The organism is Nocardioides luteus, assembly GCF_015752315.1.
In the GTDB taxonomy this organism is placed as follows: Bacteria; Actinomycetota; Actinomycetes; order Propionibacteriales; family Nocardioidaceae; genus Nocardioides.
On record NZ_JADOVJ010000001.1, the window covers coordinates 5,559,167 to 5,616,693 of the forward strand.

At 68.4% G+C, this 57,527-nt stretch carries 51 protein-coding genes and 1 tRNA gene (2 of these 52 running past the window's edge); 25 read left to right on the top strand and 27 right to left on the bottom strand.

The annotated features are described in order from the left end of the window. Window positions 1-60, top strand: partial view of an MBL fold metallo-hydrolase gene (locus HD557_RS26620; protein WP_196876079.1) — the end only. The gene continues 870 nt to the left of window position 1, outside the view; only the last 60 of its 930 coding nucleotides appear in the window; the start codon falls outside the window, past its left edge; it ends in the stop codon at window positions 58-60. A gap of 117 nt (window positions 61-177) precedes the next feature. On the opposite strand, the gene HD557_RS26625 is transcribed toward HD557_RS26620, so the two are convergent. Then, window positions 178-885, bottom strand: a complete 708-nt coding sequence (locus HD557_RS26625) for a hypothetical protein (protein ID WP_008355562.1) — start codon at window positions 883-885, stop codon at window positions 178-180. A 257-nt stretch (window positions 886-1,142) separates the two neighbouring features. Then, window positions 1,143-1,216 (bottom strand) — tRNA-Ile (locus HD557_RS26630). Window positions 1,217-1,369: 153 nt separating this feature from the next. Here HD557_RS26630 and HD557_RS26635 point away from each other — a divergent pair. Then, a complete protein-coding gene (locus HD557_RS26635) occupies window positions 1,370-2,374 on the top strand; it encodes a hypothetical protein (protein ID WP_196876080.1) in 1,005 nt (334 codons plus the stop codon). On the opposite strand, the gene HD557_RS26640 is transcribed toward HD557_RS26635, so the two are convergent. The 5 genes from HD557_RS26640 to recF form a co-directional block, all read right to left on the bottom strand. Further along, complete coding sequence (locus HD557_RS26640; protein ID WP_008355554.1) at window positions 2,317-2,874, bottom strand: DUF3566 domain-containing protein; 558 nt, start codon at window positions 2,872-2,874, stop codon at window positions 2,317-2,319. The genes HD557_RS26635 and HD557_RS26640 overlap by 58 nt on opposite strands. After that, window positions 2,874-5,573 carry a DNA gyrase subunit A gene (gene gyrA / locus HD557_RS26645; RefSeq protein ID WP_196876081.1) on the bottom strand — a complete coding sequence of 900 codons (2,700 nt, stop codon included), beginning with the start codon at window positions 5,571-5,573 and terminating at the stop codon, window positions 2,874-2,876. Before gyrA ends, HD557_RS26640 begins: the two co-directional genes overlap by 1 nt. A gap of 49 nt (window positions 5,574-5,622) precedes the next feature. Beyond that, window positions 5,623-7,686, bottom strand: a complete 2,064-nt coding sequence (gene gyrB / locus HD557_RS26650) for a DNA topoisomerase (ATP-hydrolyzing) subunit B (RefSeq protein WP_008355550.1) — start codon at window positions 7,684-7,686, stop codon at window positions 5,623-5,625. Between the two features lie 355 nt (window positions 7,687-8,041). Then, window positions 8,042-8,626: a DUF721 domain-containing protein gene (locus HD557_RS28500; RefSeq protein WP_196876082.1), complete on the bottom strand. Its 585-nt coding sequence runs from the start codon at window positions 8,624-8,626 to the stop codon at window positions 8,042-8,044. After that, window positions 8,619-9,767: a DNA replication/repair protein RecF gene (recF, locus tag HD557_RS26660; protein WP_196876084.1), complete on the bottom strand. Its 1,149-nt coding sequence runs from the start codon at window positions 9,765-9,767 to the stop codon at window positions 8,619-8,621. Before recF ends, HD557_RS28500 begins: the two co-directional genes overlap by 8 nt. Window positions 9,768-9,796: 29 nt before the next feature. On the opposite strand from recF, the gene HD557_RS26665 reads away from it, so the two are divergent. Then, a complete protein-coding gene (locus tag HD557_RS26665) occupies window positions 9,797-10,219 on the top strand; it encodes an NINE protein (RefSeq protein WP_008355542.1) in 423 nt (140 codons plus the stop codon). A gap of 22 nt (window positions 10,220-10,241) precedes the next feature. Beyond that, entirely contained in the window at window positions 10,242-10,640 is a 399-nt protein-coding gene (locus tag HD557_RS26670) for a DUF2752 domain-containing protein (RefSeq protein WP_196876085.1), read from the top strand. Window positions 10,641-10,679: 39 nt separating this feature from the next. Here HD557_RS26670 and gnd read toward each other — a convergent pair whose 3' ends face one another. The 3 genes from gnd to dnaA all read right to left on the bottom strand — a co-directional run bounded on the left by gnd (window position 10,680) and on the right by dnaA (window position 15,120). Then, the gene (gene gnd / locus HD557_RS26675; protein ID WP_008355537.1) at window positions 10,680-11,570 is read right to left on the bottom strand and encodes a phosphogluconate dehydrogenase (NAD(+)-dependent, decarboxylating); all 891 of its coding nucleotides are present in this window, start codon (window positions 11,568-11,570) and stop codon (window positions 10,680-10,682) included. 76 nt (window positions 11,571-11,646) lie between these two features. Then, window positions 11,647-12,786: a DNA polymerase III subunit beta gene (gene dnaN / locus HD557_RS26680; RefSeq protein WP_008355535.1), complete on the bottom strand. Its 1,140-nt coding sequence runs from the start codon at window positions 12,784-12,786 to the stop codon at window positions 11,647-11,649. 606 nt (window positions 12,787-13,392) lie between these two features. Then, window positions 13,393-15,120 (bottom strand): chromosomal replication initiator protein DnaA, encoded by a 1,728-nt coding sequence (dnaA, locus tag HD557_RS26685; RefSeq protein ID WP_008355533.1) that lies wholly within the window; start codon window positions 15,118-15,120, stop codon window positions 13,393-13,395. 549 nt (window positions 15,121-15,669) lie between these two features. On the opposite strand from dnaA, the gene rpmH reads away from it, so the two are divergent. The 5 genes from rpmH to HD557_RS26710 are packed head-to-tail and all read left to right on the top strand — an operon-like array spanning window position 15,670 to window position 18,021. Further along, the gene (gene rpmH, locus HD557_RS26690) at window positions 15,670-15,807 is read left to right on the top strand and encodes a 50S ribosomal protein L34 (RefSeq protein WP_008355531.1); all 138 of its coding nucleotides are present in this window, start codon (window positions 15,670-15,672) and stop codon (window positions 15,805-15,807) included. A gap of 25 nt (window positions 15,808-15,832) precedes the next feature. Next, a complete protein-coding gene (rnpA, locus tag HD557_RS26695) occupies window positions 15,833-16,186 on the top strand; it encodes a ribonuclease P protein component (protein WP_196876087.1) in 354 nt (117 codons plus the stop codon). Continuing rightward, on the top strand, window positions 16,183-16,506 hold the full coding sequence (gene yidD, locus HD557_RS26700; RefSeq protein WP_008355528.1) for a membrane protein insertion efficiency factor YidD: 324 nt from the start codon (window positions 16,183-16,185) through the stop codon (window positions 16,504-16,506). Before rnpA ends, yidD begins: the two co-directional genes overlap by 4 nt. Window positions 16,507-16,510: 4 nt before the next feature. Continuing rightward, window positions 16,511-17,503, top strand: a complete 993-nt coding sequence (gene yidC / locus HD557_RS26705) for a membrane protein insertase YidC (protein ID WP_008355525.1) — start codon at window positions 16,511-16,513, stop codon at window positions 17,501-17,503. Window positions 17,504-17,514: 11 nt separating this feature from the next. Further along, on the top strand, window positions 17,515-18,021 hold the full coding sequence (locus HD557_RS26710) for a Jag family protein (RefSeq protein WP_307785716.1): 507 nt from the start codon (window positions 17,515-17,517) through the stop codon (window positions 18,019-18,021). Window positions 18,022-18,154: 133 nt separating this feature from the next. Here HD557_RS26710 and HD557_RS26715 read toward each other — a convergent pair whose 3' ends face one another. The 3 genes from HD557_RS26715 to HD557_RS26725 all read right to left on the bottom strand — a co-directional run bounded on the left by HD557_RS26715 (window position 18,155) and on the right by HD557_RS26725 (window position 19,792). After that, window positions 18,155-18,910 carry a L,D-transpeptidase family protein gene (locus tag HD557_RS26715; protein ID WP_196876090.1) on the bottom strand — a complete coding sequence of 252 codons (756 nt, stop codon included), beginning with the start codon at window positions 18,908-18,910 and terminating at the stop codon, window positions 18,155-18,157. 232 nt (window positions 18,911-19,142) lie between these two features. Then, window positions 19,143-19,463, bottom strand: a complete 321-nt coding sequence (locus HD557_RS26720) for a hypothetical protein (RefSeq protein WP_196876092.1) — start codon at window positions 19,461-19,463, stop codon at window positions 19,143-19,145. 20 nt (window positions 19,464-19,483) lie between these two features. Then, window positions 19,484-19,792: a GIY-YIG nuclease family protein gene (locus HD557_RS26725; protein ID WP_196876094.1), complete on the bottom strand. Its 309-nt coding sequence runs from the start codon at window positions 19,790-19,792 to the stop codon at window positions 19,484-19,486. A gap of 289 nt (window positions 19,793-20,081) precedes the next feature. Between HD557_RS26725 and rsmG the strand changes: the two genes are divergently transcribed. The 4 genes from rsmG to HD557_RS26745 all read left to right on the top strand — a co-directional run bounded on the left by rsmG (window position 20,082) and on the right by HD557_RS26745 (window position 23,131). After that, entirely contained in the window at window positions 20,082-20,816 is a 735-nt protein-coding gene (gene rsmG / locus HD557_RS26730) for a 16S rRNA (guanine(527)-N(7))-methyltransferase RsmG (RefSeq protein WP_307785717.1), read from the top strand. An 84-nt stretch (window positions 20,817-20,900) separates the two neighbouring features. Then, complete coding sequence (locus tag HD557_RS26735; RefSeq protein ID WP_269210665.1) at window positions 20,901-21,896, top strand: ParA family protein; 996 nt, start codon at window positions 20,901-20,903, stop codon at window positions 21,894-21,896. Then, the gene (locus HD557_RS26740; protein ID WP_196876095.1) at window positions 21,893-22,072 is read left to right on the top strand and encodes a hypothetical protein; all 180 of its coding nucleotides are present in this window, start codon (window positions 21,893-21,895) and stop codon (window positions 22,070-22,072) included. The genes HD557_RS26735 and HD557_RS26740 overlap by 4 nt, the downstream gene beginning before the upstream one ends. Window positions 22,073-22,090: 18 nt before the next feature. Further along, window positions 22,091-23,131, top strand: a complete 1,041-nt coding sequence (locus tag HD557_RS26745; protein WP_196876096.1) for a ParB/RepB/Spo0J family partition protein — start codon at window positions 22,091-22,093, stop codon at window positions 23,129-23,131. Between the two features lie 96 nt (window positions 23,132-23,227). Here the strand turns inward: HD557_RS26745 and HD557_RS26750 are convergent, their stop codons facing one another. Beyond that, window positions 23,228-24,544 (bottom strand): aminotransferase-like domain-containing protein, encoded by a 1,317-nt coding sequence (locus tag HD557_RS26750; protein WP_196876097.1) that lies wholly within the window; start codon window positions 24,542-24,544, stop codon window positions 23,228-23,230. A 67-nt stretch (window positions 24,545-24,611) separates the two neighbouring features. On the opposite strand from HD557_RS26750, the gene HD557_RS26755 reads away from it, so the two are divergent. Beyond that, the gene (locus tag HD557_RS26755; protein ID WP_008355505.1) at window positions 24,612-25,268 is read left to right on the top strand and encodes a GNAT family N-acetyltransferase; all 657 of its coding nucleotides are present in this window, start codon (window positions 24,612-24,614) and stop codon (window positions 25,266-25,268) included. Between the two features lie 104 nt (window positions 25,269-25,372). Here the strand turns inward: HD557_RS26755 and trxA are convergent, their stop codons facing one another. The 5 genes from trxA to HD557_RS26780 all read right to left on the bottom strand — a co-directional run bounded on the left by trxA (window position 25,373) and on the right by HD557_RS26780 (window position 32,579). Beyond that, the gene (gene trxA / locus HD557_RS26760; protein ID WP_008355503.1) at window positions 25,373-25,702 is read right to left on the bottom strand and encodes a thioredoxin; all 330 of its coding nucleotides are present in this window, start codon (window positions 25,700-25,702) and stop codon (window positions 25,373-25,375) included. Window positions 25,703-25,795: 93 nt separating this feature from the next. After that, entirely contained in the window at window positions 25,796-26,773 is a 978-nt protein-coding gene (gene trxB / locus HD557_RS26765; RefSeq protein ID WP_196876098.1) for a thioredoxin-disulfide reductase, read from the bottom strand. Between the two features lie 90 nt (window positions 26,774-26,863). Next, the gene (locus tag HD557_RS26770) at window positions 26,864-28,609 is read right to left on the bottom strand and encodes a protein kinase family protein (protein WP_196876099.1); all 1,746 of its coding nucleotides are present in this window, start codon (window positions 28,607-28,609) and stop codon (window positions 26,864-26,866) included. Window positions 28,610-28,678: 69 nt separating this feature from the next. Further along, window positions 28,679-30,316 (bottom strand): murein biosynthesis integral membrane protein MurJ, encoded by a 1,638-nt coding sequence (gene murJ / locus HD557_RS26775; RefSeq protein WP_307785718.1) that lies wholly within the window; start codon window positions 30,314-30,316, stop codon window positions 28,679-28,681. Between the two features lie 79 nt (window positions 30,317-30,395). Continuing rightward, window positions 30,396-32,579 carry a DUF6049 family protein gene (locus HD557_RS26780; RefSeq protein ID WP_008355494.1) on the bottom strand — a complete coding sequence of 728 codons (2,184 nt, stop codon included), beginning with the start codon at window positions 32,577-32,579 and terminating at the stop codon, window positions 30,396-30,398. A gap of 74 nt (window positions 32,580-32,653) precedes the next feature. On the opposite strand from HD557_RS26780, the gene HD557_RS26785 reads away from it, so the two are divergent. Further along, window positions 32,654-34,081: a CCA tRNA nucleotidyltransferase gene (locus tag HD557_RS26785; RefSeq protein ID WP_307785749.1), complete on the top strand. Its 1,428-nt coding sequence runs from the start codon at window positions 32,654-32,656 to the stop codon at window positions 34,079-34,081. Between the two features lie 115 nt (window positions 34,082-34,196). Then, window positions 34,197-34,652 carry an SRPBCC family protein gene (locus HD557_RS26790; protein WP_008355491.1) on the top strand — a complete coding sequence of 152 codons (456 nt, stop codon included), beginning with the start codon at window positions 34,197-34,199 and terminating at the stop codon, window positions 34,650-34,652. 10 nt (window positions 34,653-34,662) lie between these two features. Here the strand turns inward: HD557_RS26790 and HD557_RS26795 are convergent, their stop codons facing one another. Further along, window positions 34,663-35,949 carry a helix-turn-helix domain-containing protein gene (locus tag HD557_RS26795; RefSeq protein ID WP_196876103.1) on the bottom strand — a complete coding sequence of 429 codons (1,287 nt, stop codon included), beginning with the start codon at window positions 35,947-35,949 and terminating at the stop codon, window positions 34,663-34,665. Between the two features lie 151 nt (window positions 35,950-36,100). Here HD557_RS26795 and HD557_RS26800 point away from each other — a divergent pair, with 151 nt between their 5' ends. From HD557_RS26800 to HD557_RS26810, 3 genes are read left to right on the top strand one after another with little or no spacing between them, the layout of a single operon-like run. Next, complete coding sequence (locus HD557_RS26800; RefSeq protein ID WP_196876104.1) at window positions 36,101-37,231, top strand: efflux RND transporter periplasmic adaptor subunit; 1,131 nt, start codon at window positions 36,101-36,103, stop codon at window positions 37,229-37,231. Then, on the top strand, window positions 37,228-37,935 hold the full coding sequence (locus HD557_RS26805) for an ABC transporter ATP-binding protein (RefSeq protein ID WP_307785719.1): 708 nt from the start codon (window positions 37,228-37,230) through the stop codon (window positions 37,933-37,935). The genes HD557_RS26800 and HD557_RS26805 overlap by 4 nt, the downstream gene beginning before the upstream one ends. After that, window positions 37,932-39,155: an ABC transporter permease gene (locus tag HD557_RS26810; RefSeq protein WP_008355482.1), complete on the top strand. Its 1,224-nt coding sequence runs from the start codon at window positions 37,932-37,934 to the stop codon at window positions 39,153-39,155. The genes HD557_RS26805 and HD557_RS26810 overlap by 4 nt, the downstream gene beginning before the upstream one ends. A gap of 66 nt (window positions 39,156-39,221) precedes the next feature. On the opposite strand, the gene HD557_RS26815 is transcribed toward HD557_RS26810, so the two are convergent. Both HD557_RS26815 and HD557_RS26820 read right to left on the bottom strand, forming a co-directional pair. Then, the gene (locus tag HD557_RS26815) at window positions 39,222-40,304 is read right to left on the bottom strand and encodes an inositol-3-phosphate synthase (RefSeq protein WP_196876105.1); all 1,083 of its coding nucleotides are present in this window, start codon (window positions 40,302-40,304) and stop codon (window positions 39,222-39,224) included. A gap of 44 nt (window positions 40,305-40,348) precedes the next feature. Then, complete coding sequence (locus HD557_RS26820) at window positions 40,349-41,002, bottom strand: PadR family transcriptional regulator (protein WP_008355479.1); 654 nt, start codon at window positions 41,000-41,002, stop codon at window positions 40,349-40,351. 549 nt (window positions 41,003-41,551) lie between these two features. Between HD557_RS26820 and HD557_RS26825 the strand changes: the two genes are divergently transcribed. After that, window positions 41,552-44,107 carry a transglycosylase domain-containing protein gene (locus HD557_RS26825; RefSeq protein WP_196876106.1) on the top strand — a complete coding sequence of 852 codons (2,556 nt, stop codon included), beginning with the start codon at window positions 41,552-41,554 and terminating at the stop codon, window positions 44,105-44,107. Window positions 44,108-44,118: 11 nt separating this feature from the next. Continuing rightward, the gene (locus HD557_RS26830) at window positions 44,119-45,549 is read left to right on the top strand and encodes a glycosyltransferase family 87 protein (protein WP_307785720.1); all 1,431 of its coding nucleotides are present in this window, start codon (window positions 44,119-44,121) and stop codon (window positions 45,547-45,549) included. Here HD557_RS26830 and HD557_RS26835 read toward each other — a convergent pair. Together HD557_RS26835 and HD557_RS26840 are read right to left on the bottom strand one after the other, a co-directional pair. After that, the gene (locus tag HD557_RS26835; RefSeq protein WP_008355472.1) at window positions 45,507-46,559 is read right to left on the bottom strand and encodes an alanine racemase; all 1,053 of its coding nucleotides are present in this window, start codon (window positions 46,557-46,559) and stop codon (window positions 45,507-45,509) included. The genes HD557_RS26830 and HD557_RS26835 overlap by 43 nt on opposite strands. A gap of 7 nt (window positions 46,560-46,566) precedes the next feature. Beyond that, a complete protein-coding gene (locus HD557_RS26840; protein WP_196876114.1) occupies window positions 46,567-47,730 on the bottom strand; it encodes a lipid II:glycine glycyltransferase FemX in 1,164 nt (387 codons plus the stop codon). Window positions 47,731-48,023: 293 nt separating this feature from the next. Between HD557_RS26840 and HD557_RS26845 the strand changes: the two genes are divergently transcribed. The 4 genes from HD557_RS26845 to HD557_RS26860 are packed head-to-tail and all read left to right on the top strand — an operon-like array spanning window position 48,024 to window position 53,088. Further along, window positions 48,024-48,623 (top strand): RNA polymerase sigma factor, encoded by a 600-nt coding sequence (locus HD557_RS26845; RefSeq protein ID WP_008355468.1) that lies wholly within the window; start codon window positions 48,024-48,026, stop codon window positions 48,621-48,623. Beyond that, the gene (locus tag HD557_RS26850; protein ID WP_008355466.1) at window positions 48,623-49,129 is read left to right on the top strand and encodes a hypothetical protein; all 507 of its coding nucleotides are present in this window, start codon (window positions 48,623-48,625) and stop codon (window positions 49,127-49,129) included. The genes HD557_RS26845 and HD557_RS26850 overlap by 1 nt, the downstream gene beginning before the upstream one ends. A gap of 13 nt (window positions 49,130-49,142) precedes the next feature. Then, a complete protein-coding gene (locus tag HD557_RS26855) occupies window positions 49,143-50,651 on the top strand; it encodes a S8 family peptidase (RefSeq protein WP_008355464.1) in 1,509 nt (502 codons plus the stop codon). Window positions 50,652-50,655: 4 nt separating this feature from the next. After that, window positions 50,656-53,088: a CHAT domain-containing protein gene (locus HD557_RS26860; RefSeq protein ID WP_196876117.1), complete on the top strand. Its 2,433-nt coding sequence runs from the start codon at window positions 50,656-50,658 to the stop codon at window positions 53,086-53,088. A gap of 210 nt (window positions 53,089-53,298) precedes the next feature. On the opposite strand, the gene HD557_RS26865 is transcribed toward HD557_RS26860, so the two are convergent. The 3 genes from HD557_RS26865 to HD557_RS26875 form a co-directional block, all read right to left on the bottom strand. After that, window positions 53,299-54,024, bottom strand: a complete 726-nt coding sequence (locus HD557_RS26865) for a DUF5317 family protein (protein WP_196876569.1) — start codon at window positions 54,022-54,024, stop codon at window positions 53,299-53,301. 334 nt (window positions 54,025-54,358) lie between these two features. Then, window positions 54,359-56,416, bottom strand: a complete 2,058-nt coding sequence (locus tag HD557_RS26870; protein WP_196876118.1) for an acyltransferase family protein — start codon at window positions 56,414-56,416, stop codon at window positions 54,359-54,361. Between the two features lie 102 nt (window positions 56,417-56,518). After that, window positions 56,519-57,527, bottom strand: the 3' portion of a protein-coding gene (locus HD557_RS26875; RefSeq protein ID WP_196876120.1) for an LLM class flavin-dependent oxidoreductase. The gene runs 29 nt beyond the window's last position; 1,009 of the gene's 1,038 nt are visible here — the last part of the coding sequence; its start codon lies off the right edge, out of view; its stop codon occupies window positions 56,519-56,521.

Below are 57,527 nucleotides of genomic sequence, written 5' to 3' on the forward strand. Positions count from 1 at the left end.
GCTCGCCATCTGATGCGGGTCGTCCCGACTCACGACCACGACGCGTCCAGTCGGCTCTAAAACGAGGAAGAGGCCCCCGACGGGAGCCTCTGACCTGCGGCTCTCGCTCGCCGCGCTCGAGCCTTCTCAGACATCATGGCCCCGCCGGATCGACGGGGCCACGAGCAGTATTGAAAGTCAGAACGTACGTCGCACCGTGACCGTGGTGGTCTTGCCACTTCGGATGTTCTTTGCGATCAGTACGGCCTTGGTGAACTTGTTGGTCCGCTGGAAGCCGGTGAAGCGGTGCCTGAACTCACCGATGTTCGTGTCAACGCCCACGTTGACGACCCTCGACTTCTCCTGGAAGCCGGCCGGAGTCCACAGACGTACGGTGAGGCGGTACTTGCCGAGCCGGTTCGCCACGCCCTCGACCCGGACAACGCCGGAGTCGCGGCGCACCGTGATCTGGGAGGACGGGCCCATGCCGATGACTCGGTAGGGGTTCTGGTCGACACGTCCGACGCAGACGACCGAGTAGTCGCCCGAGAAGTACACGCCCATGACCGGCTTCGGCCAGGCGAGGGTGGACTTCGTGGTGTCGCGTACGACGCCGTCGACCGGGTGGAGCGTCGCCGGCTCAGTCGACGGATCGGACGGCTCGCTGTTGCCGACCATCGTGAATCCGGACCAGTTGGGCCTCTTCACGTCACGAATCACCGTCGTTCCGATGGTGCCGCCACTGGGCGAGCGCCGGGCGCCGACGGTGATGACACCAGCGCCACCCTCGCAAGCGCTTGTGACGTTGACAGACGGGGTGGTCGCAGCCTGCGCGGAACCACCGAGTGACAGGGTCGCTGCACCGAGCGCGAGGGCAGCGGCAGCAAGCGTGAACTTGCGGAGCATGGGTCTTCCTTCGAAGTCTAGGCGCGCTGCAACATGCGGCGCGCTTGCATTGAAACACCCGTGCGGGTATCCGTCAGTCGATTCGACACACAGAACCCCAACAGCGCTCGTAGAGCAGGCTATGCAGCAGTGAACAGCTCGACCCCTGGGCCTCCGCCCAGCGGTTCCGGGCATCCTCGGGGCATCTGACGAAGGAGACGGCCCCGAAAACGAAGTCGAGGCCCCCGACGGGAGCCTCTGACCTGGTGAAACTGCTGTGCGCTTAGGAGGACTTGAACCTCCGACCCCCACATTATCAGTGTGGTGCTCTAACCGTCTGAGCTATAAGCGCAGGCGCCAACTGGGGGTGGAAGCCCCACCAGCAGGCGAGAGGAAACATTACCCGCCCGCCGCCCGCGGAACCAAAACGGTGACACCCTGCCCACCCTGGGAAGGTCAGTCCGAACCTGGTTCGGATGAGCCTCCCCAGGGTTAGGGTTCCAGCATGTCCGACTCGGAGGACCTGGCGGCGATCTTCGCGCGTGAGGATGCGGCTCGCTTGCTCGATGCTCAGCGGCGGATGCAGCACGGGGTCGCGAGCTACGCCCAGCTGACCGCTGGGGGGCTCAGTTGGGTCGACGTCGAGCGGGCGGTACGCCGCAACGAGCTGCGCCGGGTGCACCCTCGCGTCTACATCGACCACACCGGCCCGCTCACCTGGGAGCAGCGGGCCTGGGCAGCGGTGCTCTACGCCGACCCGGCCGTGCTCTGCCGGGACAGCCTCGAGGCGCCCAGGGGCCGTGACGACGGCCGGCCGATCCACGTCGCGATCGACCACTCCCGCAAGGTGATGCCTCAGCCAGGCATCGTGGTCCACCGGATGCGCGGGCTGAAGCTCAAGGCGTACGGTGGCATGCCGCCACGTCTCAAGGTCGAGGACAACGCTCTGGCGATGGCGAACGAGGCGGCGTCCGAGATCGACGCGATCGGGCGGGTTGCCGAGGTGGCGAGCAGGTCGTACGTCACCGCCGCCAGTCTCCAGGCGGCGCTGGACCGCGCGCACTCCCTACGCCGGCGCAAACTCATCCAGGGATTGGTGGACGATCTGGCGTCGGGCACGCACTCTGTGCTCGAGCACGGCTACCTCACCAAGGTCGAGCGGCCCCACGACCTGCCAGCGGGCAGGCGCCAATCTCCCCGGGTCGGTTCCACGGGAAACCAGCACCGCGACGTCGAGTATGAGGCGTACCGGCTGGTGGTCGAGCTCGGCGGTGCGCTCGGCCACGACTCCTGGCGAGACCAGGCTCGCGACGCGGACCACCAAGAACGGATGGCCCGGAAACCTGCGCCCATGCGGCGACACCTGCGAAGCATCATGCAAATGAAACCTGGGGAGGGCCATCCGAACCATGTTCGGACTGCCCTCCCCAGGTTGAGAGAAGCGGGTGCGGCTCAGTTCTCGGTGAGCTCGACCTCGACGCCACCGAGCAGGGCGGCGGCCATGTTGTAGAGGAACGCGGCGAGGGTGGCGACGGCGGTCATCAGGACGATGTTGACCACCGAGACGACCATGGTGAAGCCCATGACGCGGGCGAGGCCGAGGTAGTCCTGCACGTTCCAGCCGGCGCTGGAGTCACCGACGACGTCCTGGACCGCCTGGTTGATCGAGTCCCAGACACCGGCGGCGCCGAGCACCGACCAGATGACGAAGACGGCGACGATCACGACGACGCTGAGCGCGATCGAGAGCAGGAAGGCCATCTTCATGACCGACCACGGGTCGATCCGGCTCAGGCTCAGCCGGGCACGGCGGGCCGAGCCGCTGACCGCGGCCCGCTCCGCGCCGGCTGGGCCGGAGGTGCGGGCGGTCGAGGCGACCGCCGAGGTCGTACGCCTGGCAGCGTTGGCCACGGTGTCAGTGATCCGCTGGGTCACCGGCTGTGCTGCGGTCTCGTTCCGCTCGGTCATCGCGACTCCCCCAGTCGTGCTGTCGGCGGTGCGGTCCGTCATCAGGATTCATCTTCCGTCGTCGTCTCGGACGGCGCTCCGTGCTCGCCGTCTCCATCGATTGTTACATCATCTGCAACCTCTGTCCCGGGGACGATCTCATCGTCGACCTCGCGGGCCTCGACGGAGCGCGCCACGACGGCGACCGAGTCACCCTTCTTGGGCGAGACGAACTTCACGCCCTGGGTCGAGCGACCGGTCGCCCGGAAGTCGGAGTTGATCGGGCTGCGTACGACCTGGCCGGACGCGGTGATCGAGAGAACCTCGTCGCCGTCGACCACGATGAACGCACCGACCAGACCGCCGCGGTCGGCGTTGGCCAGGGCCATCGTCTTGATGCCGAGACCGCCGCGGGACTGCAGCCGGTACTCGGAGATCTTCGTACGCTTCGCGAAGCCGCCGTCGGTGATGGTGAAGACGAACTGCTCCTTGACCTGGTCCGGCGACTCCGCGCCGGAGACCGGAGCGGCCACGTCGGCGGTGTCCTCGTTGGCCTCGGAGAGTCCGGCCGCGATCTCGGCGGCGACGTGCTCGGCCCGGATGACCGACATCGACAGCAGGGAGTCACCGTCGCGGAACTTCATCCCGGTGACGCCGGAGGTCGCCCGGCCCATCGGCCGCAGCTGGTTGTCGTCGGCGCGGAACCGGATCGCCTGGCCCTTGCGGGAGACCAGCAGGATGTCGTCCTCGGAGTTGACCAGCTCGGCGCCGATCAGCTCGTCGTCGTCCTCGCGGAAGTTGATCGCGATGACGCCGGCCTGACGGGGCGAGTTGTAGTCGCCGAGGCGGGTCTTCTTGATCAGACCGGAGCGGGTCGCCAGCACGAGGTAGGGCGCCTGCTCGTAGTCGCGGATCGCGAGCACCTGGGCGATCGACTCGTCTGGCTGGAACGAGAGCAGCCCGGCCACGTGACCGCCCTTGGCATCACGCGCCGCCTCGGGCAGGTTGTAGGCCTTGATCCGGTAGACCCGGCCGGCGGTGGTGAAGAAGAGCAGCCAGTGGTGGTTGGTGGTCGCGATGAAGTGCTCGACCACGTCGTCGCCGCGCAGGGTGGCGCCGCGTACGCCCTTCCCACCGCGCTTCTGGGTGCGGTACTCGTTGGCGAGCGTGCGCTTGGCGTAGCCGCCGCGGGTGATCGAGACGACCAGCTCCTCATCGGGGATGAGGTCCTCCATGGAGAGGTCACCGTCGGCCGCGATGATCTGCGTACGCCGGTCGTCGCCGTACTTCGCGACGATCTCGTCGAGCTCGTCACTGACGATCTGACGCTGACGGGCGACGTTGGCGAGGATGTCCTCGAGGTCGGCGATGATCAGCTCGAGCTCGGCGAGGCGGTCGATGATCTTCTGCCGCTCCAGGGCCGCGAGGCGACGCAGCTGCATGTCGAGGATCGCGTTGGCCTGGATCTCGTCGATCTCGAGGAGCCGGATCAGGCCCTGGCGGGCGTCGTCGACCTCGGGGGAGGAGCGGATCAGCGCGATGACCGCGTCGAGCTGGTCTAGAGCCTTGACCAGACCGCGCCAGATGTGGGCGTCCTCCTCGGCCTTGCGCAGCCGGAACGCCGTACGCCTCCGGATGACGTCGATCTGGTGCTCGACCCAGTTGGAGATGAACTGGTCGATCGACAGCGTGCGCGGCACACCGTCGACCAGCGCCAGCATGTTGGCGGAGAAGTTGGTCTGCAGCTCGGTGTGCTTGAGCAGGTTGTTGAGTACGACACGGGCGACCGCATCACGCTTGAGCACGACCACGAGCTGCTGCCCGGTGCGGGAGGAGGTGTTGTCCTTGACGTCCGCGATGCCCTGCACCTTGCCGGTGTCGGCCAGGTCGGCGATCTTCTGGGCCAGGTTGTCCGGGTTCACCATGTAGGGGAGCTCGGTGATGACCAGGGTGGTGCGGCCCTTGTTGTCCTCGTCGACGTCGATCACCGCACGCTGGGTGATCGAGCCACGACCGGTGCGGTAGGCCTGCTCGATGCCCTCACGGCCCACGATCAGCGCGCCGTTGGGGAAGTCGGGGCCCTTGACCCGCTCGATCAGCGCGTCCTGGAGCTCCTCACGGGTGGCGTCGGGGTGCTCGAGCGCCCACTTCGCGCCGGAGGCGACCTCACGCAGGTTGTGCGGCGGGATGTTGGTCGCCATGCCGACGGCGATGCCGGCCGAGCCGTTGACCAGGAGGTTGGGGAACCGCGAGGGCAGGATCGACGGCTCCTGGGAGCGGCCGTCGTAGTTGGGGCCGAAGTCGACGGTGTCCTCGGTGATGTCGCGGACCATCTCCAGCGCCAGCGGTGCCATCCGGCACTCGGTGTAACGCATGGCCGCGGCCGGGTCGTTGCCGGGCGAGCCGAAGTTGCCCTGGCCGTGGATCAGCGGGTAGCGCAGCACCCACGGCTGCGCCAGCCGGACCAGGGTGTCGTAGATCGCCGAGTCGCCGTGGGGGTGGTAGTTACCCATCACCTCACCGACGACGCGGGCGCACTTGGAGAACCCGCGGTCGGGGCGGTAGCCACCGTCGTACATCGCGTAGAGCACCCGCCGGTGGACGGGCTTGAGACCGTCGCGTACGTCCGGCAGCGCCCGGCCGACGATGACAGCCATCGCGTAGTCGATGTAGCTGGCCTGCATCGAGGACTGCAGCTCGACGGTCTCGATCCGGCCGCCGGCAGAGGTCTGCCCGGGGCCTTCCGGAGGAGTCTCGGTCACGATTTCACTTTCTGCGTGCGTCTATCGGTATCTAGGGCCTCGGCGAGACTCAGATATCGAGGAATCGGACGTCCTTGGCGTTGCGCTGGATGAAGGAGCGCCGTTCGGCGACGTCCTCACCCATGAGGATGGAGAAGATCTCGTCGGCGTGCGCGGCGTCCTCGAGGGTGACCTGCAGCAGCAGTCGCTGCGAGGGGTCCATCGTGGTCTCCCACAGCTCGTCGGCGTTCATCTCGCCCAGACCCTTGTAGCGCTGGACCGGGTTCTCCTTGGGGAGCTTCTTGCCCTGCTCGAGGCCGTCGCGCATGAGCGCGTCGCGCTCGGCGTCGGAGTAGACGAACTCGTGCTCGGCGGGCTTGTTCCAGCGCAGGCGGTAGAGCGGCGGCTGGGCGAGGTAGACGTAGCCCTGCTCGATCAGCGGCTTCATGAACCGGAACAGCAGCGTCAGCAGCAGCGTGTTGATGTGGTGACCGTCGACGTCGGCGTCGGCCATCATCACGATCTTGTGGTAGCGCAGCCGGTTGATGTCGAAGTCGTCGTGCACGCCGGTGCCCAGCGCGGAGATGATCGACTGCACCTCCTGGTTGGCGAGCACCTTGTCGATCCGGGCCTTCTCGACGTTGAGGATCTTGCCTCGGATCGGGAGGATCGCCTGGATGCGCGGGTCGCGGCCGGACTTGGCCGAGCCGCCCGCGGAGTCACCCTCGACGATGAAGATCTCGCACTCTTCGGGGTTGGTCGACTGGCAGTCGGCGAGCTTGCCGGGCAGACCGCCACCGCCACCGATGCCCTTGCGGTTGCGGGCCAGGTCGCGGGCCTTGCGGGCCGCGATCCGGGCCGAGGCCGCGGCCATCGACTTGCGGATGACCTCCTTGCCCTCGGCCGGGTTCTGCTCCAGCCAGGCACCGAGTTGGTCGTTGACCGCGCCCTGCACGAAGCCCTTGACCTCGGTGTTGCCGAGCTTGTCCTTGGTCTGACCCTCGAACTGCGGCTCGCTGATCTTCACCGAGATGATCGCGGTGAGACCCTCACGGATGTCGTCACCGGTGAGCCGGTCCTCCTTCTTCTTGATCAGACCCCACTCCTCGCCCCAGCGGTTGATCAGGGTGGTGAGCGCGGCGCGGAAACCCTCTTCGTGGGTGCCGCCGCCGGGGGTGTTGACCGTGTTGGCGAAGGTGTGGACCGACTCGTTGTAGGAGGACGCCTGCCACTGCATCGCGATCTCGACGCTCATCGGGTTGGGCGCCTTGTCGTCGGTCTCGGCCTCGAAGGCGATGATGCTGGAGACCGGGGTCTTGCGCTTGTTGAGGTGGTCGACGTAGTCGGCCAGGCCGCGCTCGTAGTAGAAGGACTGCTCCAGCACCCGCTCGCCGTTACCGGTGCCGTGCAGCTCGTCGGCGCTGTCGGTGTCGGACTCGATGGTGCCGTCCTCGACGGCCTCGGCGATCGCGGAGGCCTGCGGACGCTCGTCGCGCAGCTCGATCCGCAGCCCCTTGTTGAGGAACGCCGTCTCGCGGAAGTGGCTCGAGATGGTCTCGAGGTTGTAGTCGGTCGACTCGAAGATCTCCGCGGAGGCGTTCCACGAGATCGTGGTGCCGGTGCGCTCACCCTCCTCGAGCTCGCGGACCTCGCGCAGGTCGTAGTCGGGTACGCCGCGGGTGAACTCCTGCTCCCACAGGCGGCCCCGGTTCTTGATCTCCATGTGGAGGTTGGTCGAGAGCGCGTTCACCACAGAGGAGCCGACACCGTGCAGACCACCGGAGACCTTGTAGCCGCCACCGCCGAACTTGCCGCCGGCGTGCAGGACGGTCAGCGCCAGGGTCGCGGCGGGGATCTCCTGGCCGGCCGCGGTGTCGGTCGGGATGCCCCGGCCGTTGTCGGCGACGCTCACCCAGCCGTCCTCGCGCAGCGTCACCTTGATGGTGTCGCAGTAGCCGGCGAGCGCCTCGTCGACCGCGTTGTCCACGATCTCCCAGATGAGGTGGTGGAGGCCGCGGGCTCCGGTCGACCCGATGTACATACCCGGTCGTTTGCGGACCGCTTCGAGTCCTTCGAGGACCTGGATGGCAGACGCGTCGTATGCGACTCCGTCGGCGGTCTGGTCGTCCGGCATGGGAGTCGTCTGGTCGGCAGCGGTCACCGGTGCGATCCACCTGTCATTTCGGTCCGGATACGGACGTGGTGTCGGTCGGGCATGCAACGGGCCGACCAGCGCCGGGGAAGTAAAACCTAGGACGATCGACCCAACCTCTATGTTACCCCGTAGAACCCCGGATTCCACGCACGCGGCCTGTCCTGAGGGGCAACTGTGACCGAAATGGCCGTCTGTACGTCTCCTGACGGTGTCTCTGCGCCCTCAGCAGGGGGCTCGGTGAGTCCCTATACGTCCACGGGGCGCTCAGAGCGGCAGATCGCGGCTCATGCGATGAGGCTCGAACACCTGTTCATGGCACGTTCTGGAGCCGCCCTCAGCCGTAGGTGTCGCGGGGTCCGCGGCCGTCGCGTACGCCTCGCGGACCCTTCTTCCACGAGGGGAGGTGCGGGCCGAGCACCTCGATGACGAGGACGGTTCCGTGCCCGAGCTCCTCGTTGAGCCGCTTGACGAGGTTGGGCGCCAGCAGCTTCAGCTGGGTGGCCCATGCGGTCGAGTCGGTGCGGACGGACAGCTTGCCGTCGGCGTACGACTCCGGGGTGGTGTGGTCGGCGATCTCCTCGCCGACGATGTCGGGCCAGCGGGCCATCACGCCGTGGACCCGGAGCGAGGTGTCCCAGCCGTGGTCGTCGACCATCCGGCTGACCACCGAGTCGATGAGCTGGGGGTCGCGGTCGTCGGGGCGGGCGCCGGAGACCATGCCGCGTCGCGTCGCGCCGTCGGGCGGACGCCGCTTCTTCCGCATCCCGGCCTTGGGCGCGGGCATCTTCGCGGTCGCCCGGGTCAGGGACCGGGCGAGGTCGAGCCCGTCGGGGCGCTTCTCGGGTTCTTCCTCACCGCCTTCGGCGGTGGTCTCGACAGGCTCGAGGCCACTGCGTTCAGACCTCGGCTCGTCACTCACCGCGGGTCACCTCGCCGGCCTTGACGTGGTAGCGGGCACCCGCGAGAGCGGCGGGTACGTCCTCGGGGACCGCGGCGGTGACCAGGACCTGCTCGGCGTCGGCGACCAGCTCGGCCAGCTGGACCCGCCGCTGGCTGTCGAGCTCGGCGAAGACGTCGTCGAGGATCAGGATCGGGTCGTCCCCGTCGGCCCGCAGCAGGTCGTACGCCGCCAACCGGAGCGCCAGCGCGAAGGACCAGGACTCGCCGTGGCTGGCATAGCCCTTCACCGGGAGCCGCTCGGCGCCGGCGCTGATGTGGAGGAGCAGGTCGTCGCGGTGGGGACCGACGAGACTGATGCCGCGGTCCAGCTCGTCCTTCTGACGCCTTGCCAGCTCCTCGAGGATGGCCTGGCGGAGGGTCTCGACGCTCGGGGCGGTGGTCTCGACAGGCTCGACCACCGGTTTGTAGGTGATCTCGGCGTCGTCGCGGCTGGCGCCGCGGGCGACCGTCTCATAGGCCTTGCCGACGTACGGCTTGAGCGCCTCGACCAGGGAGAGCCGCTGGGAGAGGATCTCGGCACCGATGGTGGCGAGGTGGTCGTCCCAGACGGCCAGGGTGGCGAGCGCACCCTCGCGCGCGGACCCGCGCGCGAGCCCGGCGGTCTTGAGCAGGGAGTTGCGCTGCTTGAGGACGCGGTCGTAGTCGCTGCGTACGCCGGCCAGTCGCGGGGCGCGCAGGATCATCAGGTCGTCGAGGAACCGCCGCCGGTCGGAGGGGTCGCCCTTGACGAGGGTGAGGTCCTCGGGGGAGAAGACGACGGTGCGGACCAGGCCGACCAGGTCGCGGGTGCGGGGGAGCGGGCTCTTGTTGATGCGGGCCTTGTTGGCACGGCCGGCGTTGATCTCGACCTCGAGCGTCGCGGTGCGACCGTCCCGCACGACGGCGGCGCGCACGACGGCCTGCTCGGCGCCGGCCCGGACGAGCGGGGCATCGGTGGCGACCCGGTGGGACTGCAGGCGGGAGAGGTAGTCGATCGCCTCGACCAGGTTGGTCTTGCCCTGGCCGTTGCGCCCGACGAAGGCGGTCACGCCCGCTTCGAGCGGGACCTCGACGTTCGGGTACGAGCGGAAGTCGTGCAGAGAGAGGTGTGAGACGTACATCGGGTTTCCTCTCTCGTTAAGGTGCCTGCATGACCCAGTCTCCCAACCCTTACGGCCCGCCTCCAGGGCAACCCGCCCTTGGCGAGCCGGCCGGGCCTTTCTACCTGTCGGTGATGGGCCAGGTCCATGGGCCCTACCCGGTCCAGCAGCTCGCCCAGATGGCTGCGGCGGGCCAGATCAAGTCGGACACCCCGGCGAGCCTCGGCACCGACCAGCAATGGTTTCCCGTGAAACAGATCCCCGGCGTCTTCTCGAGCCGGGAGTGGCTGATCACCCTGCTGTTCTCGATCTTCCTGGGTGGGTTCGGTGTCGACCGGTTCTACGTCGGTCAGATCGGGCTCGGTGTCCTCAAGCTGGTCACCTGTGGCGGCTTCGGGATCTGGTCGCTCATCGACATCGTGCTCGTCGCCATCAGAAAGTTCCCGGATGTCGACGGCAAACCCCTCGCCTGACCTGCGTCAACGCGTTGCGGCGGTGAGCTCCACGGAGGTCACCGCCGCCATCGGCGTCGGCGGGGTGGTGATCGCTGCGCTCCTGCCGGCCGGCGGCATCGAGGACGGCCCGGTGCTCTGCCCGTTCCGTGCACTCACCGGTCTGCCCTGCCCCGGCTGTGGCCTGACCCGGTCGTGGGTCTACCTCATGCACGGCGACATCGGCTCCTCGCTGGCGAGCAACTGGTTCGGTCCGGTGCTCGTCCTGGCCGTCGTCGTCCTGGCCGTGGTCTCGGTCCGCTCCCGGGTGGCCGGGAAGCGCCCTGCCGATCTCGACAAGCTCGTGAAGAGCCCCGTCGTCCTCGGACTCTTCGCGCTCTTCATCACCTACGGCGCCGTGCGCCTGATCCTCACCCTGACCGGAGTCATCGACCCCATCTAGGTGGTCGAGCCTGTCGAGACCACCCCGCGCGGCGGGTGCTCAGGCCTCCGACTCAGAGATCACCGCGTGCCCGCCGAAGCCGTTGCGCATCGCAGCGATCGCCTTCATCGCGTGGTCGTCCTCCTGGCGCGAGACGAACCGCGCGAACAGCGAGGCCGAGATCGCCGGCATCGGGACGGCGTTCTCGATCGCGGCCTCGACGGTCCAGCGGCCCTCGCCCGAGTCGTCGGCGTAGCCCTTGATCTTGTCGAGGTGCTCGTCGGCGCGCAACTGGTCGACAAGAAGGTCGAGCAGCCAGGAACGTACGACCGTGCCGGTGCGCCACGAGGCGAAGATCTCCGGGACGTTGTCGACGATGTCGACCTTGTCGAGGAGCTCCCAGCCCTCGGCGTAGGCCTGCATCATCGCGTACTCGATGCCGTTGTGGACCATCTTGGAGAAGTGGCCGGCGCCGGGGGTCGAGCCGCAGTGGACCAGACCGTCCTCGGTTCCGGACGGCTTGAGCGCCTCGAACGCGGGCATCACCTTGGCGGCGTTCTCGGCGGAGCCGCCGTACATCAGCGCGTAGCCGTTCTGGAGACCCCAGACCCCGCCGGAGACGCCGCAGTCGACGAAGCCGATGCCCTTCTCGGCGAGGCTCTCGGCGTTCTTGGCGTCGTCGGTGTACTTCGAGTTGCCGCCGTCGACCACCAGGTCGCCCTCACCGAGGAGCTCCTTGAGCTCGGCGATCGTCGAATGCGTCGGGTCGCCCGCCGGCACCATCACCCAGACCACCTTGGGGCTGGGCAGCGCCTCGACCAGCTCCGCCAGGCTCGCCACGTCGGCGAGGTCCGGGTTGCGGTCGTATCCGACGACGGTGTGACCGGCCTCCCGCAGCCGGGTGCGCATGTTGCCACCCATCTTGCCGAGACCCACGAGTCCGATGTCCATGCAAGGTTCCTTATCCGGTGGTCGAGCTTGTGCCCGGTGGTCGAGCTTGTCGAGACCACCCTACGAGCGACAGAAATCAGGAGAGCAGGCGGCGCGGCATCAGCAGGTAGCGGAAGCCCGGCTCCTCGCCACCTTCGGCCGGCTTGCCGCTGATCACCACGGGCTTCGGAGCCTGCGTGAAGGCGAGCTCGACGACCTGCTCGTCGATGGCCTGCAGCCCGTCGAGGAGGAACTGCGGGTTGAACCCGGTGGTCAGTCCCTCGCCCTCCATGGTCGCCTCGATCGACTCGGACGCCTGGGCCTCGTCGCCCGAACCGGCGTCGAGGGTGAGCACGCCGTCCTCGAAGACCATCTGGACCGCGGTGTTGCGCTCGGCGACCAGGGCGACGCGCTTGACCGACTCCACCAGGGAGGCCTTGTCGACCAGCGCGGTGGTGAGGTGCTCGGCCGGGAACAGGCTGCGCACCTTCGGGAACTCGCCGTCGAGCAGGCGCGTCGTCGTGCGTCGTACGCCACCCGCGGCCGCGCCCTCGAAGCCGATGATCCCCTCACCGGTGCCGGTGGTGGACAGAGCCAGGGTGACCTCGCTGCCGCTGGTCAGCGACTTGGCGGTGTCGCCGAGCACCTTCGCGGGGACCAGCGCGGCCAGGCTCTCGTCAGGGGTCGCCGGGTTCCACTCGAGCTCGCGGTGGGAGAGCCGGAAACGGTCGGTGGCGAGCAGCGAGATCGTGGAGCCCTCGATCTCGAGCCGCACGCCGGTCAGCACCGGGAGCATGTCGTCGCGGCCGGCGGCGGTCACGGCCTGGGCGACGGCGTGGGCGAACAGCTCCGACTTCACGGTGCCGGCCGCGGTCGGCATCTCCGGCAGGGTCGGGTAGTCCTCGACCGGCATGGTCTGGAGACTGAACCGGGCGCTCCCACAGGTGAGCGAGACGCGGGCACCGTCGGTGACCATCTCGACCGGCTTGGCCGGGAGGCTGCGGCAGATGTCGGCGAGCAGCTTGCCCGAGACCAGTGCCTTGCCCTCGTCGGCGACCTCGGCCGACAGCGTCGCCCGTGCGGAGGTCTCGTAGTCGAACGTCGAGAGCACCAGGCCCTCGTGGCCCGCCTCGATCAGGAGGCCGGAGAGCACCGGGGTGCTGGGGCGTACCGGAAGGCTGCGGGCAGCCCAGGCGACGGCATCCGCGAACACGTCGCGGTCGACGCGGAACTTCACGATGACCTGTCCTTCTTCTAACTCGACATCGGGGCGTGTGAGGACATGTGGCCCGGGCTGTGCTTGAACCTGGGGGAAGACGCCACCGGTTCCGGAACGCCCCCGCGTTGACATGACCTGGAGTACGCATCCTGCCACGGACCGCCGACAACCGGTAAGCGCTCAGCCCTGTCGTCTCTGCACAAGCGTCCAGGGCGCTCGAAGCGCGGAGCGGGTTGTCCCCAGGGAAGGGCGTTCGTGGAATTTCACCGAGGATCCATGGACATAAATAGTTTCTTACGTCGTAAGAGCATCTGTGGGAAATGTGGATGATCGCCGTTTTACCTGGTCAAGCCAGGAAATGTGATTCCACAGGGGGTGTGGACGCCTTGCTGAAATGACGCACGTCACTGTGGGCTGTGGAGAGTTGTCGGCCCGTTCCGGTGTTTTGTGCACAGGCCATCCCCTTTTCCATCCCATTTGAACGGCCGGTTCTCCACAGGTTCCACCCAACCTGTGGGCTGTGGACAACCTGGCAAATCTCGTCCTGTGGGTTTTCCAAATCCCAAAACGCGAAACGGCCGCCGACCCGGAAGGGGCGGCGGCCGCGTACGACTGCTGGTTCGGCTAGGCCTGGCGCGCCTGCATCTTGACGCGGTTGGTGAGCTCGGAGACCTGGTTGAAGACGGCTCGGCGCTCGGCGAGGAGCTGGTTGATCTTCCGCTCGGCGTACATCACGGTCGTGTGGTCGCGGCCGCCGAAGTGCTTGCCGATCTTGGGCAGGGAGTCCTCGGTGAGCTCACGGCACAGGTACATGGCGATCTGACGGGCCATGACGAGGTGGCGCCCACGCGAGGGGCCGGTGAGCTCGTCGATCGACAGCCCGAAGTAGGCCGCGGTCTGGGCGATGATCAGGCCGGCGGTGATCTCGGGCTCGCCGCCCTCCGGGATCAGGTCCTTGAGGACGATCTCGGCCAGGGTCAGGTCGACGTCCTGCCGGTTGAGGTTGGCGAACGCCGTCACCCGGATCAGCGCGCCCTCGAGCTCACGGATGTTGGTCTGGATCTTGCTCGCGATGAACTCGAGCACGTCGGGCGGCGCGGTGAGCCGCTCCATCGCCGCCTTCTTACGAAGGATCGCGATGCGGGTCTCGATGTCCGGCGGCTGCACGTCGGTGATCAGGCCCCACTCAAACCGGTTGCGCAGCCGGTCCTCGAGCGCCTCGAGCCGCTTGGGCGGGCGGTCGGAGGTGAGCACGATCTGCTTGTTGGCGTTGTGGAGCGTGTTGAAGGTGTGGAAGAACTCCTCCTGCGTCTGGGTCTTCCCCTCCAAGAACTGGATGTCGTCGATCAGCAGGACGTCGACATCGCGGTAGCGCCGCTTGAACCGGTCCTGCCGGTCGTCGCGGATCGCGTTGATGAACTCGTTGGTGAACTCCTCCGAGCTGACGTAGCGCACCTTCGCCCCGGAGTAGAGACTCCGGACGTAGTGACCGATCGCGTGCAGCAGGTGGGTCTTGCCCAGACCGGACTCGCCGTAGACGAGCAGCGGGTTGTAGGCCTTGCCCGGCGCCTCGCTGACCGCGACCGCGGCCGCGTGCGGGAACCGGTTGGACGACCCGATGACGAAGGTCTCGAAGGTGTACTTCGGGTTCAGCCGGGTCTCGAGGACGTTGTGGCTCGGCTCGCTCGCCCGTGTCGGCGGACCGGGCACGAGCGGCCGCGGCGGGACCGGCTCCTCGATGGGAGCCACCGGAGGGGCCGGGGGATTTGTCGACATATCGGCATAGTCGGGACGTACGTCGTCATGACCTGCCGGCTGGGACGGCTGCTGAGTGGGCGGCGGCACGGTCGGAGCCTGCGGTGCCGCGTAGGCGACAGGGGCCCCGGGCTCCTCGCGCGGCATCTCGGTGGCCGGCGGGACGCCGGGGATCAGGCCCGGCGCGTTGGTCGGGTAGACCGACTGGTGCGGGAAGGCCGACGGGTTCGGGAAGGCGTTCTGCTGGAGCGCGGCCGCGGCCGCGTCGGCAGCAGCGATCTCGCGCTCGGAGATCATGATCGCCTGGGTGTCGGGGTCGGGCGTGACCTCGATGTCGGGGTTGACGGTGACCGCGATCCGGATCTCGCGGTTGAAGATCTCACCGAGCGACTTCTCCAGGGTGCCGCGCAGGCGGCCCTCGATCTGGTTACGGATGAAGTCGTTGGGGACCTCGACGATCGCGGTCGACCCGTGCAGGGTGAGCGGCTCACTGTCCCGGAGCCAGGCTCGCTGGTTCGGCGGAAGCTCGGCGACCACCCGCGTCCATGCGGACTGGAGATCTGGCTGTGGTTCTGGCGCGAGGCCGGAGTGCTCCACAGATTCCTGCCTTCCCTGAGGGCTCGGGTGGGTGGTCTTGTCTTGATGCAGCCTGGATTGACGCAGCGGTCAGGTCTACATCCTCCACAGACTTTTCCACAAGCTGTGGAGCATCCCCGAATGTAGGCATCGGAGACCAACCGAGACACGTCGCCGTTCTCGAGAATCCGACCGTTTCGGCAGGTCAGGCGGGAAAAATAGATCCCGGCTTGGCATCCCCCCGAATGCGGCCGACGCTCCTGACGATGTGCAGGGAAACCTCGGTAGAGGACGAAGTTACCGGCTGGCGACCTCCACGGGCAACCCGTCCTCCACAGGTGGAGGCATAATCACAGGGATGTGATAGGGCGTGAGTTTGACCGTGGTTTCGCCGTCCACGTACCGTTGCTAGGTCCGTCGAATCTACGGACGCCGCATGTCCACGCCTTGGTCGCCGAGGCGCGGACGGGCGGTGTTTGTTGAAACGGCCCGCCTGGAAACACCGAGGGCGACCCCATTCGTGCCGGAAGAGCGACCGGCCACCACACCACACCACTAAGGAAGCACCCCGTGAGCAAGCGTACTTACCAGCCGAACAACCGCCGCCGTCACAAGACGCACGGTTTCCGCCTGCGCATGCGCACCCGCGCCGGCCGTGCCATCCTCGCGGCGCGCCGCCGCAAGGGTCGCGCGAGCCTGACCGTCTGAGGCCCCGGCCTCAGCCACCACGCGCGTGCTGCCACGTCGTCATCGACTGATCGATTCGTCGGGCTTCAAAGAAGCGGTACGACGAGGCAAGCGCGCGGGCTCGAAGAGCCTGGTGGTCCATCTGCTCCTCCCCGACACCGGCAGCGATGCCACTCGGGAGGGCGACCCGCAGGTGGGCTTCGTGGTGAGCAAGGCCGTCGGCCCGGCCGTCGTCCGGAATCGTGTGAAGCGCAGACTGCGTCATCAGGCCCGGGAGTCCCTGAGCGGACTCCCGGGCTCTGCTGTGCTTGTGGTCCGTGCGCTTCCCGCTGCCGCCGACGCCGACTACGACGCGCTCGGCGCCGATCTGCGGCGCTGCCTGGAGCGGGTGCTCCGATGAGCACAGCAGTCCGCGTCGTACGTGGCGGCCTCGACAGGTTCGACCACCTGGTCGCGTCCGTCCTGATCGGGCTGCTGCACGTGTGGCGGACTCTCGTCAGTCCGCTCTACGGCGATGTGTGCCGCTACTACCCGTCGTGCTCGGCGTACGGACTCGAGGCCGTCAGGACGCACGGCCCGTGGCGCGGGAGCTGGCTGACGGCGCGCCGTCTGGCCCGGTGCGTCCCCTGGGCCAAGACCCGGGGCTTCGATCCCGTACCTACCAAAACCCCTGAAGACGTTGTCCGTGTAAGTGCGGACTCCCCAAACCGAGGAGCCTGATTCCGTGGGAGCCATAGGCGATCTGTTCGGATGGATCGCAACACCGCTGTATTACGCCATCTCGGGCATCCTGCTCGTGTGGCAGAAGGCGTTCGCGTACGTCATTCCGTCTGAAGGCTGGCAGTGGGCTCTGGCCATCGTCGGCCTGACCGTGACCATCCGAGCGCTGCTGATCCCGCTGTTCGTGAAGCAGATCAACTCCAGCCGCAACATGCAGCTGCTGCAGCCGAAGGTCCGCGAGCTTCAGAAGAAGTACGGTCACGACCGCGAGAAGCTCGCCAACGAGACCATGAAGCTCTACAAGGACTCGGGCACCAACCCGTTCGCGTCCTGCCTGCCGCTGCTGCTGCAGATGCCGATCTTCTTCGTCCTGTTCCGGATGCTCGAGCACGCCTCGGACGGCATCGGCAAGGGATTCCTGAGCGACGAGGCCGCCCACGAGTTCGCCACGTCGACCTGGCTCGGCTCGCTGCTCTCGGACCAGTTCACGACGGCCGACCACACCAGCACGTACTTCCTGACCGGCTTCCTGGTCGTGGCGATGATCGCCACCACGTTCCTCACCCAGCGTCAGCTGATGTCGAAGAACATGCCGGCCGACGCGATGACCGGACAGTACGCCCAGCAGCAGAAGCTTCTGCTCTACGTCCTCCCCGTCGTGTTCGCCGTCGGTGGTATCGCCTTCCCGGTCGGAACGATCCTCTACTGGACCTCCTCCAACCTGTGGACCATGGGCCAGCAGTTCTACGTGATCCGCAACAACCCGGCCCCGGGCACTCCGGCGTTCGAGGCGAAGCAGGAGCGTGACAAGGCCAAGCGCCGGAAGAAGGGCCTGACCGACGCGGAGATCGACATCGCCGAGGCCAACGAGGCGGCGGAGGCGGAGAAGCGCTCCGCGACGCGTACGCAGCCCAAGAACCAGACCAGGAGCCAGCGGAAGAAGGCCGGCACGAGCGCCGGTCGCTCCACGACCCAGAAGAACGGGGGAACCAAGTGACGACTCAGGACGTGAGCGAGACCGTGACCGAGACTGAAGACGCGGTCACCGAAGAGACGCGCCTCAAGCAGCTCGAGCAGGAGGGTGACATCGCGGCGGACTACCTCGAGGAGCTCCTCGACATCGCCGACCTGGACGGTGACCTCGACATGGACGTCGAGGGCGACCGTGCCGCGGTCTCGATCGTCGGTGGCGACCTGCAGCAGCTGGTCGGCCGGCACGGAGAGGTCCTGGACGCGCTCCAGGAGCTGACCCGGCTCGCTGTCTACCGCGAGACCGGCGAGCGGTCCCGGCTGATGCTCGACGTCGGTGGCTACCGCGCCGACCGTCGCTCGACGCTGATGGCGCTTGCCGAGGAGACCGTCGCGAAGGTCAAGGAGTCCGGTGCGCCGGTCTCGCTCAAGCCGATGTCGCCGTTCGAGCGGAAGGTCGTCCACGACGCCGTCGCCGCCGCGGGACTCACCTCCGAGTCCTCCGGTGTGGAGCCGCGACGCTACGTGGTCGTCCTGCCTGAGTGACGCTGACACAAAGAGATCGCCCCTCGTGCCGACTGGCACGAGGGGCGATCTTCTTTGTGCGGATGTTTCACGTGGAACGGGGGAACCGCGCCATCTCGGTGTGGTGGTCTCGACAAGCTCGACCACCGTCCGGCTAGGACCAGTAGACGATGACCCGGTCGCCGATGCGGATCTGGTCGAAGACCCACGCGATGGACGACTTGTTGCGGACGTTCACGCAGCCGTGGGAGCAGCCGTTGTAGCCGCGGGCGGCGAAGTCGGGCGAGTAGTGCACGGCCTGGCCGCCGTTGAAGAACATCGCGTACGGCATCGGCGTGTGGTAGATCGACGAGACGTGGTTGCGGCTCTTGCGGTAGACCTTGAAGGCGCCCTCGCGGGTCTTGGTGTCCGCGCAACCGAAGCGGGCATCCATCGCCCGGACGATCTTGCCGGCGCGTACGTAGCGCATCCGGCGGTCGGTCTTGTCGACGCAGAGCACTCGGCCGGTGAGGCAGCGGCGGTCGAGGTTGTAGAGCGCCGCGTCGGTCGGGGTGCTCGTCAGCGAGCGGAGGCGGTCGAGGGTGCGCTGGTTGACCTTGCCGGTGATGGCCAGGTGCTGGTTGCGCTGGAAGACCTTGACGGCGCCGGTGGTCTTGGAGCCGTAGTTGCCGGTGACGCGGCCGGTGTAGATGCGCCGCTCCTTGAGGCGAGCCTGAACCCTCCGCACCCCGATGCCGGTCGAGCCCTGCTGGTAGAGGACGGTGTAGGCCGTGTGGAAGCCGGTCTGGCCGATGGAGGCCGACGGCGCACTGGCCTGGGCGCCGCCGGGCGCCGCGATCGAGCCCAGGGAGAATCCCAGGGCAAGGAGGGTGGTGAGGAAGATCGCCACCGGGGTTCTACGGACGTTCACATCATCTCCGTGGGGTCAAGGAATCGTGGCCCGGTCGGGCGGGCCGCTGGGGTCGCACTCGGGGTGCGACGTTCTACGACTAAGACGTTCGAGCAGCGTGCGCGGTTGCATCAGATTGCGCGATGGCTGCTCGCGGACTTTAGCGCACCGGGAGCCCCTGAGACCCCTTTCCGGACCCTTCTCTGGATTCGTCGGGACGTGGTCGCTCGAGGGGGTTGTTGGTGGGTGTGTTTCACGTGAAACGGGGTGGTGGTCGAGCCTGTCGAGACCACGGTGTGTGCGGGGTCGGTGTCGTGGTCTCGACAGGCTCGACCACCGTGCTTGCGGTCATCGAGCTTGTCGAGATGACTCTCGTTGGGGTCATGGTCTCGACAGGCTCGACCACCGTTCTTCGGGTCACCGAGCTTGTCGAGGGGCTGTGGTTGGGGGTGGTGGTCTCGACAGGCTCGACCACCGTGGTGCCGGTCATCGAGCTTGTCGAGATGACCTCGGACGGGAGGTGCTCGGTCATCGAGCTTGTCGAGATGACCTCGGACGGGAGGTGCTCGGTCATCGAGCTTGTCGAGATGACCTTCACTGCGGGGGCGGGTCCAAGGGGTGCGGCGTCTGCGACGTGTTGGCGAGGCGTGGGAGGTCGCCGAGCTGTCCTCTGATGAGCGCGAGCCGTTTCGCGCGGCTCCAGTTCTGAAGCTGCTTCTCCCGGTCGAAGGCATGGGCGACGTTGTCGTACTGCTCGTACCAGACCAGCTGCACGGGGAGGCGATGGCGGGTGTACTCCGAGCCGAGGCCCACGCGGTGCTCGGACATCCGGCGTTCGAGGTCGGTCGTGCTGCCGACGTAGAGGGTTCGGTCTGCGCAGAGAAGCATGTAGGTGTAAGCCATGCCGCTCATCATGAGCGGGACCACCGACAGTTTCTGAGTACGAGGTCGAGCCGATCCGGAGGTCGAGCTTGTCGAGACCTCGGGGGTGGTGAGGGGTGGTGGTCTCGACAGGCTCGACCACCGGCAGGGCCGGTCGGTCTCGGCGAGGGCTCTCGCGTCGGTGGTCGAGCTTGTCGAGACCACGCGTGGAGCGGACGGGGTGGTCTCGACAGGCTCGACCACCAGGGGGGCACGGTTGTTTAGGGCGGGAAGTTCTGGGTTGTGCGTTTCACGTGAAACAGTTTGATCTGTGAGCGAGGAGCGTGAGGGTGTGGAGGGTCTCGGGAAGATCGATCCCCGAGGGGAGAAGGTCTTTCCGGCCGATCGGCTGGAGCTCGCGGAGAGGTACGCGGCCTGGCTGGCGGACGCCGGGGTGGTGCGAGGTCTGATCGGGCCCCGAGAGGTTCCGCGGCTGTGGGACCGGCACATCCTCAACTGCGCCGTGCTCGGCGAGGTGATCCCGGAAGGGGTCGCCGTGGCGGACATCGGCTCCGGCGCGGGGCTCCCGGGCCTGGTCCTCGCGATCGCCCGCCCGGATCTGCAGATCACGCTGATCGAGCCGCTGCTGCGGCGTACGACCTTTCTCGAGGAGGTCGCCGAGGATCTCGGGCTCGAGAACGTGACGGTGCTGCGGGGGAGGGCGGATGCCTTCCACGGTGAGCTCGGGTTCGACGTGGTGACCTCGCGAGCGGTCGCCGGCCTGGGGAAGCTGCTCGACTGGTCGATGCCGTTGGTGGTTCCCACCGGAGCGCTCGTCGCGATGAAGGGGTCGAGCATCGAGGCGGAGATCGCGGAGGCCGACTCGGAGCTGAAGAAGTGGGGATGCGCCCCTCCGACGGTCTCGGAGCTCGGTGTAGGCGTTTTGGAGACGACAACTGTCGCGGTTCGGGTGGTTTGGTCGGATCCCGCACGGGTAGATTGGCCGCCGGTCCCGAAGGGCGGCCAGAAGGGGTCCAAGGGTGGGTCCCGGAAGAAGCGCCGCTGACGCGCACAACGCGGTGGTCTCGACAGGCTCGACCACCGGGTGGTCTCGACAAGCTCGACCACCGGCTATGGAGGATTAGGAACTATGCCGTACGACGACGAGAGCGCACAGAACGCCGTTTCACGTGAAACCGACGAGCCGGTGTCGATCAGGCTCCGTACGGCCGGCGACATCGCATCCTTCGAGAACGACTTCGCCACGGAGACGACGCCGCTGGCCGCTGCCGCCGAGCACACGCTCCTGGCGCGCGGCGCCGCGAGCAACCGGCCGCCGCTGCCGCGGCCGGCGAGCACGCGCGTGATCGTCTCCGCCAACCAGAAGGGTGGGGTCGGCAAGACCACCTCGACGGTGAACATCGCGGCCGCGCTGGCCCAGCTCGGCCAGAAGGTGCTGGTCATCGACCTCGACCCGCAGGGCAACGCCTGCACCGCGTTCGACGTCGACCACTACCAGGGCACTCCGGGGACGTATGAGGTCCTGGTCGAGGGTGCGGCGATCGAGGACGTCGTCGTGCCGGTGCCGAAGCTGGACGGGCTCGAGCTCGTGCCGGCGACCATCGACCTGGCCGGTGCCGAGGTCGAGCTCGTCGAGGAGGAGGGTCGTGAGCAGCGCCTGAAGACGGCGTTGGCGAAGTCCCCTCGCGTCGGCGACGCGGAGGACCGCTGGGACTACGTCCTCATCGACTGCCCGCCGTCGCTGGGCCTGCTGACGGTCAACGCGCTCGTCGCGAGCACCGAGGTGATGATCCCGATCCAGGCGGAGTACTACGCGTTGGAGGGTCTCGGTCAGCTCCTCAAGACGGTCGAGATGGTGCGCGCCGCGCTGAACCCGTCGCTCAAGGTCTCCTCGATGCTGATCACGATGTACGACGCCCGCACCCGCCTCGCCTCGCAGGTCGCCGAGGAGGTCCGCGAGCACTTCGGCGACACCGTCATGCGCACGTTCATCCCCCGCGCCGTGCGCGTGTCCGAGGCGCCGTCGTTCGGGCAGACGGTGATGACGTACGACCCGGGCTCGCCGGGCGCCCTGAGCTATCTCGAGGCCGCCAAGGAGCTCGCCAAACAGGGCGAGCAGGGATGATCGAGCTAGTCGAGATCACCCGCGAAGCCGGTGGAACATCGGTGGTCGAGCCTGTCGAGACCACCCGCGAAGCCGGCGAAACATCGGTGGTCGAGCCTGTCGAGACCACCCGCGAAGCCGGCGAAACATCGGTGGTCGAGCCTGTCGAGACCACCCGCGAAGCAGCAAGAAACTGACATGGGGGACACCGAAATATGAGCAAGCAGCCGCCGAAGCGTGGTCTCGGACGGGGTCTGGGCTCGCTGATCCCGACCGCTCCTGCCACCAGCGGAAACGAGTCGACGGACAGCGCTTCTGTCCAGCCTGACGTCCGTCATTCGGACCTTTCCGCTGGAGCGACTTCTGGCCCAGCCGTGGACCCTGGGTCCACCGACTCGGCGGAAGGCCGCCAGATCGAGAATTCGGATCTGGCGCCCGTCGACGGCGCATATTTCGCCGAACTCCCGGTCAAGCAGATCCACCCGAACCACGTGCAGCCTCGTCAGGTCTTCGACGAGGAGGCGATGGCCGAACTGGTCCATTCGATCAGTGAGATCGGCCTTCTGCAGCCCATCGTCGTGCGGAAGGTGGACACCGACTCCTACGAACTGGTCATGGGTGAGCGCCGTTGGCGCGCCACCCAGCAGGCCGGCCTCGATGTCATCCCGGCGATCGTCCGCGAGACCGATGACACCGACATGCTGCGCGACGCGCTCCTGGAGAACCTCCACCGCTCGCAGCTGAACCCCCTCGAGGAGGCGGCCGCCTACCAGCAGCTGCTCAACGACTTCGCCTGTACGCATGACGAGCTCGCTCAGCGGATCGGCCGGTCGCGGCCGCAGATCTCCAACACGATCCGGCTGCTGAAGCTGTCGCCGTCGGTGCAGCGCAGGGTCGCCGCGGGCGTGCTCTCCGCCGGCCACGCCCGGGCGCTGCTCGCGGTCGACGGCGAGGCCCAGCAGGACAAGCTCGCCCAGAAGGTGGTCGCGGAGGGCATCTCCGTGCGCGGCCTCGAGGAGATCGTCGCTCTCGGCGACCCGGACGGCGACGCCTTCGCCACGCCCCGCGTGCGCCGGGCCAAGCCGAGTGCGCCGGGGCTCAAGGAGATCTCCGACAGGCTCTCGGACCGCTTCGACACCCGCGTCAAGGTCGATCTAGGGCGCTCCAAGGGGAAGATCACCGTCGAGTTCGCCACGCTGGACGACCTGCGACGGATCGTCGAGCTGATGTCGCCGCCTGCGGACGAATCCATTTAGACATCAAGCGATAAAGCGTTTTGTCGACAAATAGCTAGAGGGATTTCGGCCGGGTCGTCGAGCCTTGTCGAGATGACGCCCCGGAGGCGCGAGGACCTACTGCGTGTTCGTCGAGGGGTGCTCGGCGCCGCGGATGGGCAGTCCCGGGATCGGGCCGGTCGCGCCGAACGTCTCCAGGAGCTCCATCTCGGCCTCGATGACGCCGGCCAGGCGGCGTACGCCTTCTCGGATCCGCTCCGGGGTGGGGTAGCAGTAGGAGATCCGCATCGACGAGGCGCCGAAGCCGTCGGCGAAGAAGCCGGTGCCGGGGACGTACGCCACGCGGGCGGTGACCGCGCGGGGCAGCATCGCCTTGCAGTCGATTGCGGAGGGGAGCGTCAGCCAGACGAAGAAACCGCCCTCGGGCTTGGTCCAGGTGCAGGCCGCGGGCATGTAGTCCTCGAGCGCGTCGAGCATGGCGTCGCGGCGCTCGCGGTACATCTCCCGCATCTCCTTGATCTGGCCCTGCCAGTCGTGGTTGGAGAGGTAGGCGGAGACGGCCATCTGGTTGAACGGCGGCGGACAGAGCGTCGCCGACTCCTGGGCGAGGACCAGCTTCTCGCGGATCGCCGAGGGAGCCAGCGCCCAGCCGACGCGCAGGCCGGGGGAGAACGTCTTGGAGAAGGAGCCGAGGTAGATCACTCCCGGGTCCTGTGCGCGCATCGCCGGGCGGGGCTCGTCGTCGAAGCCCAGGAGACCGTAGGGGTTGTCCTCGAGCACCAGGATGTCGTGGCGACGGCAGATCTCGAGGATCTCGGTGCGGCGCTCGGGCGTCATGGTGACGCCGGTCGGGTTCTGGAAGTTCGGGATCGTGTAGAGGAACTTCACCCGGCGGCCCGAGGCCTTGGTGGAGACGATCGCCTGCTCCAGCGCGCTCGGGATGAGGCCGCTGGCGTCGACCTCGGCATGCACCACGTCGCACTGATAGCCCTTGAAGACACCGAGGGCCCCGACGTACGACGGGGCCTCACAGATCACGACGTCGCCGGGGTCGCAGAAGACACGGGTGACCAGGTCGACGGCCTGCTGGGAGCCGACGGTGACGACGACGTCGTCGGGATGGGCCTCGATGCCCTCCAGGCGCATGACCTCGCAGATCTGCTCGCGTAGGACGGGGTCGCCCTGGCCGCCGCCGTACTGCAGCGCGGTCGGGCCCTGGCTCAGGACCAGGTCCTTGATCGAGTCGCCGACCACGTCCAGCGGGAGGCTGGAGATGTTGGGCATGCCGCCGGCCAGCGAGACGACCTCCGGGCGCGCTGCGACTGCGAAGAGAGCTCGCACCTCCGAGACCGTCATGCCTGCCGTGCGGGCGGCGTAGCGGTCGGCGTAGGGGTCGAGGCGGGATGATGTTGCGCGCTGGGGAAGATCAGTCATGGTGTCACCATCATGAAGGATCGCATACGCTGGTGACAGACCCTTAACCGATGATCAAGGGTGAGACATGGCACGCAGGATCCTTCCGCTGACGCTGGACCTTTTCGCCGAGGTCCCGGCGCCGTGCCGCGCCTGTCTGTTCTGGGAGCGCGACCCCGTCGGCCATCGCCGCGTCGACGCCTCGCAGACGATCGCGCTCAAGGAGGCGTGGATCTCCGAGGTGCTCCGCGAGTGGGGATCGTGCGGCCGGGTGGCGGTCGTGGACGGTACGCCGGTGGGCTTCGTGCTCTACGCGCCGCCGGTCTTCGTCCCGCGGGTGGCCTCGTTCCCCTCCGGGCCGGTCTCCGCCGACGCCGTGCTGATGACCACCGTGTGGATCGACCCGCGTCGTGCGGGCGGTGGGATCGGCCGGATGCTCGTCCAGGGAATGGCGCGTGACCTGGTGCAACGCGGTGAGTTCCGGGCCATCGAGGCCTTCGGCGACGTCGGGCCGCTGAGCGGCATCCATGGCCGCCGCTGCGCCGCTCCGGCCGACTTCCTCGGGCGCGTGGGCTTCAAGACCTATCGCGAGCATCCGACCGTGCCGCGGATGCGGATGGACCTGAAGCAGACGGTCACCTGGATCGACGACTTCGAGTCGGCCTGGGAGCGGTTGCGGGAGGTCGTACGTCCCCGCAGCCATCCGTCGCCGGCCTCGACCGAGCTGCATCGCGACAGCGACTGATTGTTTCCCGTGAAACGGTGGTCGAGCCTGTCGAGACCACCGACCCCCGAAATGACACTGGCCCGCCCCTGCAACAGGGGCGGGCCAGCGGGTGACAGCTGGTGTCAGCCGATGAACTCCTGCAGCTCCTTGAGGAGCGCGGCCTTCGGCTTGGCGCCGACGATGGACTTCACGACCTCGCCGTTCTGGTAGACGTTGATGGTCGGGATGCCGGTCACGCGGTAGTTGGAGGGGGTGACCGGGTTCTCGTCGACGTTCATCTTGGTGAAGGTGACCTTGTCGCCGTGCTCGCCGGCCAGCTCCTCGAGGATCGGGGAGACCTGGCGGCACGGGCCGCACCACTCGGCCCAGAAGTCGACCAGTACGGGCTTGTCGGACTTCAGAACGGTCGAGTCGAACTCGGCGTCGGTCACGGCGGTCATGTTGTCAGCCACGATGGGTTCCTTCTCGGTAGGGACGGGTTTAGGAGGTCTGTGGTCAGAACGCTGGGCTTGTGTCGCGCATTCCCGCTACAAACGTACGAGACGTCAGGCCGAGACAGCCGCAGCGGCCTCGGCGTGGGCCTGGTGAGCGAGGAACTTCTCCGCGTCGAGCGCGGCCTGGCAGCCGGTGCCGGCGGCGGTGATCGCCTGGCGGTAGACGTGGTCGACCAGGTCACCGGCGGCGAAGACGCCCTCGATGTTGGTGGCGGTGGAGCCCTCCTTGGTCAGGACGTAGCCCTCGTCGTCGAGGTCGACCTGGCCGGTGAGCAGCTCGGACCGCGGGATGTGGCCGATCGCGATGAACAGGCCGGAGCACTCGAGGTCGCGGAGCTCGCCGGTCTTGGTGTCCTTGACGGTGATGCTCTCCACGGAGAGCTCGCCGTTGATGGACTCGACCACGGAGTTCCAGGCGATCTCGAGCTTCGGGTCGGCGAAGGCACGCTCCTGCATGATCTTGGAGGCGCGCAGCTCGTCGCGGCGTACGAGCAGGGTGACCGAGGAGCCGAAGCGGGTCAGGAAGAGGGCCTCCTCCAGCGCGGAGTCACCGCCGCCGACGACCACGATGGGCTTCTGGCGGAAGAAGAAGCCGTCACAGGTCGCGCACCAGGACACGCCCTTGCCGGAGAGCTCGTCCTCGCGGGGCAGGCCGAGCTTCTTGTAGCCCGAGCCGGTGGCGAGGATGACGGCCTTCGCGTAGTGGGTGTCGGTCGCGGTCTTGATGACCTTGACCGGCCCGGTGAGGTCCATCTCGACCACGTCGTCGGGCTCGAGCTCGGCACCGAAGCGCTCGGCCTGGGCACGCATGTTGTCCATCAGCTCCGGGCCCATGATGCCGTCACGGAAGCCGGGGAAGTTCTCCACCTCGGTGGTGTTCATCAGGGCGCCGCCGGCGGTCACCGAGCCCTCGAAGACGAGCGGCTGCAGTCCGGCGCGGGCGCTGTAGACCGCTGCGGTGTAGCCCGACGGGCCGGAACCCACGACGATCACGTTGCGGGGTTCGGTCGGGGACGACGGGGTCGGCATCAATGGCTCCTCAGGTGTGGCTGGCGAACTGCACAACAGATCGTAGGCCACGTACATTCCTGGGCCCTGAACGCCGAGACCTGACTCTCGTCAGGAGACGGGGGTGCCGAGGACCTGGACTTCCTTGACCTCGGCGCGGTAGCCGCCGTCGACCTGGGGCAGGCCGGTCATCCACACGAGTACGTAGCTTCCCTCTGGAGCGTCCTCGACCTTGATCTCGCCCTCGGCGCCCACGCTGCCCTTCGCGGCGGGGGCACCGCTGGGGTCAGCGCTCCACGGGGAGTCACCGACGTAGATCGCGATGTCGGTGGGCTCACCGATCATGTTGAACTTCAGGGAGTCGATGGCGTATTCGCCCTTGAGGTTGAGGACCAGGCCGACGCCGGGCTTGAGTGAACGCGGACCATCGCCGATCTGGTCGTTGTAGCGGGCCGTACGCCACGCCAGGCCCTTTGTGTCGCCGTCGACCACGAGGTCGACGAGGTCCGGGGTCTCGGTGGGCGGCTCGCCGTGAGGGTCGAGGTCCTTCGCGGTGATGTCCTTGATGGCGGTCGGCTTGGCCGCCGCTGGGTTGTCTCCGCCGCCGTTGCTCCCGGTGCCGGGGTTCTCCGCGGTGGTGTCGGGGTCGTCGCCGACGATGTTCCAGGCGATCGAGCCGGCGATGAGGACCAGGACCACGAGGGCGACACCCATCGCGATGCGGAGCCAGTTGGCGCCGGGCTTCTGGTTGTAGTCCGGCTCCTCGGCGATCGGTACGTTGGCGCCGGTCCAGGGGCCCTGCCAGCCGTTGTAGGAGGCGTCCGGGGCCACCGGGCGCCGCGCGGCGGCAGGCGCCTGCTGCGGGCGCGCCGGCGGAGGCGTGTAACCCGGGGTCTCGTCGGCGAAGAGCGGCTTCGACGGGGTCGGGTCCTGCATCGGCGGCGGGGAGGCCGGACGCTGACGCTGGGGACGTACGACGTCGGGGGCCACGCCGATGGCGTTCGACACCGCCGGCGCCTCGGCGGGCTCGAGCTTGGCTGGCGGGGCCATCGCCTGGGTGTCCTCGTCGATGGCGGAGGGCCGGTTGAGCGGCGCGGTCGGCTCGCCGGAGAAGCCGGCGAGCGCGGAGTGGAGCTCGGCGGCGGTCAGCGGCGGCATGTCGGCACCGCTGCCCAGCACCCGGTCGCACAGGTCGTCGAGCGGCCGCGGCACCCCGGCGCGTACCTGCCGGGGACGGAGCACGCGGCCGTGGTCGCGCGGCGCGGGCGGCATCGAGGACAGGGTCTCGCCGGCCCACTTGCCGGTGAGGGCGGCGTAGAGGACGCCGACGGCGTCGACGCGGTCGCGGCGCTGCGAGTCACGCGTGTCGGGGTCGATCCCGTGCAGCGCTGCGTCGACACCGAAGCCGATGACGCGCACCGCGCCGAGGTCGTCGAGCAGCACGGCCTCGGGGTTGAGCCGGCCGTGGGCGTGGCCCTGGTCGTGGGCCAGGACCAGCAGGTCGGCGACCTCGGAGGCGATCCAGGCGGCCTGCTGCGGCGGCAGCGGACCACCGGCGGCCAGCGCGTTCTCCAGCGACGCGCCCTCGCCCCACTCGTTGACGACGTACGCCACCTGGTCGGTCTGGGCGGCGTCGAGGACGCGCAGCATCCGGGGGTCACCGACGGCGGCGGAGTTGCGGGCCGCGGCCATCAGGCGCGGCGCGCGCTCGTCGCGGGCGTCGAGGACGTGCACGGCAACCGGGCGTCCGAGCACCGCGTCCTGGGCACGCCAGAAGCGTCCCTCACGGGACTCGCTCAGCAGATCCGTCAGCTGGTATCTGCCGGCGAGGACGTCGCCTGATTGCGTGAACTCCATATCGGACCCATTCTTTCAGACCTTGCCAGACAGTGATGAGGCTGTCCGATGGTGGTCAAGGGCAGGTGCTCAACGGCGCAGCCGTCGGGCGACCTGTTGCACCATCGCGGTCAGCTCCTTGACCTGGGCAGCCTGCGCCCCGAGGAGCAGCATGCCGAGATGCAGCGCCCCGACGATAGCGGCCCCGATCAAGGCCAGCACCATCGTCGGCTCGTCGTTGATCAGGCCCAGCCCGGTGCGCAGCAGCCACGCGGCGGCAGCGGCGACGACCGTCACCATGACCAGGCGGGCGAGGAACGCGAGCAGCCCGCGACCGTCCAGGTCGCCGAGGGTGCGCTTGAGCACGACGTACGAGACGACGGAGCCGACCAGGTAGGACAGCGAGTAGGCGCCGGCCAGGGCGGCGGCGGTGTGCTCGGCGGAGAACGCCCGGGTCAGCAGCAGCGCGGCGACGATGTTGGTGGTGGCGACCGAGCACTGGATGAAGAAGACGGTGCGGTTCTGCTCGAGCGAGTAGAAGCCGCGCAGCAGCAGGTAGTGGATCGTGTAGAAGACGAGTCCGGCCGCGAAGACGGACAGCGTCGGGGCGTACGTCTTGAACGCGTCGGCGCCGGCGCCGTAGCCGAACAGGATGTGGGCGATGTCCTCCGAGAGCACCGGGAGCAGCGCGGCGATCGGGATCACGATCGCGAGCGCGTTGCGCAGCTGCCGGGACAACGTACGTCCCAGCTCGGGCAGCTCGCCGGCGGCGCCGTGGCGCGACAGGATCGGCAGGATCGCCGTCGCCAGCGAGACGGTGATGATCGAGTGGGGCACCTGGGTGACCAGGAAGCTGTTGGAGTAGACGGTGTAGCCGGTGCCGTCGGCGGCCGAACCGGTCGAGGCGAGCCTCGTCACGATCGTGTAGGCGATCTGGTTGACGACCACGAACAGCACGGTCCAGATGCCCAGCTTCGCGGTCTGGGAGAGCCCGGCGCCGCGGAAGTCGAAGCGGGGGCGGAAGCGTACGCCGGCCTTGCGCAGCACCGGCAGGAGCAGCAGGAACTGGAGCGCGATGCCGAGCGTGGAACCGAGGCCCAGGAGCGTCTCCTCGGCGGAGGTGTAGCCGCCGGAGTTCGAGGGGCCGAAGACGACCAGGTAGATCACCAGGGTCGAGATCGCGATGATGTTGTTGGCGATCGGGGCCCACATCATCGGGCCGAAGCTGCCGCGGGCGTTGAGCACCTGCCCGACGAGCACGAACATCCCGTAGAAGAAGACCTGCGGGAGGCACCAGCGGGCGAAGTCGATGGTCGACTCGAGCTGTGCCTCGTGGTCGGCGGAGTACCAGTCGGCGCCGAGGTAGAGGCGCATCAGCAGCGGAGCCCCGAGGACCAGGATGATGGTTACGGCGCCGAGGAAGAGCCCGGCGAGCGTGATGATCCGGTCGGTGTAGGCCGCGCCGCCGTCCTCGTCGTTCTTCTGCGCCTTCACCAGCTGCGGCACGAGCACCGCGTTGAAGACGCCGCCCGCCAACAGGATGTAGAGCATGTTGGGGACGGTGTTGGCGATGTTGAAGACGTCGGCGTGCAGCCCGGAACCCAGGGCCGCGACCAACAGAGCGGATCGGAGGAAGCCGCTGAGCCGGGAGAACATCGTCCCCGCGGCCATCACCGCGCTGTTGGCCAGGACCGAGCTTCCGCCGGACCTCTGCTCGGTGGCTGTCACGCCGCCACCTCCGTAGCGCAAGCGCCAGAATACGGACGCGGCGGCGTCTTGCATTCATGGTTCGCTCGCTGACGCTCGCTCACGCTGCTCCTGACGTACGGGCTTTCTTGGCCTTCATGATCCGCCGGGTGAGTCGCACGGCGATCGCCGCGAAGAGTAGCGCGCAGCCGGTCCCGACGAACCACCAGATCACCCCGCTCACCTGCGAGGGACGGATCGGGACGGACGCATGGGCGCCCAGCGGGTTGCCCTTGGTGTCGGTGACGACGATGAGCGCGGTGTGGGTGCCGGTGTCGTGCATGCTCGCCGCGAGGTTGAAGCTCGCCTTCGAGTTGGCGTCGAGCTGGACGGGCTCGGAGGTCGCGACCCGCAGCGAGTCGTCGGTCATCGCGTCCAGCCGCACCGTGACCGGCTCGTCGAGCTCGTTGCTCAGGGTGACCTGGAACTCGCCGCCCTTCATGCTGGACAGGATCACCTTCGGCGGAACGCTCACGGTGATCGAGCTCAGCTCGGAGCTGATCTGGTCGAGTGCGTTGGCGGCAGAGTCGGTGTCGCCCTTGCGGGCGGAGTAGGACGTCGTGGTCAGGGCCTCGCTGGTGACATCGGAGGCGACCTCGTCGTTGTGGGTCAGTACGCGCTGCAGCAGCGCGCCGGCGCCGACGAGCTCCTTGGCGGTGCTGATCCGGTCGGCGGAGATCTCAGCCTTCATCTCGCGGCGCGGGTAGCGCAGCTGGTCGACCGTCACGGACTTCGCCTTGTGCCCGGTCATCGCCTCGGCCAGCGTCGAGGACGAGATCCAGCGGGCGTTCTGCCACGGGGTGACGAACGAGGCCGCCGACTGCGGAGGATGCCAGCGGTCGGGGATGACCGCCACGAGCGGCTTGCCGGAGCCCCGGCGCAGGGCGGCCTCGGCGACGATCCGCTGGCGCACCGAGATCGCGTCGATGGGGTCGTTGGGCCCCGGCCCGCCGGCGGCGGCCCCGGAGGAGGTCACGATCATCTGGTGGCCGTCGAGATCGGCGATGACCGGCGCGTTGCCGCGGAACATCCGGTCGCTGACCAGGTTGACCGCGCCCGGCTCGAGGAGGTTGACCGCGGCACGGTCGAGGTAGCCGGTCGGCGGAGCGACAGCCGAGGTCGCCTTGATGCCGAGCTCCGCGAGCACCTGGGCGGTCTGCTCGCGCGCGGTGGCGAGCAGGTCGGGGTCGCTGGTGGCGAGCGCGGACAGGTCGGGGTCGCCGTAGGGGAGCGCGAGCAGGTTGTGGCCGGCGAGCGCCTTCTCGAGGCGGCCCAGCCAGACGGTCGCGGCCTTCTGCGCGGCTTCGGCCTCCTCGTCGACCGCCGTCTCGGCCGCGGTGTCGGCGCTGCCGGTGCTGTCGGAGTCGCTCGGCAGCAGCGCGGAGGCGGACGGCGATGCGCTCTGGCTCCCGCTCTCCTCCGGGTCCTCGCCGCCCTCGTCGGTCGGGGACAGGTTGCGGGGCGGGTTGCCCTCGGCGAGGTGGCGTACGGCATCGATCAGCGCGGGGTCGATGGCCCAGGTCAGGCTGGGGATCTCCGTGCCGGTCTCGAGCAGCCGGAAGAGGCGTCCGCCGGCGCTCAGGTCGCGGATCCACCCGGGGAGGTAGTTCACGCTGCCGTCGGCGTCGTAGACCACGCTGCGGCGCAGCGGCATGACCAGCGAGACCTTCTCGGCCTTGGCCCGCTTGTTGGGCTCCTTGACCAGCGGCAGGAAGGTCCGCGCCCGGCCGTCGGCGGTGGTGGGGGTGGTCGCGCCCAGCGCGTGGACCCCGAACCAGTAGACGCCCGGCTCGGTGACGTGCAGGAGCTTGCGCGGCACCGTGAGCGACCACGAGTAGGACTCGCCGGGTGCGAGGTCGGGGATGGTCGCGTACGCCCCTTCGGTCACGATCCGCTCGCCGACCAGCGCGTCCGCGGGCAGCTTGGCCGCCTCGGCCAGCTCTTCGGAGGTGGTCATCGGCGTGTCGCCGATGAAGGGGTAGACCTTGACCCCGTTCCACTCCTCCTCGGTGGTGTTCTCGACCTTGCCGCGCACCGTGATCCGGCCCTTGGTGCGGCCGTCGAGGCTGACCGTGTCGAGCTGGTCGATGCTCACCGCCAGGGGGTCGGTCTCGACAGCCTCCTCGTCGGCCTGCGCGGGCGCCGGAAGCATCAGCAGCAGGGGTGCCAGCAGCGCCAGGACGAGTGCGGCGGTGGCTCGTCCACGTGGCCGTGGCGGCCTCGCCTGATGCTGGCGGACTGGCATGACTTCGAGAATATCTTTCCGGGGGTGCGGTCCTCGTAGACTGCGGCGTTGTGTCCGACAGCCAGCTTCCCCCGATCAGCGTCGCCGATGTTCAGCGATCGGTGACTGCTGAACTGGACCGTATCGCACCGGTGATCGACTCCCTCGGAGAGGCCTTCGCTGCAGGCGGTCACGAGCTGGCCCTGGTCGGCGGACCCGTCCGCGACGCGATGCTCGGCCGTCCCCACAACGACCTCGACTTCACCACCTCGGCGCGTCCCGAGGAGACCGAGAAGATCCTGCGTACGTGGGGTGATGCGCTGTGGGACATGGGCCGCGACTTCGGCACCATCGGCACCCGCAAGGGCCCGTGGCAGGTCGAGGTCACCACCTACCGCTCCGAGGCCTACTCGGCCGACTCCCGCAAGCCAGCCGTCGCCTATGGCACCTCGCTGGCCGACGATCTCGTACGCCGCGACTTCACCGTCAACGCGATGGCGGTGCGGCTCCCGGGCCGTGAGGTCGTCGACCTCTACGGCGGTGTCGTGGACCTGGCCACCCGGATGCTGCGGACCCCCGGGACCCCTGAGGACTCCTTCTCCGACGACCCGCTGCGGATGATGCGGGCGGCGCGGTTCGCCGCTCAGCTGGGTTTCACGGTCGCGCCCGAGGTCGTCGCCGCGATGACGGACATGGCGTCGAGAATCTCGATCATCTCCGCCGAGCGGGTCCGCGACGAGCTGGTGAAGCTGATCTGCGCCCCCTTCCCGCGCCTCGGCCTCTCGCTGCTGGTCGAGACCGGGCTGGCCGAGCTGGTGCTGCCCGAGCTGACCGCGCTGCGGATGGAGCGCGACGAGCACAACCGGCACAAGGACGTCTACGAGCACACCCTCACCGTGCTCGAGCAGTCGATCGACCAGGAGGCGCGCCTCGGCGGCGGGCCCGACTTCGTCTCGCGGTTCGCTGCCCTGATGCACGACGTCGGCAAGCCGCGCACGCGTAAGTTCCACGACGATGGGACCGTCTCGTTCCACCACCACGACGTCGTCGGCGCCAAGATGACCCGCAAGCGGATGAAGGCGCTGCGCTTCTCCAACGACGAGATCGAGGCGGTCTCGAAGCTGGTCGAGCTGCACCTGCGCTTCCACGGCTACGGCGACGGCGACTGGACCGACTCGGCGGTGCGCCGCTACGTCCGCGACGCCGGCGACCAGCTCGACCGGCTCCACGTGCTCACCCGCGCGGACTGCACCACCCGCAACCGCCGCAAGGCCGACCGCCTCGCCCGCACCTACGACGCCCTCGAGGCCCGCATCGAGCGGATCTCCGAGGAGGAGGAGCTCGCCGCCCTCCGCCCCGCGCTCGACGGCAACCAGATCATGTCGCTGCTCGGGATCGCGCCGGGTCGCGAGGTCGGGGCTGCGTACAAGTTCCTCATGGACCTGCGCCTCGACGAGGGCATCCTCTCCGAGGACGAGGCCGCCAAGCGGCTCCTCGACTGGTGGGCCGAGCGTTCCGCATAGCCCGTTCGGGCTATGTCGCTCGGCAGCGTTCGGTCCAACGTGAACCGCCCGCCGGCTCTGTTGACATCTGGGCACCTACTGTCCATCGAGCCATACTGACGGTACGGTTCCGGCTATGACGACGATCACAGATCTCGAGGCGACGACCACCATCAACACGACGCCGGCCCAGGTGTGGGCGGCGATCACCGACCTGCCGCGGATGGCTTCGTGGAGTCCGCAGGTGGTGAAGACGATCGTGTTCGGGCAGGTCAAGGAGGGGACCCGCTTCCTCAACATCAACCACCAGGGCTGGAAGCACTGGCCAACGAACGCCAAGGTCGTACGTTTCACACCGCACTCCGACTTCGCGTTCCGGATCACCGAGAACACGACGGTGTGGTCCTACCAGCTCGAGGAGACGCCGGAGGGGACCCTGGTCACCCACCGCCGTGAGACGCCGACCGGCATCTCCGCTCTCTCCCGCTCGCTGACGAACATCGCGTTCGGTGGTCAGGAGCCCTTCACCGAGGAGCTGCGTACGGGCATGGCGACGACGCTCGCCAAGCTCAAGGCCGACCTCGAGCGCTGACGCCTCGGCCTCAGGCCTTCGCCCTGGTCCAGCGGTAGACGCTGCTGGTCGAGACGCCGAGCTGCGCGGCCACGTCGGGGATGCGGGCACCGGCGTCGACGAGGAGCCGGGAGGCCTCGGCCTTGTCGTCGGGGAGATTCGCCATCAGCTCGGCGATCTCGTCGGGGAAGATGTCGGGATAGTCGATGGCCGGTTCGGGGTCGGGGATGTTCTCAGGGAACGGGATCCGGTCCAGGAGGGCGCCGTCGGCGTCGGCGGGCTTGATGGCCGTGCGGCCGTTGCTGAACTGCGGTGCCATCCCGGCTCCGGACGCCGCCTCGGCGGCGGTGCGTGCGGCGTCGGGCACCCGGCTCGAGACCCGCTGGCGGGCATCGGGGGTGGCGAGGGCCGAGGCCATCTCGCGAGTCCGGGGCTCCCGCGACGGGGTCACCTCGCGGGGCACGTCGGAGACGGCGTCGGCGGTCCGGTCGAACGGGATGTCGGCCGGCGCCTCGATGGCACGGTCGGCGCCGGGAGCGGGCGTGACGTGCGGGATCTGCTCCACCACGGGCACGCTGAGCGCCTCGTGCACGTCGGGCAGGGTGATCGGCAGCCGGTCGGCCTGGCGGGTGCCCTCGGCGACCGCGGCGAACGCGTCGACCCACTGAGTGATCTGCTCGCGCATCGCGCCCGGCGCGACGGACCGCAGCGCCACCGCCTCGGCGCGCCAGTAGCGCTTCTGCGCGCGTTCGAGCTTCCGCCGCGAGGAGGCCGTACGCTTCCGCAGCGCCGTGTCTCGAGCCCGGCGCCACTCGACCCGGGTGGCCAGGAGGGCGTGCATCCGGGCGCCCATCCGCAGGTCGGACCAGGAGCGCTCCATCGCGAGGTGGCGGTCGCCGACGAGCGCCAGGTGCCACATCAGCGCCGCCAGCAGCGGCACGATGAACCGGAACGCCGCGGCCGTGGCGGCGTGGCCGAGGTGGATCTCGTGCCAGCCGGCGAAGAACCCGGACGCGGCCGACAGCAGCCAGGTCAGGGTCAGCAGCGTCTGCGCCGGCCGGTCCTGCTGCGCCGCCTCCCGCGCCATCAGCGCGACGGTGACCAGGGAGAGCTCGAAGACCCCCGCGAAGGCGTAGGCGTTGATCGTGCCCATGGCGAGCACGTCCCGCCCGAAGCCGACCATGGCGACGTACGCAGCCGCCGTCGAGATCAGCGCGACCGAGACGGCGCCGAAGAGGATCAGGCCACGGCCGTTCGTTGCCGTGCCGTTGCCCGTCGGGGTCGGCCGGTCCGAGGTCGTGTCGTTGTCGGGACGCATCGTGGAGTCTCCGGTACCTGAGGCGGTCGATCGTTCGGGCCCCGGAGTCTAGGGGATGGAACACACGTTCGATAGTCACGTGGCTGGAGTGTTGCCGAACCGGTCCGAAATTCGGCCGCCGGGACCCGACACGCGGGGCTACAGTCCGCTCATGTCGAAGACGGCGGTGCGCCGCGTACTTTTCAGAACGTTCTGGGCGGTGATCGGGCTGGTCGTCGCGGTCAGCCTCTTCAAGCTGGCCTTCACCGGCTCGACGCAGGACGCCGACGGGGCGCCCTTGACGCCGACCGGGCAGATCCCGCCGGAGGAGGTCGTCGCCGAGAAGGGCACGATCTCCAACTCGCTCACGATCGACGGCACCATCGTGATCGACAAGCCGGTCTCGGCGACGAGCTCGGTCACCGGCGTGCTGGCGCACAAGTTCGCCGACACGGGCACCAGGGTGAAGAAGGGCGACAAGCTCTTCCAGGTGCGCGCCGAGGAGGAGGCGGCCGTGGAAGAGCCCGCCGAGGAGGAGCCCGTCGAGGAGGAGCCCGGGAAGGTCGACGACGCCACCGGCGACGGTGATCGCGACGACGCCCCGGTCGAGCAGCCGGCGCCGAAGCCGGTCTACCACTGGTACACGGTCGTCGCGCCCGCCACCGGTATCGTGGGCAACTACGCCGTCGACATGATGGCCGACGTCGCCGAGGACGGCGTGGTCGTCTCGATCCGTCCCACCACCTTCCACGCGGTCGGCGCGATCTCGCCGCTGGACCGCTACCGGCTCGCCGGCAACCCCGACCGCGCGACCGTGACCATCGAGGGCGGCCCCAAGCCGTTCACCTGCACCGACCTGGTCGTCGGCGACGCGGCGACCGAGACGATCGCCGGCGACGCACCCGAGGACGAGATGATGGAGGGGGCGCCCGGCGGCGAGGGCGAGGGCGAGTCCGGCGCGGGCGCCCGGATCAGCTGTCTGGTGCCGGAGAAGGTCACCGTCTTCGACGGCCTGGCGATGAGCATGACCATCGACGCGGGCACGAGCGACGGCGACGTCGTCACCATCCCGGTCACCGCGGTCACGGGTCTGGTCCGCGACGGCAGCGTCTGGGTCGTCGGCGAGGACGGCACCCCCACCGAGCAGCCGGTCAAGCTCGGCCTCACCGATGGCAAGCTCGTCGAGGTCACCAGCGGCCTGAAGGCAGGCGACTCGGTGCTGCGCTACGTCCCGGGCTCGAAGGAGAAGGGCGGCGGCACGGACGACGGGATGTCCGAGGAAATGCCTGCGGGGGAGATGTGAGCGCGGAGGAGCTCCTGAGGCTCACCGGCGTGGCCCGCACGGTCGAGCTCCCCGACGGCGAGGACCTGCGCATCCTGACCGGCGTCGACCTGCACGTACGCCGCGGGGACCATGTCGGCATCGTCGGCCGCTCCGGCACCGGCAAGTCGACGCTGCTGAACCTTCTCGGCCTGCTGGACCGGCCCACCGGCGGCACCCTGGAATGGGCCGGTCGCAACGTCACCGACATCAGCAGCCGCCAGGCCGCCCGGATCCGAGGCCGGGACGTCGGGTTCGTCTTCCAGCAGTTCAACCTGCTGCCGGGGCGTACGGCGCTGGAGAACGTGATGGCGCCGCTGCTCTACGCCTCGGGCAGAGAGTTCTGGCAGCGGCGCCGGATCGCCGCGACGATGCTCGACAAGGTCGGGCTCGGTGACCGGCTCGACGCGATGCCGCAGTTCCTCTCCGGTGGTGAGCAGCAGCGCATCGCCATCGCCCGCGCCCTGGTCCGCACTCCGTCGGTCGTGCTGGCCGACGAGCCGACCGGGGCGCTCGACGTCGAGACCGGTGCGATGGTGATGAGGCTGCTCGACCAGGCGACCTACGACTCCGGCGCGGCACTGATCACGATCACCCACGACCAGAACGTCGCGGCGCTGGCCCGGCGGCGGTTCCGGCTCGCCGAGGGACGGCTGCACCCGCTGACCGAGGAGGCGGTCGCGTGAGGACGGCCCTGGCGCGGATCGTCACCGGCCTGGCCGCCTCGACCGTCGAGGCGTGGCAGGAGCTGCGCATCCACAAGCTCCGGGTGCTGTTGTCGCTGGTCGGCGTGGCGGTGGCGGTCGCCTCGATCACCGCGACGGTGGCGGCCGGCCAGATCGCGAAGCAGATGTTCACCGAGTCCTACGAGACCGACGGGCGACCGGCGCACATCTCGATCATGGCCTACGACGACCGCAACGGCATGCCGCTCTCGGTCGAGCGGGTCCGGCCCGCGTTCCAGACGGTCGCGGAGCGGTTCGACGTCACGTACGCCTCCGCCCGGATCTCCGCCTACGACATCAAGGCGACCACCGCGAGCCGCAGCAAGCGGATCGAGCTGATGGGGGTCGACCCTGCGTACGCCGCCATCCACCGGGTCGTGGTGCCGCAGGGTCGCTGGCTGGAGGAGTCGGACACGGAGCGCCTCTCCCCGGCGCTGGTGGTCGACGAGACGTTCCTGAAGAAGCTCGGCCTGCAGGGCACGCCGCTGCCGGCCTCCGTGGAGCTGAACGGCCAGGGGCTGTCGGTGACCGCCACGATCGTCGGCGTGACCAGCCTGCGCGGCTACGGCACGCCGCGGGCGTTCATGCTGGCCGACTCGCTCGAGCACTGGCAGACCGGAACCCCCTCGGACGCCAGCTACGAGATGTGGGTGCCGGTCGAGGGTGCCGACGCGCTCGCCAACGAGATCGGGATGGCGATGCGCGCCGAGCTCCCCGGGCTCGCGGTCGACGCCCAGCGCGACGACTACATGGCGTGGGGCGGCGAGGACCCGATCGGCCCGGTCAAGTGGGTGATCATCGGGATCGCCGGGATCATCCTGCTGCTCGGCGCCCTGAGCCTGCTCAACATCGCACTCGTCACCATCCAGCAGCGGATCCGGGAGATCGGGATCCGGCGCAGCTTCGGCGCGACCACGGGGCGGGTGTTCTTCTCGGTGCTGATGGAGAGCGTCGTGGCCACCGTCGTCGCGGGCGTGATCGGCGTGCTCCTGGCCGTGGCCGCCGTCAAGAACCCGCTGGTGGAGAAGTACGTCCTCCAAGGCATCGACGACGTCCCGCCGTTCCCGCTCTCGGCGGCCTTCCTCGGCCTCGCCGTCGCGCTCGCCGTCGGCGCGCTCGCCGGGATCCTCCCGGCGATGATCGCCGCGCGCGTCAGGATCATCGACGCCATCCGGTTCTGACGACCTGCCCACGGACATGCGACTGCCCCGGGTGCCAGGCACCCGGGGCAGCTCAGCGGGAGAGGATCACTCGCCGCGGATGAACGCCTCCAGCTGGACGCGACCCTCGGTGTCCTCGATCTGCACCGGCGGGCTCTTCATCAGGTAGGCCGAGGCCGGGATGATCGGACCGCCGATGCCACGGTCCTTGGCGATCTTGGCCGCACGGACGGCGTCGATGATGATGCCGGCCGAGTTGGGCGAGTCCCAGACCTCGAGCTTGTACTCCAGGTTGAGCGGGACGTCACCGAACGCACGACCCTCGAGCCGGACGTACGCCCACTTGCGGTCGTCGAGCCACTGCACGTAGTCGGACGGACCGATGTGCACGTTGCGGTCGTCGATCTTGTCGGCGAGCTCGCCGCGGAGGTTCGAGGTGACCGCCTGCGTCTTCGACACCTTCTTGGACTCCAGGCGCTCGCGCTCGAGCATGTTCTTGAAGTCCATGTTGCCGCCGACGTTGAGCTGGTACGTCCGGTCCAGCGCGACGCCGCGGTCCTCGAACAGCTTCGCCATGACGCGGTGGGTGATGGTGGCACCGACCTGCGACTTGATGTCGTCACCGACGATCGGGACGCCGGCGGCCTCGAACTTCGCGGCCCACTCCGGGTCGGAGGCGATGAAGACCGGCAGCGCGTTGACGAAGGCGACGCCGGCGTCGATCGCGCACTGCGCGTAGAACTTGTCCGCCTCCTCCGAGCCCACGGGAAGGTAGGAGACGAGGACGTCGACCTCCTTCTCGCGAAGGATCGAGACCACGTCGACGGGGTCGAGGCCGGACTCGGAGATGGTCTGCTTGTAGTACTTGCCCAGGCCGTCGAGCGTGGGGCCACGCTGCACCTCGACGCCCTTGAACGGGACGTCGGCGATCTTGATGGTGTTGTTCTCGGAGGCGTTGATCGCCTCGGAGAGGTCCTTGCCGACCTTCTTGTCGTCGACGTCGAAGGCAGCGACGAACTCGACGTCAGAGACGTGGTAGTCGCCGAACGTGACGTGCATCAGGCCCGGGACACTGCCCGCCGGGTCGGCGTCCCTGTAGTACTCCACACCCTGGACCAGGGAGCTGGCGCAGTTGCCGACTCCCGCGATTGCTACACGAACCGAACCCATCGGGGCTCCTTCCAATACTTCTGGCCGGCTCACCGGCCAGAAGGTCATTTCTCGTTCTCTTGGCTGCTCTGCGCTGTGCGCGAGACGTCCGCTTCGGCGCGTACGCCATCGTCATCCCCCAGATCCCCTCGACCCGCTGCCTGCTCGTCGTTGACAGGCTTGGGGTTGCGCTCGGCATCGATCAGCGAGGAGAGCCATCGGACCTCCCGCTCGACCGACTCGACACCGTGACGCTGAAGCTCGCGGGCGTAGGAGTCGACCTCTTTCTGGGTCATGGCAAGCTCGCGTTGCACCCGGTCGAGCCGCTCCTGGAGCCGGCTGCGACGCCCTTCGAGGACGCGCAGCCTGATCTCCATGTCGGTGCGACCGAAGAACGCGAACCTGATGTCGAAGTTGTCGTCCTCCCAGGCCATCGGACCGACCTCGGACATGAGCTGGGTGAACTCACGCTCACCGGCAGCCGTCAGCTGGTAGACGATCCGCGGCCGCCGGGTGACCGGCGTGACGGCCTGCGCCACCTCCTCGATGAGGTGCTTGCGCAGCATCTTCTTCAGGGCCGGGTAGAGCGAGCCGTACGACAGCACTCGTCCCCAACCGAGCATCAGGTTGAGCCGCTTGCGCAGCTCGTAGCCATGCATAGGCGACTCGTGCAGCAGTCCGAGGACTGCCAACTCGATCGTCTCTGCGCGACGTGCCATGCGACCTATCGTACCGATATATCCACGATGGCAAATAGAGACCAAAGTCTTGTCTGATAACGCCCAGGAGCGGTGTTTCGATGCAACCGTCACCGAACTGTTGACGTCAGGTGACTTGAGGCGCGCTGGGCGTGGATGCGGGGGCGCTAGCGTCGATTGCGTACGCTGATGGCTGCCGTTCAACGACCCGAGGAGCCACCCGGGGGAAATGTCCGGCAGCGTCGCGCGTCAGGTTGATGGGATTCCCTCGGGGGGATTCAGCGACGTCGGGGGATTGTCAGTGTCAGCCCGTCCGGTCACGTGCCGGGCAGTCACAGGAGCAGTGCTACACCCGTGAGCGACCCATCCGGCGGCTTTTCTCAAAGGCCCAGCCCCCGCAGCGCCAGTCCCCGTAGATCCAATCCCGGTGGGCTGCAAGGACGACCCCAGGGCGGCCCGCGCCCACCGCAGGGTGGTCCGGCAGGCCGTCCGCCGGCGCCGCGTCGCCCGCAGGGTGCTCCGCAGGGCCAGCCCTCGGGAGGTCGCCCTCAGCCCCGTGGCCAGCGCCCGATGCCTCCCGGCGGCCCCCGTTCCGGTCAGCGGCCGCCCTACCCGGGCCCGCGTCGCCCCGGTGAGCCCCCGGTCGACCGCCTCGGTCAGCGTCCCGCCCGTCCTGAGCCGGGTGGTCCCGGTCGCCCGCCGCGTGACCCCAAGGCCGCCTTCGGCGCGGCGCTGGACCGGTTCAACGACCCGGAGATGGACAAGAAGGGCCTCGCCGTCCGGATCGCCAAGATCGCGGCGATCTTCGTCCTGGTGATGGCGCTCATCGGCAGTGCCGCGGTGATCGTCTCCTACAACATGATCTCGATCCCGAGTGCCAACGCGGCGTTCCAGGCGGAGTCGAGCTTCGTCTACTACGCCGGCGGCAAGAAGGAGCTCGGCCGGTTCCAGGCGGGCGACCAGAACCGTGACGCGCTGCGCCCGGACGAGATGCCCGCGCTCGTGAAGGACGCAGCCGTGGCCGCCGAGGACCGCAGCTTCTACGAGAACAACGGCATCGACCTCAAGGGCATCGCCCGCACGCTCTTCTCCAACGCCACCACCGGCAGCCAGGGCGGCGCGTCGACGATCACCCAGCAGTACGTCAAGAACCTCTACCTGACCCAGGAGCGCACCTACACGCGCAAGGTCAAGGAAGCGGTCATCTCGCTCAAGATCAGCCGGCAGCAGTCGAAGGACGAGATCCTCACCGGCTACCTCAACACCGTCTACTTCGGGCGTGGCGCCTACGGAGTCCAGGCTGCGGCGAAGACCTACTTCCGCAAGTCGGCCCAGGACCTCGACATCAGGGAAGCCGCGGCGCTCACCGCGATCCTCAACAACCCGAACGGCTTCGACCCCGAGAAGGCCGGCGCCGACTCCGGCGGCACCGAGCTGTTGGGCCGCTACCAGTACGTCCTCAACGGCATGGCCGAGCTCAAGAGCCAGGGCAAGGCGCTCAGCGAGTACGACGAGGCCACCCTGGAGAAGGCGAAGGAGGCGCTGCCGAAGTTCCCCAAGCCAAAGGCCGACAGCCGCCTCGGCGGCCAGAAGGGCCACGCGCTCACCCTGGTGAAGAACGAGCTGAAGTCCCTCAAGAACGAGAACGGCGAGCCGCTCTTCACCGAGGAGGAGATCGACAGCAAGGGGCTGAAGGTCACCACCACGCTCAGCGCGAAGGCGATGAAGGCCGCGGAGCAGGCCGTCAAGGACGTACGTCCCGACGACAAGAAGGCGGTCAGCGAGAAGCACCCGGAGAACGAGCTGCACGTCGGTGCTGCGACGGTCGATGTGAAGACCGGCGCTCTCAAGGGCTTCTACGGCGGCCAGGACTACCTCGACTCCCAGATCAACTGGGCGGCCTCGGGCGGTATGGCCGGATCGACGATGAAGCCGTTCACCCTCGCCGCGGCTCTCGAGGCGGGCTACTCGCTCAAGGACACCTGGACCGGTGAGGGTGGTCTGGAGATCCCCGGCACCGACCGCGTGGTCCGCAACTCGGGCCAGAGCGACGCGGACCCGACCGGTCACGGCTACGGCGAGCACATCACCGGCATCAAGGCGATGGAGGAGTCGGTCAACACCTCCTTCGTCCAGATGTCGACCGCGCTGCCCAACGGCAGCGAGGACGTCTACGACATGGCGGTCAAGGCCGGCCTGCCGCCGGACGAGCAGCACGCCGAGAACGCGCCGGCCGACTACCGCTCGATCCCGGCCTACTCGATCGACTTCGACCCGAAGAACTACCTGCTCACCCTGGGGCGTCAGGCGATCAGCCCGATCAACATGGCCAACGCCTACGCGACCATCGCCAACGGCGGCGTACGCAACACCGTGCACCTCGTCTCGAAGGTGGTCGACGCGGATGGCGAGGTCGTCTACGAGTGGAACCAGCGCGACGGCGAGGAGCGGGCGATGTCCGAGGACGCCGCCGACGACACCTCCTACGCCCTGCAGCAGGTCGTCAAGAACGGCACCGGCAGGACGGCCGGCGTGATCAACCAGCCGGCCGCCGGCAAGACCGGCACCGCGACCAACGCGAACGACGACGTCTCCTCCGCGTGGTTCGCCGGCTACACGCCGCAGCTGTCCACGGCCGTCATGTACGTCCGCGGCAAGGGCTCCGGCAAGCTGGACGGCTGGCTGGACTCCTACTTCGGAGCCGGCTACCCCGCCGAGACGTGGGCCCAGATCATGGGCACGCTGACCGACGACCTCGACATCGAGGAGTTCCCGGAGCCGGCCTGGATGGACGGCGTGGCCCCGCAGGACGGTCACGAGCCGTCGCTGACGGCCACCCCGGAGCCGACCCCGACCCCGTCGAAGGACTGCTCCCGGAAGGACGAGCGCAAGGGCCTCTGCATCCCGATCGAGGAGCCCACGCCCAGCATGTCGCCCAGCGACGGGGCGACCGACGGTCAGCCCGGCGGGGGCACGACCCCCGACGAGTCGGAGTCGACGGAGCCCGAGGTCACCGAGACCGCCTGCGACTGGTTCGGCGACTGTGAATCGTCCTCGCCACCCGCTGACGGCAATAATGGCGGCGGCAACAACGACGGCGGCACCGCGGAGGGCACCACTCAGTGACGGATGGTCCAGTGACCGCCCCGACGGCGGAGGATCCGGTCGTCAGGACCGCCTCCGCCGCGGTCGGCGGTCCTCTCGGGCGACTCGCACACGGCCGACGGCGCTGGTTCAGCGCGGTCGGCCTGTTGCTGCTCCTGACCTCGCTCACGTTCGCGATCGGGATGGTCTCCAAGCAGACCTGCTACAACGCCACCTGGACCAACGGCGAGAGCAGATACACCCACTTCTGCTACTCCGACCTGCCCTATCTCTACGTCGACCGCGGCCTGGCCGAGCACGAGTGGCCCTACTCCTCCGACCCGGAGGTCCGGGCGCGCTACCAGCAGGTGATGGAGTACCCGGTCGGCATCTCCTACTACGCCTGGGCGACCTCGCACGTCACCGACTGGCTGGCCGACACCCCCGACGAGGACGAGCGTCACCTCGTGGAGACCTCCAGCTTCTGGGGTCTGCCGGGCATGCACCACGAGATCCGGGTCTTCATCATCGTCAACGTGATCGGCTTCGCGGTCACGGCTCTGCTCTCGGCCTGGTTCCTGGCGCGTACGCATCGCCGAAGGCCCTGGGACGCGGCCGCGTTCGCGCTCGCCCCCGTGCTGGCGGCGACCGGGATCATCAACTGGGACATGCTGGCCGTGGTCTTCGTGGCCGGTGCGCTGTGGGCGTGGTCGCGGGACCGGCCGCTGCTGACCGGCGTACTGATCGGGCTCGGCTGCGCGACCAAGCTCTATCCGCTCTTCCTGCTCGGCGGGCTGATCGTCATCTGCATCCGGCGCCGCCGCTACTACGACCTGGCGGTCGCCGCCCTGGCCACGGTCCTCGCGTGGGTGCTGGCCAACCTGCCCGCGATGGCGACCGGCCTGGAGGAGTGGAAGGTCTTCTGGAGCTTCAACTCCGAGCGCGGTCCCGACCTCGGCTCGCTGTGGCTCGTCGTCCAGCAGGCCAGCGACGCGGCGATCTCGGCACAGACGGTCAACCTCGTCTCCTGGGCCTTCTTCATCGCCTGGTGCAGCGGCGTACTCATCATCGGGCTGACCGCCCGCGAGACACCGCGCCTGGCGCAGCTCGGCTTCCTGATCGTCGCCGGCTTCCTGCTGGTCAACAAGGTCTACTCACCGCAGTACGTCCTGTGGCTGCTGCCGCTGGCGGTCCTCGCCGTGCCGCGCTGGCGGGACCAGCTCATCTGGCAGGCCGGTGAGCTCTTCTACTTCGTCGCGGTGTGGTGGTATCTCGCCGACATCCTGGCCAGCAGCGGCGGTGACCAGCCGGTCTACTGGTTCGCGATCCTCGTCCGCGTCGCCGCCGAGATCTATCTGATCGCGGTCGTCGTCCGGGAGATCTACGAGCCGTGGCGCGACCCGGTGCGGTGGACCGAGGCGACGATCGAGGCCGAGGAGGCTCAGGAGTCCAGGATGATCTCGTCGAACGAGGTCGCGGTGTAGCGCACCCGCACCTCGAGCTCCTCGCCGACCTCGGGCACGCGCGCGCCGGAGGGAAGCATGAGCATCGACTCCTGCATGTGCGGCGGCTCGGCGAACCAGAGAGCCTTGCCGTCGAGCGTGTAGGGAGAGCGCGACTGACCCATGGCATCGAGTCCACCGCGGGCGACCGCGAGGGCGCGCGAGCGCAGGTGGGTGTCGCCCAGCGGCGCCTCGAGGCCGATCCCGTGGGCGGTGCCGCCGGAGGCGACCACCAGGTGACCGGCGCGCATGGCCGTGCGGCCGCGGTAGCCGTAGGAGTAACCCCGCTCCAGCGGGTGCACGTCCTCGACGGTCGCGGTCACGTGGAGCGCGCCGCGGTCACCGAGCCACAGGGCGGTGCCGACCCGGGGGCGGAAGATGATGTCGCCGTAGGAGGCGCGCAGCTGGGCCAGCTCGTTGGCGCTCAGGTGGGAGACCCACACCGTCTTCGCCTCGGCGCCGACGACGGCGTCCATCTGGGCGCGTACCTCGGCCAGCGACCCGCCGTCGAGGCCGAAGTGCATGGTGACGCCCTCGAAGCGAGCGTGCTCGCGGGCGATGGACGCGGTCGGCCACAGGTCGCTCGGCGTCATCCCGTGGCGGCGCATCGAGGTGACCAGCTCGAGGATCACCCTCGCGTTGGGCTGACGCTCCAGCAGGAGCGGCAGGTCCTCGGGGCGGCTGATCGTGTGGATGATCCGGTCGGCGATCTCCGGGTTGATCTCGGGAGAGTAGGGACGCCACGGGGTGAGGACGTAGATCGACCCGCTGAACCGGGTCGCGACCTCCCACACCTCGTTGTAGGTGCCCACCGCGAGCGTGTCGACGCCGGTGCCGAGGCTGGTGAGCCACTCGGTCTGGTGGGCGAGCTTGCGGAGGGTGAGGCCGTAGCCGTTGCCCTTGGCGACCGGGACCAGGCCGGGCGTCGCCTCGGCGAAGGTCTGGACGTGCTTGCGCCAGCGATCGGCGTCAACTGTCAGTTTCAGCGGCATACGGAGATCAGCGCCTCTTCATGTAGACATCGAAGGCCGTGTAGATCGGCTTGTTCAGCGGCAGGTCCCACTCGCCGGCGTACTCCACCGCCTGGCCACCGGTGCCGACCTTGAACTGGATCAGCCCCACGTGGGAGTCGTCGGTGGAGAGCGTCGGGGTGATGCCGCGCAGGTCGTAGGTGGTCGCGCCCGCGGCCATCGCGTCCTGGATCATCGCCCACTGGAGGGCGTTGGAGCCACGTACGTCTCGCTTCTCGGTCGAGGAGGCGCCGTAGGAGTACCAGGCGTGCTGCCCGACACGGACCATGATCGTGGCGGCGACCAGATCGCCCTCGTGCCGCGCCAGGAAGAGCTTGATGCGCTCCGGGTCCTCGGTCGACATCGCCCAGAACATGGTGCTGAAGTAGCTCCGCTGCCGGGGAGTGAAGTGGTCGCGCGCCGCGGTGTGGACGTAGAGATCGTGGAAGGCGCTCAGGTCGCCCTCGAAGTCGCCGTCCGCCGGGTCGACCGGGGTCGCGACGGAGACCTCGACGCCCATCTTGGCCGCCTTCTTGATGTTGCGGCGCCAGAGCTGGTTCATCCCCTTGAGGACCTCGTCCTCGGTCTTGGGGGTGCCGTCCTCGTGAGCCAGCGGGATGACGAAGTTGTACTGCGGCTGCCCCGCCCCGAAGCCGTCCTCGGGTGACTGCAGCCGCCAGCCAGCGGCCCGCAGCTGCGAGACCACGCGCGCGCCGGTGGCGTCGCGGTGGGTCGGGGTGAGCTGGTTGAGTCGCTGGACGGTGTCGTCAGCGATGCCGTCCTTGACCTGCGCCGCGCTCCAGGTCGCGGTCGTGACCGGCGGGCCGATCCGGATGCCGAAGGCGCCGTTCTTCTTCAGGTACGCCGCCAGCGGCTCCAGCCACGGAGCCAGGTCACCCGACCAGTCGATGCTCGGACCCTCGGGCAGGTAGGCGAGCGTGAACCGCTCCAGCTTCGGCACCGGCCGGTGCAGCACCAGCGCGGCGCCGACGAGGGCGCCGCCCTGCAGGCTGTCGAACCAGCCCACCGACTCCGAGCGCCACTCGGTCTTGACCCGCGCCCACGACGGGGTCTGGAGGAAGCTCACGCTGGGTTGCTTCTCGATGAAGGCGAGATGCTCCGCAGCGGTGATGGGGCGCACGGTGAGACTCACCCGCAGAAGGCTACCCGCTCCGGCGACGGGGCCGAATCCCGGTGCTCGAGCTTCTCGGGACCGCTGTCCGTGACCGTCTCACCGACCCCCAATGTGAGGACAATCGTCCCGCTCCCTAGTGAGTCGGAGCCGCTGAGACGCTATTGTCAGCGACCAGATGTATCACGGCTTGGGGCCCGGGCCTCCTTGGAGCCGTGACAGCAACTATGACCACCACGATGACGCGTCCGCGTGTCGTCTGGCCCCCCATCGGCTCGCCGCCGAACCGGAGGCCGCCGGTCGAGGAGGGGACTGTGACACGGGTACGACGCGGGATCGGTCATGCCGACGCACCCGCGACCGTGTGGTCCCGGGCGACGGCCGACTTCGACCGCTGGCTCAGCGGTGACTCCGCCGCCCTCGACGAGCTGGTCGCGACGATGACCCCGATCCTGTGGCAGGTCGCGCGCTCCTACCGGCTCACCCAGGAGCAGGCCGAGGACGTCGTCCAGACGACCTGGCTCACCTTCGTACGCAAGCACTCCTCGATCCTCGACACCGCCGCCGTCGGTGCCTGGCTCACCCTGACCACGCGCCGCGAGGCCTGGCGGGTCGCGAAGCGGTCCGGGCGTGACGTACCTGTGGAGGACGAGGCGCTCGAGTCCCGCGTCCCGACCCAGCGCTCGGCCGAGTCCCTGGTCGTCGAGGGCGACCGCAACTCGCTCATCTGGGCGGCCGTGGAGGGCTTGCCCGAGCGGTGTCGCCGGTTGCTGCGCGTGGTCGCCTTCTCCGACCGGCCGGACTACGCCGGTCTGGCCGAAGAGCTCGAGATGCCCATCGGCAGCATCGGCCCCACCCGCGGCCGCTGTCTCGGGAAGCTGCGGGACGCACTGCGCGAAGAGGGGGTGTCGTGATGGGTCGCTCGGAGGAGCCCACACGCGAGGAGCTGTTGGGTCTGGTTCGACAGGCGTACGTCGCCGGTGATCCCGTCCCGGGCGGCCTGATCTCCCGGATGCAGGCGGCCGCCGCCGGCGCCGCCGAGGAGTCCGGTCTCGGGCTCGATCTGGAGCTGATGCTCCTGGTGGAGTCGTCGTCCGAGGCCGCCGGGGTGCGCTCCACGGCCCCCGCGTCCGCCCGCTCCGCCTACACCCTGCGCTTCGCGCAGTCCGGAGTCGACGTTCTCGTCCGTGTCGCCTCCGACACCGACACCACGGCCCGCCTCGACGGCTGGGTCGTCCCCGGTTCACCCATGACCGTCCGCGCCATCCGCGCCGACGAAGTCCGTACGCCGATCGTCGCTGTCACCCTCGGCGCCTCGGGCCGCTTCGAGCTCACCTCGCTGCCTGCCGGGCTCATCCGGCTCCGCTTCGAGCCCGCCGACGGCTCCGCCGCCTTCCTGACCCCCACGTTCGAGATCTGATCCAGGAGACAACATGGTCCAGCGCCCCACAAGGCGAGCAGTCAACCGTCGAGTGCTCGACCCCAGATCGGCGGTGACTGTCGGTGATTCCACGATCAAGGGCGGCACGATCTACGCGGGAGATCGACTGCTGATCGCTGAACTCGACGGTTACGACGACCGGATGGAATGCCTTACCGAGCAGGCCACGTCGTTGGGGTGGACGGTAGTGCGAGAGGAGTTGACCCCGGGCCTGAGTGTGGTACTGGTCGGGGGAGCCGAAAGCGTTGTTTCTTCCCCTCCGGATGCGTGGGTCCTGCTCCAGCATGCGCGCGCTGCGCATGGCAAGGACTTGCCGGGGGTGGCGCTCGACCACATGATCCCGGCGCCGGGAATCCAGGGGAACCCGGTCGAGATCTCGCATCCTGTCGAAATCTCGCACCCCGTGGAGATCTCTCACCCGGTCGAGATCTCTCACCCGGTGGAGATCTCCCACCCGGCTTCCACCTATGGGATCCCTGGTGCCGGGGGGCGTCAGCCGGTGGCGATCCTGGGAGACGCGCCCCGGCGCAGAGACAAGGTTCCTGGCCGACGCCCCGTCGTGGCGATCCTTGATACCGGCGTCGGTTCCCACCCGTGGCTCGATGACGTTGTTGAGCACGAAGTTCGGGATGTCGACGGGCGCCGGATCGGATACGCAAGGGAGCGAGACTACGCGCCGGGCGACGACGCACCGAAGGACATCGACGGGCTACTCAACAGGCTCGAGGGCCACGGCACGTTCATCGCGGGGATCGTTCGCCAGGTCTGTCCAGACGCGGAGATCCTTTCGTGGCGCAGCGTGCCGCTTGAGGGTGCCGTGCGCGAGAGCGACTGGATCACGTCGATATACCAGATCGCCGGCCTTGTTCGCCGCGCGGTTGAAGATGCAGAGGCTGGTCGGACGGCATCCAAGGGTCATCTCATCGACGTTCTCAATCTGTCGATGGGCTACTACCACGAGAACGATGCGGACCGTCTGTTCGACTCCGTGCTCAAGCCTGTGATCGACGAGCTCGGATCGCTCGGCGTGGCTGTCGTGTGTTCTGTCGGAAATGATGCGAGTCGACGACCGAGCTTCCCGGCCGCCTTCGCGCCATGGCGCGGAACGCATGCTGACCCGGACGTCGTCCCGGTCGTTTCTGTTGGGGCGCTGAATCCGGATCAGAAGACTGCCGCTTACTTCTCCAACATGGGGCCGTGGGTCCGCGCGTGGGCGCCCGGCGGAGCGGTCGTGAGCACGATGCCGCCGATCGACGGAAGCCTGCAGCCGATGGCCGAGGACGTCGCAGACGGTATCCGGCGCGCATGTATTGATCCCGACGACTTCACCGGTCAGTTCGCGGTCTGGAGTGGTACGTCGTTTGCCGCGCCATGGATGGCGGCACGGATCGCCGACGGGATCGGAGCCGCCATAGAGACTGGTGGGGCGGATGACCGTCGTGTGGCTCGTGTCAAGCGTGGCTGGGAAGTTGTCAGTGGCCTGACATCGATTGTCCAATGAACCGATGGATAGCGCCGCCGAACTCCATGAGCGTGGGCTGACCGCGCTCAACAAGCGACGCTACGACCAAGCGGAGAAGACCCTGGCGCTGGCAGCGATGGAAGCCGAAAAATCGGGCGACCAGCTGCGTCGTGCCCGCATTGCGACGACGCAGGCATACCTTGTCTACGAGACGGGCGACCCCGATGGCGCGTTGAGTCGTATCACCGAGTTGCTCGGCGAGCGATGGCTCACTGAGGAAGCCGAAGGCGTCATCCATTGCCAACACGCGATGTTGCTTCTTCGGCGGGGCCACACGGCGGATGCGCTGGCGGCGTTTGACCGTGGGATCGGGCGACTGAATGGTCCGGTGGACCTTGCCACGGCGCTGGTTAACCGCGGCGGGGTCTACCTGGCGCAACTTCGCCCGAGGGAGGCTGCCCAAGACTTCGAACAGGCGCTTGGCTTATGGCCTGAGGGGCATGAGGATCAGCGTGCGATGACCCTTCATAACCTGGGCTACGCCCAGTACGTCGCCGGCGACCTGATCGCGGCACTGGGGTCGATGGATCAAGCTGCTCCGCGAATGAGGGAAATGTCGCCAGCAATGGCCGCGACAGTCGATCAAGATCGTGCCGAGGTGCTTGTCGCGGCCGGCCTTCGGGTTCAGGGACAGCAGTCGTTGAGCGCGGCAGCGGCGGCCTTCGGCGAGCTCGGCCTCACACAGCGCCAGGCGGAGGCGGAGCTCGCTCTGGCTTCCCACTTGACGGTGACAGATCCTGACGAAGCGGATCGCGTGGCTCGCTCGGCGTTGGATGGGTTTGAGGAGGTACGAGCGTCGGGGCTGGCCTTGCGGGCGCGAGCCGTCGCGTTCGAGGCGGCGGTAACAGCGGGCGCGAATCCGAGCGACGACGGTGAGGCGCTGGCCGGCCCGCTAGAGGAACAGGGCTTGAGCTGGCCTGCTCTCCGAGTGCGCATAAAGGCGCGGCTTGCGCGCATTCGATCGGCGGAGAGCGCCGGTCTACCGACAAGACCGGCGAGTGGGAGGGTCATCGGACCGGTTCCGCCGGAGGCGCCCATCGACATCCGTCTCTTGGAGCGAGAGCTCCGAGCGGAGTTGGCGGTGGCCGCAGGCCGTGCGTTAGCCGGACTGCGTGAGCTACGTGCGGGACTGGACGACTTCCATCTGTGGCAGAGCTCGTTCGGAAGCCTTGATCTGCAGACCAACGTTGCCGGGCACGGACGGATCCTTGCCCGGCGAGGGTTGGAGCTGGCAGTCGACTCTGGCGAGGCAGACGTGCTCTTCGAATGGTCGGAGCGTGCGCGGATGCTGGCGTCCCGCGTCCAGTCGGTACGCCCGCCGTCGGATCCGGCGCTGGCCGAGATGCTGACTGAGCTGCGCGGCGGGGTAGGTCCTGAGCGGGAAACGCAGCTCAGGCAAGAGATTCGCGAGCGTGCCTGGCAGGTCAAGGGCTCGGGTCAGGTGGCCGATCCAATTTTGTTGGGTGACCTGCAAGAACGCCTCGATAAGTCTGCGCTTGTCGCGTATGTGGTTGCAGGGGAGCGCGTCGTAGCTCTCGTCGTGACGGCCGATTCCGTGAATCGGGTCGACCTCGGTGACAGCGGCACGCTCCGGTCAACCTTGGGCGGTCTTCTACCTGACTTGGACGTCGCGGCGACGGACCTGCCGGGGCCACTTGGTGCTGCGGTGCGCGGTGATCTTGTGGACCGCCTGGCACAGCTTTCGAAGATCCTGGTCGTCCCCCTTCTCGACTACATCGGTGACAGACCAATCGTCCTCACTCCGTCGGCGATCTTGGCGCCCGTGCCTTGGACCTTGCTGACGGGACTCGTCGGCAGGTCAGTCACGGTGGCACAGAGCGCCACCACTTGGTTGGCCCGCAGCGCCACGCCTATTCGCCTGGACTCGGCTGGATTCGTTGCCGGTCCCCGCGTGATGAGGGCTTCGGACGAAGTTGCGGCAGGCGCTGCCTCGTGGCCCGGCGCCCGGTGCCTAACCGGTGACGAAGCGTCGGCTGAGGCGGTGGCCAGCCTCGCTCAAGAGGTCGACGTACTGCACATTGCGGCCCATGGGCGTCATTCGGCCGAGAACCCCCTCTTCTCGGGAGTCGAGCTCGCCGACGGCGCTTGGCACGGCTACGACATCGATCTTCTTGCTACAGTCCCCGACGTGGTCCTGCTGTCGGCCTGCGAGGTCGGGCGGTCGAATGTCCGGTGGGGCGAAGAGTTGATCGGGCTCGTCGGTGCCTGGCTCCACGCCGGCACGCGAGTGGTTATCGCCTCGCCGGCTGTCGTGGCGGACGAGGTCGCGCACAAGGTCTTCCTGGACCTCCATGCTGGGCTCGCCAAGGGTTTGGCCCCTGCGGAGGCGCTCGCTGGTGCCATTCGCCCGGCGGACACCGACTCCGCTCCGGCGCCGTTCGTCTGCTTCTCGTAGGACCGGGCATCGACGCAGATGGGTGAGAACCCGAAAGTCCTCACCCATCGAACCGCGTCTAATTGGGGACATTGTGCGGCGCCGCGAATGCGTAGATCGCCAGCGCGGTCGTTACAGCTGTCGTGGCCGCGAGGTAGGCGCGGGACTTCATACCGTTCATCGACATCGGTGTTCCTCCTCTCGTGGGGTAGAGGTTGAGGACTGGCGCGGCTACGCCGATGGTTGGACGGAGCCGTTCGGCTGGGTGGCGTTGTCAGAAAGGCCCTGCGTGCTGGGGCGGTAACAGGCGACGACCAGCAGCACTAGGCCAGGAATCAGAAGTAGGTCGCCGACACTGAGGACCTTCATCAGCACAGGGATGGGGATGAGGTCGGAGAGCGGGATCCAGAGACGTGAGACGTCGTCCAGGCGGATGTATCCGGGGTCGTCGGTCGCCAGCTCAGTGCTGGAGTAGCCGGCGGCGCGTGCGCCCGAAACGCTGTACGGCATCGCACCGAGGACGGCGATCGGCAGCGAATTGGATGCAGTTCCGAGCGGGATGAGCGACAGCGCCCACCGGCCTGAGCGACGAGACCAGAGCGAGCGATTCAGCCAGCAGAAGGCGATCGCGATGACCACAACCAGGACCGCATAGACCCGACGCTCAACGCTCTCTTTGACCTGATCTGGCCATAACCCCTCGACGTGCATGAACTGCAGCGCGGCGACGAGAGCGATCAGCCACTTCCCGCGCAGGCTCGTCAGAGAGGTCGCGACGTTCGGGCGGGCGACGATGATGAGGCCGATGACCGCGGAAGCACCATCAGCGTGAGCATTCCTGGGCCCGGCATGCGAAGGAGCGTAGTGGCGCCGTATCGCGTCCGTAAGGGGAACGAGGCAACTCGTTCCGGGCCGTACGGCGTGCTGAGCCGGCTCGATGGAAGTCCGAAAGAAAATACTGAAGACCGTGTATCAAGCGGTTCGCCGCGTACTCCTTGGGGCTGTCCGGACCGAGATTCGGGGGAATTCGGTTCGGACGCTGGCGCCGCCGCCTTGGGGGAGGCAGGCGGTTTCGGGGCCGCAGCGCGGGTTGGGCACTAGGGGGATGCCCAACCCGCGTGCGGCTTGGGGGTCTCGACAAGCTCGACCACCGACGCTGAGGCGGCCGGAAACGCGGACGTGGGCCGGGCGGGGCGGTGAGGGGACATGACTGCCCCGCCCGGCAACCTTCAATTCTTCCGCTCCGACACCGCCAGGGCAATGGTCGGCGAGCGCAGAACTGATATGTGTTCTAGGCGGAACGGTCCAGGCGGCCGAGGCGCTTGCCGAGGGCCGGGGTGACCCGGTCGACCCAGGTCGCGGTGATGTGGGAGTCGTCGTAGTAGGTGACGACGTCGCCGACGACGAGCGGGCAGCGCTCGGTGCAGACCAGGTCGACGATGTCGACGTACGCGGCCTCGGTGCCCTCGAGCGCCTCCTGGGTCACCTCGTTGGAGTCGACCTCGGTGCCGTCGGCCTTCACGACGCAGTCCTCGAGGAGGTTGCGGGCGTCGGAGAGGCACTCGCCGGGGTCGTTGTCGACGGCGGGGACGTCGGCGAAGACGCGTACGTCGGGAGTGATCTTCTCGAAGGACCTGACGCCGTCGCGTACGCCCTCACGCCACTGCTCCTCGGTCGAGACGCCGTCGCGTTCCTCCATGTCGAGCATGCCGCGGGCGCCGACGACGATCGTGTCGGGGTTGAGCTCGGCGATCTGCTCGTTGGTCCATTTGCGGAAGTCCTCGCACTCCTCGACGGTCATCTTCGAGGACTTCTGCTTGACCCCGTACGCAGCACAACCGAGCTTCACGAACGGGATCAGCTTCACGTGCTGACGCTCGGCGAGGGTGTCGAGCGCGGGGAGCCACATCCCGATGTGGGAATCGCCGACGACGGCCACGGTGCGCTCGGCCTTGCCGTCGCCGTAGACACAGTCGCCGTCGAGCTCGGTCTCGCCGTAGCCCGCGTAGCAGTAGCCGCCGCGCTCGGCCCACGAGTCGCTCGCGTCGAACTTGGCCTCGGGCGGCAGCGGCGCACCCTCCTCCGCGGCCTCGATCGTCGTCTTCAGCACGCCGGTCACCGGTTTGTCGTCGGTCTCGAGGACGTCGGGGTTCTCCTTGAACCACTCCTCGGCGTTGGCCTTGGCGACGTCGACCTGATAGCCGGCGTACGCCTGGGAGCTCGTGCCGGCGACCAGGGCGAGGGCAGCGGCGGCGGGCCAGAGGGCGAGCGCGCGCCGGCCCTTGGTGAGGTGAGGGATCCGGTGACGCTGGAAGGGCATCTCGATCCAGTGGTAGCTCGCCGCGGAGGCGGCCAGGATGAGCGCCAGCATGATCAGCAGCTGACGGACACCGCCGCCCGGGATCACGTCGGGAGCGAGGATCAGGATCGGCCAGTGCCACAGGTAGAGGCTGAACGAGATGTCGCCCAGGTAGCGCAGCGGCTGCTGGGAGAGCAGCCAGCCGGTCGGGGTGGCAGGGCCGGCGACCAGGAGCGCGGCCGTCGCGAGCACCGGGACCAGGGCGTGCCAGCCCGGGAAGTGGGTCGCCTCGCTGAAGCTGGCGGTGGCGTGGACGAGGGTGCCGACGCCGGCGACCCCGAGCGCCGTCGCGGCGATACGCCCGGTCCGGGTCGCGCTGGTCGCGACCTGCAGACGACCCGCGACGCAGGCCAGCAGGGCGCCGGCGGCGAGCTCGAACGCCCTGGCCGGCGTGGAGAAGTAGGCCGTGGTCGGGTCGGCAGCGGTCGCGTGCAGCGACCAGGCGAGGCTGACCACCGCGACGAGCGCGGCGAGCGCGGTGACCGCGCGGCGGCGGTGGTGCTTCGGGATCCAGAGCGCGACGGCGAGCACCAGCAGCGGCCAGACGACGTAGAACTGCTCCTCGACCGAGAGCGACCAGTAGTGCTGGAACGGCGAGGGCGCGGCGTTGTTGAAGTAGTCGACGGCCTCCTTGGCGAAGTGCACGTTGGCCAGGAAGACCGCCGCCCAGCCCGCGTCGCCGGCGATCTGGTCGGTGCGCGTCTGGGGCAGGACGATGGCGCTGTAGGTGAGTACGACCAGCATCGTCGCGGTCGCCGCCGGGAGGATCCGGCGGGCGCGGCGGGCGTAGAACTGGCTGATGCTGACCGTGCCGCTGCGGTCGGTCTCACGCAGCAGCAGAGTGGTGATCAGGAACCCGGAGAGGACGAAGAAGACGTCGACTCCGACGAACCCACCTTCGAACCCCGAGAGTCCCGCGTGTCCTGCGATCACCAGACCGACAGCGACGGCACGGAGACCTTGAACATCGGCGCGCCAGTTCGAGCTCATTTAAAAAAGCCTATGTCAATGGCCCTGATGGGTCATAGCCGACGGTCCCACTGGGTGGTCCTTCTCGCCGATTCTTCAGAAACCTCTCAGTGAGCTCTTGTCTCAGCGGCCGCGTGCGCCCGGCGACCAGCCGAGCATCGGTCCGAGCCTCGTCGCCATGTCGGTGAGGATCTGCACGTAGTCCTCGTGGGCGAACGTGAACGGCAGCGCGAAGGCCACCTCGTCGACCGCCTGGAAGCCCGCATGGTTGCCGAGCTGCTCGGCCAGCTGCTCGCTGCTTCCGACCAGGTCAGGGGCGAAAAAGGCGCGCTTGTGCGGACCCAGCTGCTGAGGCTCGCGAGTGCGGGGCAGCCGGGCGGCGGCGTACGCCTCGTACTTCTGCTTCTGCTCCGGCGTCGCCGAGTCGGTCGGGATGACGACGAGACCCTGGGAGACGCGGGCGGCCTCGCCCGCGGGATGCAGCGACCGGAAGAGGTCGATCTGCGCGCGCTGGATCTGGGCAAAATCTTCGCCCTCGGCATCGATCACGCTCGAAGTGAGGAGGTTGAGGCCGTGCTCGGCGGCCCAGGTGACGCTGCGGGTGGAGCCGCCGCCGTACCAGACCCGCTCGCGCAGACCCGGCGACTGCGGCTGGATGCTCCGGGAGAACGTCTCGATCCCGCGGGTGCCCTCGAACGTCGAGACCGGCTTGCCCTCGAGGTTGTGGAGGAGCCGCTCGACGCGGGTGTAGGTGAAGTCCTCGACGTCGTGGGTGTCGGGGTAGAGATGGTCCTTGAGCGCGTCGTAGTTCATCGGCGGTCCGACGCTGACGCCCGGGTTGATCCGGCCGCCGCTGCCGCGGTCGGAGAGCACGTCGACCGTGCCGAGGTCCTCGGCGAGGCGGAACGGGTTCTCCAGCCCGAGCGGCGTGACCGCGGTGCCGAGCTCGATCCGCGAGGTGCGCTGGGTGGCCGCGGCCATCACCGCGATCGGTGACGAGATCCCGTATTGCAGGTGGCGGTGGCGCAGCCAGGCCGAGTCGAAGCCGAGCTCCTCGCCCAGCTCGATGATCTGCAGGGTCTCCTCGTGACCGGCGGCCGGTGCGGCGGGGTCGAAGAGCCCGATCGTGAGG

Bases quoted from the DNA above. Each gene is read 5' to 3' on its own strand.
- HD557_RS26625 (WP_008355562.1), bottom strand. From the start codon at position 885: ATGCTCCGCAAGTTCACGCTTGCTGCCGCTGCCCTCGCGCTCGGTGCA.
- HD557_RS26635 (WP_196876080.1), top strand. From the start codon at position 1,370: ATGTCCGACTCGGAGGACCTGGCGGCGATCTTCGCGCGTGAGGATGCG.
- HD557_RS26640 (WP_008355554.1), bottom strand. From the start codon at position 2,874: ATGACGGACCGCACCGCCGACAGCACGACTGGGGGAGTCGCGATGACC.
- gyrB (WP_008355550.1), bottom strand. From the start codon at position 7,686: ATGCCGGACGACCAGACCGCCGACGGAGTCGCATACGACGCGTCTGCC.
- recF (WP_196876084.1), bottom strand. From the start codon at position 9,767: ATGTACGTCTCACACCTCTCTCTGCACGACTTCCGCTCGTACCCGAAC.
- HD557_RS26665 (WP_008355542.1), top strand. From the start codon at position 9,797: ATGACCCAGTCTCCCAACCCTTACGGCCCGCCTCCAGGGCAACCCGCC.
- gnd (WP_008355537.1), bottom strand. From the start codon at position 11,570: ATGGACATCGGACTCGTGGGTCTCGGCAAGATGGGTGGCAACATGCGC.
- yidD (WP_008355528.1), top strand. From the start codon at position 16,183: ATGAGCACAGCAGTCCGCGTCGTACGTGGCGGCCTCGACAGGTTCGAC.
- HD557_RS26720 (WP_196876092.1), bottom strand. From the start codon at position 19,463: ATGACCGAGCACCTCCCGTCCGAGGTCATCTCGACAAGCTCGATGACC.
- HD557_RS26725 (WP_196876094.1), bottom strand. From the start codon at position 19,792: ATGGCTTACACCTACATGCTTCTCTGCGCAGACCGAACCCTCTACGTC.
- HD557_RS26735 (WP_269210665.1), top strand. From the start codon at position 20,901: ATGCCGTACGACGACGAGAGCGCACAGAACGCCGTTTCACGTGAAACC.
- HD557_RS26740 (WP_196876095.1), top strand. From the start codon at position 21,893: ATGATCGAGCTAGTCGAGATCACCCGCGAAGCCGGTGGAACATCGGTG.
- HD557_RS26745 (WP_196876096.1), top strand. From the start codon at position 22,091: ATGAGCAAGCAGCCGCCGAAGCGTGGTCTCGGACGGGGTCTGGGCTCG.
- HD557_RS26750 (WP_196876097.1), bottom strand. From the start codon at position 24,544: ATGACTGATCTTCCCCAGCGCGCAACATCATCCCGCCTCGACCCCTAC.
- HD557_RS26755 (WP_008355505.1), top strand. From the start codon at position 24,612: ATGGCACGCAGGATCCTTCCGCTGACGCTGGACCTTTTCGCCGAGGTC.
- trxB (WP_196876098.1), bottom strand. From the start codon at position 26,773: ATGCCGACCCCGTCGTCCCCGACCGAACCCCGCAACGTGATCGTCGTG.
- HD557_RS26770 (WP_196876099.1), bottom strand. From the start codon at position 28,609: ATGGAGTTCACGCAATCAGGCGACGTCCTCGCCGGCAGATACCAGCTG.
- HD557_RS26780 (WP_008355494.1), bottom strand. From the start codon at position 32,579: ATGCCAGTCCGCCAGCATCAGGCGAGGCCGCCACGGCCACGTGGACGA.
- HD557_RS26790 (WP_008355491.1), top strand. From the start codon at position 34,197: ATGACGACGATCACAGATCTCGAGGCGACGACCACCATCAACACGACG.
- HD557_RS26795 (WP_196876103.1), bottom strand. From the start codon at position 35,949: ATGCGTCCCGACAACGACACGACCTCGGACCGGCCGACCCCGACGGGC.
- HD557_RS26800 (WP_196876104.1), top strand. From the start codon at position 36,101: ATGTCGAAGACGGCGGTGCGCCGCGTACTTTTCAGAACGTTCTGGGCG.
- HD557_RS26815 (WP_196876105.1), bottom strand. From the start codon at position 40,304: ATGGGTTCGGTTCGTGTAGCAATCGCGGGAGTCGGCAACTGCGCCAGC.
- HD557_RS26820 (WP_008355479.1), bottom strand. From the start codon at position 41,002: ATGGCACGTCGCGCAGAGACGATCGAGTTGGCAGTCCTCGGACTGCTG.
- HD557_RS26825 (WP_196876106.1), top strand. From the start codon at position 41,552: ATGCCTCCCGGCGGCCCCCGTTCCGGTCAGCGGCCGCCCTACCCGGGC.
- HD557_RS26835 (WP_008355472.1), bottom strand. From the start codon at position 46,559: ATGCCGCTGAAACTGACAGTTGACGCCGATCGCTGGCGCAAGCACGTC.
- HD557_RS26850 (WP_008355466.1), top strand. From the start codon at position 48,623: ATGGGTCGCTCGGAGGAGCCCACACGCGAGGAGCTGTTGGGTCTGGTT.
- HD557_RS26855 (WP_008355464.1), top strand. From the start codon at position 49,143: ATGGTCCAGCGCCCCACAAGGCGAGCAGTCAACCGTCGAGTGCTCGAC.
- HD557_RS26860 (WP_196876117.1), top strand. From the start codon at position 50,656: ATGGATAGCGCCGCCGAACTCCATGAGCGTGGGCTGACCGCGCTCAAC.
- HD557_RS26870 (WP_196876118.1), bottom strand. From the start codon at position 56,416: ATGAGCTCGAACTGGCGCGCCGATGTTCAAGGTCTCCGTGCCGTCGCT.